A 54,513-nucleotide genomic window follows, 5' to 3' on the forward strand; every position below is an offset into this window, starting at 1 on the left:
TTTAAGTTTGTCAATGTCTATTTCGAGCGGTTGACTGGTGATTATAAAATGTGTGTTTTGCAGATCATGCAGATATGAAATATTATTCCTGAAATAATTTCCTCTGCATAAGCACAGAACTACTAGGCCTCCTCCTAATTTCCCACATGAGTAAAAATATGTATGACCATGCCTGTTTTCATCAAGCTGAAGGGACATTTCTATTCCATCAATATTCATTTCATTATCTGCCTTCTTAAATCCGCACGCTTCCAGCACAGCAGCAGACAATGGAATAGGATCACATTCTGATCTTCCAAAACGTGCTCCCACATTTGAAAATTCATCATTTCTTATTTTAATTATGAGGCCCTCTATCTCTATTACCTCAGATACCTGAAATTCAACAAAAATATAGTTGCCTAACATAAGTTCATTCGGTTCAGTCATCCTATTTGTTTTGTGGCTCGCGCCGGTTATTTATTTGATGTAAAATGTCTATCCATGAATCATTACCTAGATCAATCATTCTTTGCGAAAATTCTTTTGCTAATTGATGAGGAGTTAATTGTCGTACAACTTGTATTATACTGCCTGAATGGAAAAATCTCATTAAATCATCAATTGTTGAATCAATATCCATAACTTATTGTTCTACGACCTCGCAGTCTGATTTTAACACATATCTACAATCAGGGAGCAAAAGCCAGTATCCAGCATATTCCCCTCGTGTCTTGAATATTTTTTCTATTGAATTTTTCCACCACATAACAGGTGATGAACATTTAACTATCCTTACTTTCATGGCTGCGTGTTTGGAGGTGAAGGAAATTCGCAATAGTGAGACACATTGTTAAGCGGCTGCTCTATGGTTCGATGGTACCATTTACCTTCAAAATAGAATCCGGAATAAACCTTTCCAGCATTTACAACTATCACTATTCTAGGACATTCAGGGAGAGCTACTTTTATTGGTATCCACTTTTGCGCGTTCGCCTCTGCCCCGGCGATATAGGAAGTCTCTGCAACGCCATAGCCAAATTCCGATTTTGAATAGTGCTTATCTGCATATTCTAGTGCCGCCTGTTTGATCTCTGCTTCTGTCATGATCTTTGGTACCCACTACAGGGCCGTTTCAATTTTAACAATACTATCCGGTGTGTGGTAGAATACCCCGAGCCGGGCAAAGGTTCCATCTGGTAATGTAACCCAGCAGATTGGGAGGGTGCCGCCTGATGACCCTGCGCCGTCTTCCAGCAACTCCATTAGTTTCTCCTTCAGGATTTCTCCGGTCACTTCTTCGATTTCAGAAAATTCATTGTGTTTCATATTGTTTATTACCCTTCCGGGTCGGTTTAGTACATGATTGTTTGTCCAATTAACACCTGTACTGATTTAAGGCGTAATCTTTTGATGTCTTTCCAGGCAACTGATTTCGTCCCTCCACCCATAGTGTAATAGGCAACCAGTTCCCTCCGGGTGTTAAATATTTCCCTAACCAACTTTCCGGATGCCTTGTCTCTTAGGCACCATGCCCAGTATGAATGATCTTTTGCCATTGTTATTCATTTGCGGCTTACACTTGGTTAAATAAACATCCCCAATTCCTTTATGAGCCGGCTATCGGCTATATGCAGATAATCCGGATTGAGTTCAAAGCCGATAAAGTTTCTACCGGTCTTCCGCGCAACGAGTGCAGTGGTGCCTGCCCCCATGTATGGGTCCAGTACGGTTCCTCCTTCGGGACAACCAGCGAGAATACAGGTATACGGTAATTCCTCTGGGAAGGTGGCAAAATGCGCTTCTTTGAAAGGTTTTGTAGCCACTGTCCAAACCGATCGCTTATTGGCACCCTGAAATTCCTGTTCTTCTTTGGTACATTTGTAACCTCTTTCCCGGCCAGATTTGTGAATTGCACCATGGCTTCCGTTGCCTGTATCCCATCCATCCGGCGTTTTCCATTGTTTTGGCTTTCTTACTTTTATATCCCGCGCCCAATTTTCTGATTGTATTAGCCCTGCCCCATCTCCATAGCCTTTGCTTTTTATACCGAAAGTGGTATATGTTTTTTCCTTGTAGGGCGTGGCAATAGCGGCGGCATTGTAATAATACTTTTCCGACTTGGTAAGCAAGAAAATATACTCATGGCTTTTAGTGCAACGATCTTTGCAGGACTCAGGCATCGGGTTCGGTTTACTCCAGATAATATCCTGCCGGAGGTACCAGCCATCAGCGCGGAGGGCGAAAGCCAGCATCCATGGAATACCTACGAGGTCTTTCCGTTTTAGGTCACCTGTTACTTTGTTTTGTTGGATGGTGCAGGAGGGGTTATATAGTACCCCATCCTTAACGGTACTCCTTTTCCGTGCATGTGTAGCGTAACTATCCCCGATGTTAACCCACAGCGTGCCATCATCTCGCAGCACTCTCCGAACCTCCCGGAATACTTCCACCTGCCGGGCAATAAATGCTTCTGGTGTTTCTTCCAGACCATGCTGACCATCTACACCATAGTCACGGAGTCCCCAGTAAGGAGGGGAGGTGACACAACAGTGCACGGAACCATTTGGCAGCTGCAGCATACCGGTTAGGCAGTCCTGATTATATATTTTGTTCAGTTCCATTACGCTATTTTTAGTGCCTGTGCCTTGACCATACCCTCGTACATCGCTTCGATATTTACCTTTGCCTGGTTGACCTCCACTGCATTTCCTATGAAGCGCTTCCTGTCACCCTGAGTTCCTTTTAGCATATAGCTGTCGCCAAAGCCTTGGATGCGGAGCAGTTCGGGGATCTTCAGCATCCGCATTTTAATATCGACGATACCATAAATAGCCATGAAATGCCTGATCTTCACATCTATAACAGATCTGCCAATTACAAACTTATATTCTGGCTGGCCCTGTGATGCGATAACCATGTACATCGGCGCCTTATCTTGCCTTGCAACAATAACAGGTGATGGCTGATCAACACCAGTAGGAAAACCACCCCATGAAGGATTTACCAAGTATGACCATTTTCTATTTGCTGTTACTGTTGGTGATGGTGCGTCCAAACTGGTGGGCCTATTATCATAGTTAGTGCCCATTAGGAAAGCCGCCTCAGTTTTGATAAGGGCATGCTTATCATTCGTAAGGATCGTACCGGCTGGATGGTTTATTGATTGATGATTATCTGTACCAGTGTATTGCTTATCAATCCAGTATTTTGGCTGTATTAGAGATATTCGATCTTTTGTCGGTAGTGTAGATGCTGGCTCCTCGATGCTGTTTAATTGCCCACCGCTGCTATAATATTTAGCTAAGAAGGATGAATTAACTATACCTAACCTACTTTGACACGCGATTGTAGGCGCCGGGTCATCAATGGAAGGAGGGATATGAACCCCCTTTTTGCTCATTGAATTATACTTCAAAAGAAAGGTCGGCTGTACAAGTGTTTGTCCTCCAAAACAGGTAACAGATCCTGCTGGTCCGTCAACAGATATTACTTTCCCAGCCGGCCGACCCGAAAAATATTTAGCGATAAACGCGTCCTTTCCGCCAGCTACATATTTAATAAGTCCAGCATGTATCCGTTCCAGCGTTTTCTCTGATAATGGCTTCTTCCTTGTGAATATACTTTCGCCTTCATCATTAAAATCTAACACATCTTTCACTGCTTTCCATGGCTCTTGTGAGCCAAACATACCAATCCTTGGTTTTTTACTGTGTGTTTGTTCTGGCCAGCTAATCGGATATTCAGGTTTTGCAAACTGAGCAAAGTATCTTTTCCGGGAAGTATATGCGCCGTAATCTGCAGCGTTTTGAATCCGATAATCAAAATTATAGCCATAAGCCTGTACATTGTTTACCCATTTTATATAGTCTTGGCCAGCCTTTTTACTGATCGGCTTCCCAGCTTTGTCCAGTGGCCCCCAGCTCATAAACTCTTCTACATTTTCAATCCAGAGGTAGTCAGGATTGATTGCTTCAAGATATCTGAAAATATGTTCTGCGAGTGTTCTGCTGTCAGCATCGCGCGGTAAACCACCTTTAGCTTTGGAGAAATTCGTACACTCAAGTGATGCCCACAACGCTATAATACAATCCGGTTCGATTAACCGCTTCATGGTCACTAAAGTGTGTAAATGGGATAAATCCAGCGTTCTTATATCTTCGGTATAATGCAAAACCTCAGGATGGTTGCTTTCATGACTGGCGATTGCTAACGGATCATGGTTTACACAAGCCAATACTTCGGCCATTTGATTTCCTTTATACCTGGCCCTATGAATCCCACTTGTTACACCGCCAGCACCACAGAATAAATCAATAAAATATATCTTTCTCATTTGCACTTTGTTTTATACGTTTCAATAATTCCGATTAATACAAACCGATCCCACTTTACAGATAACCGACAGGTGCCTTCTATTTCTTCCAATAACTCAGGCCCAATTTTCTGGAGAAGGTTTTTCCGGTAGTCGATCAGGTTGCCATGTAGATGCTGGTTGCAGGCAATGCACTGGCCATGTACATTATCCTCGTTAAACCTGACAGCGGTGTAATGCCCTGCCGCCATATAGTGGCCGGCATTCATCTGGTCCATCTTCTTAGTTTTCTGGCAAGAGATGCAGACAAACCATGTATCTGTACTATCCCGTTTTCTTATGAAGGCGTTGAAATGCTTCTCGGCCAGTTTCAGTAATTGCGCCGGAGTCTTCCCCTCGTATTTCTTGATCACTTTCGCACTTATCTCCATCGTCTATTTCAGGTATTATTGTGATGTAATGTTCTTTCGTAGTTAACTGGTGGTTAATTGTCCAGCGCCTGACAATGATCTTCGCATGTTCAGGTGTTTGGTAGTCTTCCTCCTTAGTCTGGCCATGGTTATAGTAGAGGATTAATTTACCTGGCATGATGCCTCGATATCAACTGTGAGCAATTCATCAATTGTCCGGTTGAAGAACTCCGCGAGCGGAACAAGCAGATTGTAACCAGGTGCGCCGTTGCCCATTTCCCATTGTTGGTATCTGTTGTGGCTGATTCCAATCTCACGGGCAACTGATGGCCGGGATAATCCCTGTTGCTCCCGAAGGAAGGTTATGTTTCGTATGAATGTTTCGCGTGGTGTCATTTCCTGCGATCCTCCCCGGTCATAACTATCATATTGAACATTTCCCGTAGTCGGCTACGTACCCTGGTACCGTAAGATTGTTCTATTTCCTCCGGCGTCAGGTTGGTCGTGGCATGAGTGAAATACCAAGGCACGCTTGTATTGTCGTATCGATTAAGCAGAATGTCGGCCATGACATTCGCTTGGTTGCCATAGTTCTTCTTCGATTCCTCGGTACCCAGATCATCAAAACAAAATCCTATTTCAGTCTGGTAGAAAGTATCCCGTGAATTAACCGTGAACCGTTGGCCACTGTATTCCGAAAGCACATCAGCGCCCATTTCGGCATACTTTGAGGCAATATGCCGGCAGCTTACAACCGTATAGCACCTGCGTTTATTCTTATTGAACGCCTTCATGAGCGTAGTCTTACCGGTACCAACCCCACCGCATAACATCAATCCCTTTTGTAGGCTCCATGGATTTTTATCTTTAGGGCCGCATTTTTCGAATAATTCATTGCCTGTGAAGTAGTAGCTCAGGGCGGTAACTATCTTGTCGTTTTGGGCATCCGCTGTGAACGGGATGGCTATATCTCGCGATCTGTTAATGACAAATGTTCTTAAGTCTTCATGATCCCAAGGTCTGCGGATCTCATGCTCAACGTATTCGTTGTAGCTCGCCTGTTGCTCTTTTTCAATGGCGATAACCTTTTTAATCTTCGCCGCTTCAATAGCATCTTTGATTTCCTGTTCGGTAAGCTCAATGTTACTAGAAGTCGCCATACTCTTTATTTCCTGAGATAATTGCTCCTGTAGGCTTACCACCTTTCCGATTCTCTCCATCTTTCTTTTCTTTTTCGTGGTAATTGGTTATGAAATTATTTGCTCTGCTGGCCCATCTAACTATCCTGCTGCCGTTATCTATCCATCCCACGCCGTCCCATTTATTCCAAAACTTCTCCGCCATATCTTCGGTACCACCGGCGCCCCGGAAGTAACGTTTTACTTCCTCAATGGGTGGTCCAGTGGAGGAGGGGGGCGGCGCAACTGGGGGAGGTGGATTTTCCGAGCCCGGTGTATAGTTTTCCTGATTTTCAGATTCTAAACTTTCAGGAGTATCTTGCGCGGGCGCATTCCCCCTCCCCTCCATATCCACCTCCATATCCACCTCCACCTCCTGCGACGTGGCCCCATCGTGTTCACAGTGTGTCCCCGGTGTGGTCTCTTTGTGGTTGTTTAAATCGGCCACCAGTAGTCGTTTTACAAATTCTGTTGATATCGAGTAACGAGCGTAACGCTGATCAATCTTTTGATGGTCACGAAAAGTGCGGATAACGTAATAGCCTTCTTTTTTAAATTCAAAGGGTATCAACATCCGGGCTTTTACCAGCGCATCTAACCAGGTTTTCAGCTCGTTTACTCTCAAATCTTCATCGTAAGGATAAATTCGGCTTTTGATATAAACAGGGTTTGACTTAATCACTCCCTGATCATCCGCAAAATTGAACAGTCCAAGGAAAGTGAGCCGGCAATCACGTTTTAACCTACCAAGCTTTTCGTCTTCCCATAATTCGGGCTTTACTGTTCTAATCTTTGCCATGCTCTATAATTGTTACGGGATGCTGTTCTGAATATCCGGCCGGTGCCCAGGTAGAGAGCTGGTAGTAATGTTCTGATTTGCCATATCCATGGTGACCTATGGACGTTTCCGGCAATATTTCCAGTCTGTTTGCTTTCTTCAGGTTGGACATTGCTCTCCGGATTGATTGTACCTGAGTCCTCTCAGGTATCTTTCTCCTGGCTACCAGGTGATAGTGCACATCCGAGGATAGAAACTTCTCTCCCGGGTGCTGATTGAAAAATGCCTGAACTGCATTCTCCTGCGTGACCGCCTCCCGCTCTTCGTCTTGAAGCGCCTCTCCTGTCAAGTTCGTTGTGTTGTAATAAGTCATACCCTCTGTTTTTTTTCTGGTTAATCAATTGCACTGGGTAGTATTATGGGCCGGGGCATAGTCCGGCCCTGGTGTTATTGATTGATGACTACGAATTGTGTGCAGTGCTTCAGTTGTTCAGTGAATATTTCATCTTGCCTCGCCTCTATGAGTTCGGCCAGCTCAACACTCTCAAACCAGAATTTTGCACCTCCATCAGTAACATCGAGGCATATTTCTACCCGGAATGTTTCCTTTTGTTGTCCTTTGAAAATTGGGATGAAGAGTATGAAGTCTTCGGGCAACCCGGTAGTAACCTTCTTAGTAACAAGGTTTGTTTTGTTGCCCCTCTGATCGCTGTTTTGTGTTAGTTCGAGATGTGCCTGTACATTGAAAGACTGGTAAGAGTCTAACACTGTTTGGTGTTTATCTGGATTTTCAAAGAATCTTCGGTTAAACCGGATGAATTTTACCAGTTGTTCCCGGTTGTAAGTCTGAGGCTCGTTAATGGTGAACTTTTTCAGTTCGTCAGACAATTCCAGTGTACCGGTGATAGTAGCGCCATAGTAGTTTTCCGGGTCCAGTTGCATTTTTATACTGCGCTCTTTCTTATTAACCACTACTACGATCTTTGTCTTGTCTACCTCCTGTGTACCGAACCCTCCATTGTCTTCGTCTCTTTTTACCAGGAAATTAGCCACGGTATTAATATCTCCAGAAATGGAAATCGACTGAGGAGGTTTAATTTCAAGTGCTGAACCCGTACGAATTTCAAGCTCCTGTGTGCCGTTTTCAATTTTAACGTTTAGTTCTTTCATTTTTACTGTGCTTTTGATAGTGGGATTGTTAATTGTCTTTCGTCAGGGCGCATACGGCGGGAAGAAATTAATTCTCCAGTTTCATCGTAAACGTAAACCTGTCGCTCCTCGTGATTTAACATTGTGAAAAGCATTCCGAACATTGTGGCCTGTTTATGCTTTAGTTCAGACAGGATTGATTTGTTTGCCTTAATCATGGGATCTACAGCTGCCTTGTATGTCGATTTTGCCTCAGCCAGATCATCGGCTTTTTTTGAAATCTCAATGCAGTTGTTGGAATGTCTTTCCCGGCGTAATGCTACCTGTTCCTCAGTTAAAGGTTTCTGGTAGGTTGTTTCCTCTACTGAGTCTGCCGAATCTCTCAGTATCCTCTTGCGCTCGTCTGGCGGCTTGTCTTGGAAGAGAAAATGATCCATTTGTTTTATGTTTATTGATGATTAATTTTTTCTTTCCCGGTACCTGGCATTGAACTGCCGGCGACCCTTGAACGGTGTTGTTCCAGTTACCTTAAACCGCTGGTCGAAGTCATCAGCAACATAAGGGACAAGCTTGTTTGGTGTTCTGGAATCCTCCACATCGTAGAATCTCCTCCCGTGCTGCAGGTATTCCTCTACTGGCTTAAGGGTTCTGGTAACTTTGTTTTCTGTGATGGTGAATGTCTGACCGATCATGCCGCAGTTAATTTTGAAGGTGAAATGATTTTGTCAAATTCAGCAAGATATTCACGGGCCTTGGCGATCTTTTTGTACATCCGGTCTATTTCGGCATCGTTCCTTTCCACTGGAAACTGGATTACTCTTTCTTTGAGCGGGATATCATTATAGATACAAAGCTTCCTGAGTTCTTCGCATGCCTCTATAAAATCCGGATTCTCAGTGGTGCCAGCGTTCATCTTGTACATTAACTTCCGTTCTTCATCCAGTATTATTGATTCAGGAGTATTGACAAGACAATAAGCAAGCGTAGCGGATTTAGCTCCAGTAAGTGCCATGTATCCCATTAGCTGCCAGTAGTACAGCTTATTCATTGGCTTCGCGATATTTCGGAAAAAGGTGAAAATATCCCAAGGCGATTTCACATCAACAACATGGTCAGCATTGAAGATTGAACAGCCTTTGTATAGATCTGGCGTCCCTGTTAAGAAATCGTTTTTAATATTTTCTTCGTTTTTCTTGTAGAAATCACTACGTACCCGGCTAAACAATGTAATACTGTCCTCTTCTACCGATAGGCCCTTTTCTATATACTTGCTGGATATGTCAGTATTACGACCATACTTTTTGGAAACATAAATATCAACCAGGTGAGTAATTGCTGATTCTGATAAATCGCCACGATCTTTGGCTGCTTTTTCTCTTGGCTCAACCATCAGGTGCCCAACTGAGTGGCACCTGAATAACAAATTTGAAAAGTCCATCAGCTTAAAGATTTAAGTTTAGCCTCATAGATGTCCATCTGATTTGGCTGGACGTATTGTTTTAGGTTCTCCAAGACATCAATTGTAGTTGCATCCTGAATTAATAGTGCGATACGCTCCGCCTCAATTTCTTGCGGGGTTTTCTTATCTGGTTTAGCGCCCTTGAAAGCCATTTCAATTGTTGTATCACCATCTTTTATAGCAGTACCAATGCCTATAAGAACTACAAGATCATCAGAGGTAATGTGATTTATAGCGGCCTTTCCGATTGCGCTAAGTATCTCTTTTTCTGTAACATTGAAGGTGTCTTTCAGTCCATCAACAACCTGCTTGCGCCTTGATATTAGCTTCGCTTCGTCGGAAACATCTCCAGTGATGGCCTGTTTGGCAGCATTGTAGACTTTATCTACAATTGGCCGGGGAATAACAGAGAGGACCGCGTTACGCAAGGCTATTGAGTTTGCCGCATTGCCCGTTACTGTTATCATGTCATCGGAAAATCTACCCGTCTTACCCATGATAGAGCGCTTCACCTGGGCCTTTATGGCTAAGTTGTTTTCAAGGTCAAAGCATACCGCCTCGGATGTTACCTGCCGATTATCGATAGAAACAACCTTTGCCTCAATACGTAGGTTGCCCCATACCTGAGCAAGTATTTTAGCCATGTGAACTGAAGGGCCGGTGATTGGCTTACCTCCTCGTGGTACTGAGTAGGTGCAGGTTTTGGCTGTTTCCTGATCTATGGTAACAATGGCGATGGCGTTTTCCAATGATCTTTTAATATTTCGTGGATAGGCTTTAGCTGTTGATATTTGCATATCAATGGCTGCCTTGTCCTGCTGATAGACTATCTGCGGAGATATTTCTTCAATTACTTCAGCGGGTTGATTTTCCATGATTACTTAATTAGAATGTTTGATGAAATGATTTGCTGGCAGAACTCCCGGCGCTTGATCTCAATCTCCAAGCATGCCATATATCCCATTTGCCGGTGAGATATCTGCTGAAACGCATTGCGGTATCTTACCCAAACCAAGTCGCCCTCCTCCTTGATGATGATGTTCCGTCGTAAGAAGGTTTTAACCTGGTCTTTTGGAATGCCGGTGATATACTCCTGACCATCTTCATCTATCCAGTGGAAGGAGATGGCGCCGGTATGAGTTATATGTTTTGAGATGATGTGCATGGCCTGAACTTTAGGCCGGTTTTACCCGGCCGATTAATCAATCAATCACCTTTTCCATTAACTTGGAATAGGGGTTATAGCTGTTCTGGATCCAGAACTCATAGTTGCCTGACGGTAATTCATGGGAATTGTGGTCAGCCTTCTGGATCTCTTCTTTTTTTGTCCATGAAGCATCTGTGAAATTCGACTCATGAACATGCTGCAATCTGGCGCCATCAGACCCAACGGCACAGATGATACGACCACCAACTTCGAACATTTCCACATCGCCGGTGAGAACGTGCATGTGTCCCGAATGCTCACCTAATGCAATAGGCTTGTTTTTTACTTTCTTTGCGCCAGGCGGGATGCTCTCGATCATTGAGAATTGTACATCGCCCTGATGGCCGCGGAGTGTGTTTTGTTGTTTCATTTTATTTGATTTATGACCTTAAGTCGAATGAATAATCCTTTGCTTCGAATGGAGAGAGGGAAGCAATAGCTTCCAGTGCATTAGTGTGGTGCGGCTCTACTCCTTGGAGATACTGAGAGCCGGTGGACGGGCAAATCATCTTAACCCAGGCGAAAGGCTGGTTGTCTATTTCCGAAAATTGTTCTGCGGTTTTTAGAAGGGAGACGTTTTCAAGATCACCATTCCGGTGTGAGATGGTACAAGTATCTACTTCAACAGCACCCAGTAAATCCATCATTCGTTTTTGTCCAAGCACTTCGTAAATGCCGCCTTTAATCTCGCTGTTTGTCTCCTGCAGGAACATCTCACGGGTTATCTCTCCTGCAGTTGCTTTTTCCCATATCCATGAAGGTAACGCGCGCCCATTTATGTTATACTGGTGCCACCCATCCTTAAATTCTACTGATGGACCATTTGGATTATGAAGGCGTCCCTCATTGTTCCGAATAATCTTAGTCGGCATGTCGGAAACAATACATAGGCCGTCGAATTGAATCATTTCGAAAACGCCAGAAAGGAGTAGTTCCTTGAAAGCGTTGAAATCTTTTTCACGGTCTGAATGGATCAATTGAAGCTGAAGGAAATAATCCATATAAGCTACCCATCCATAATCTCCGGCATTGCCATACCATGATGTTGTATGGTACTGTAGTTTGTTGTCCCCGATGTTGTCCCCGATGTTGTCCCCGATGTTGTCCCCGATGTTGTCCCCGATGTTGTCCCAGATGTTGTCCCAGATGTTGTCCCTGATGTTGGCCCCGATGTTGTCCCCGATGTTGTCCCCGATGTTGTCCCCGATGTTGTCCCTGATGTTGTCCCAGATGTTGTCCCTGATGTTGGCCCCGATGTTGTCCCTGATGTTGGCCCCGATGTTGGCCCTGATGTTGGCCCCGATGTTGTCCCTGATGTTGTCCCAGATGTTGTCCCAGATGTTGGCCCCGATGTTGGCCCCGATGTTGTCCCAGATGTTGTCCCTGATGTTGTCCCAGATGTTGTCCCCGATGTTGTCCCTGATGTTGGCCCCGATGTTGGCCCCGATGTTGGCCCCGATTTCCTTAAAAAATTTTAAAAAGAAATTTGCAGCCACCTGGCATCCATATGGACTATCCATGAATATGATAATGGGCTTCTCTTTGCCGCAATAGGAGTATAGCCATTCTATACCTTTGCGGGCCTTATCTTTATCAAGCCTATTCTTGCATGATAAAATGTAGTTCAGCCAATAATCCCTCATTTCAGGAATCTTCGCTTCTTGTGCTGGTGTTAATGTTTCAAGTTTTGCCATATATTTATGTTGAATAGTTGTTTAATTTTCCGTTTTACTCTATTCTTGCCCGGGCCGCCATGCTCGGGCTTTATTTTAGAACTTGGTAGGCCATATAAATCGACCATATTGTGACGGCGATGAAAATGAGTTGTATTCCTTGTCCTACTTTGTATTGCTGTTTCATGATTCGGGTTTGAAAAACCGGGCGGACAAAATATAAACATCGATTACTAGCCGCCCGGTCCCTGTGTGTTTTGGATTTGAATGCGAGAAACAAAAACCTATTTCATATCCTTAATTTTTCGTGATCACCGCGCTTCGGCTCACAGTCCCGTATACTGCCGTAGGTGATTAATCGGGTGTCTTAGAACATCGGGGCAGATGGGTTGAATCAGTAGCCTTTCGCTAATTCGCCCATCCCCCTGGAGCCTCAGAGCGGAATCGAACCGCTAACCTTTCGCTTACAAGGCGAATGCTCTGCCAGTTGAGCTACTGAGGCGCATAACCGGAATATTATCTACCGGTTATACCTCTGAATTTAGTTTGTGTTTGCGCCTCCACTTATGCCGCAGGACTGCTTTCTCGTGTATCATTATGAAAAGAACTTCGAAGGAAAAGCAGGGCCGGGATCAGCCCCGCGTGTCTTAAATCTAAACTGTCAACTGCTCGTCTGCATTCAATTTTTTTGTCAGATAGTTCAGTGCGTCTTCTTCCCTATCCCAAACGTATGGAGCAAACTTATTCTCCCCTTTGTAGTAAATTGCCCAGTGCTTTTCTCCATGTATGCGGGCTGTAATACGGAAGGAATAGCCAAGCTTCTGAATTGATTTTAATCGTTCCTTATATTCTGCCTCATCTTCAACCCATATGTCAATCCTATTGCCCTTTCGAGGGAAAACGCGTCCATCTTCCAGCGTCATGTTTTTACGAGTTGCAGCAACTATCTTTCTTCCTCTGCACATCTGCCCGATAAGCTCTGAGCCTGCCCCAAAATTATTTGCTGGTATTGAAGTGCGTCTCATGGCTTGTCGTTTGTCGTTTGTGATTCAGCTTCCTGTAGCTGGTCCTTTCCTGGTACCTGTCCACTCCGTCCAGATCCTTCGCTCTTCCCACGAGTAAACCCCATATCACAGAAACAAGTAGAATCACGGCAAGATTCGCAGGCAAAGTGTTTAGGAGGGTGTTTATGTCGTACATAATCATTATTTACAAGGATGATAAAAATTGCGATTAGCGTAAAGATGATCGCTATGGCTCCGATTATGATGCCCAGCTGGACGGGTGTCATGATGCGGCGTTTAGGGCGGTGATCAATGCGTCAGCGTACACAACAGAATCATATGCTATTTCATCTGCCGCAATTAAGTCATGATAGCCAATGGATGAAATAAGGCCCTGCATGGCACGCGCTGCTAGTTCTGCGCGGATGTTTATCCCTCCACATGGAGTAACTCCACTATGATCGCCTGCTGGATGATATGGCGCTTTGTTTTCGGCATTCATGGTACAAGGATTAAAGCGTGAAGAGATTGGACTGTATCCATGGTAGTATGGTATTCCTGAAGGCGTTCCTTTGCTATGTTCTCCAACATTTCAATCCTGCCTATTTGGATCTGCTGATATTGTTTTGTGACAGGAATATCTCCTGATACCAGATCCTCTTGCGCCTCCTTAAGTTGCCTGAGTGTATCTTCATATATGGAGTATGATGCAGCTGCTTCAAGGAGCATAGAAGAAATCTTTGGGCGTTCCATAGCTCAGTTTTTACCGGTGAATAATAGTGCAGCACCTACTGCACCGTTTAAGAGAATACCCACCATGGCATACGCGATATTTTGCGTCAGAACAGAAGCCAATATCCAGGCTCCGGTGTCGAGCACCATGTGAGGTAGAGTGAATTGAACAGTATAGTTTTTCATTTTATCTACTTTTTAAAGTATTTATTAGAAACAGAGATCAGGTAATTAGCCACATCGAGATCATTGCAGGAAACAGCGCCGTTACTTTCGATTTTTCCGATTAATTCCGGTTGAGCCTTATCGTTAAATAATATCAGCTGAATAATGCCTGAATATTTAACAGCAACGAGATCTTCATATTCCCCCTCATTTATTTTGTCAATGATTTGGCTTTGTATCTGATGCAGAGTATCCATTTCCATGGTGGTAAGTATTTAAGGGTTAGTAATTGCTGGTTGTAGAATACATTTCATCTCTCACACAGTCCATCTGATACTTAATCTCGTCTTTACGCTCCAACAGCTCCTCCATTTCTGTTTCATCCTGGCAGTTGTCGATCAGGGTGTATACTGTGTCCAGCTCTTCCCGAAGGCCTGTTAATGCTGATTGTAAGTATCCGAGTGACATGATTTTGAGATTTAAGTACATAGCTCCGCCAGTACCCATTCCGGGGTTCAGTCAAAGTGTATGTGTGGTGAATTATCTTTTAAAAGGTTTGCCAGTTCTTTGTTCTATCAGAACGATACCAGCCTCAATTACTTTGTTTGAAAGAATTGCCGGCTTTTTCTTCAGCGTCTTATAAACAGTATCCTCACTTAAGCCGGACAATTCAGCTATGCGCACCCTGTCCCCCTGCTCTAATACTTTACGTAGCTTACGCACCAATCTCTCCTTTCTCAATTTTTCTGCATTGCGTGTTTCTACGTATTCCATTTTTGTGTTACTTTTACTGGTTATGATACCGTTTTGGTATCCTACTTTTGCGTTGATATGTCAAAACTAATCAATAGTAATCAAACGACAAACTATTTTGATAAGTATTGATAAATATTTTTTGTATTAATATTATAACGTTTGATAAACAGAATGTTAACCAATAAAGAAGCATCGGATAAATTTGTGATTACAGTTAAAAAGCTGGAGCAGGAAGGTATTATCAAAAATCGCAGGCAACTGGCTACGGACTTGGATTGGAAGGAGACTCTATTAAGTAATGCTATGAATGGACATAGACCTGTACCGCGTGAAAAGATTCAAGAACTAATCAAAAAATATCAACTTGAAGATTTTTATGAAACTAGTCCCGGCAGCAGTGTGGTAATGGAGGATAATACAGGATACAATGTAAAAGGAACATCAATAAAAATAAAGCTTTCCGAAATAATCAAATAATGGCCAAGATCAAAGAAATTGAAATTGAAGTAAGTTCCCCAGAGAAACAATTGCTTATTGGTCAGATTAGAATGGAGGCCAAGATCAATGTACTGACTGACCTGGTAGCCTCCATGTTACTTAATGGTAGAACTGATTTGCCCAAAGAGGAGTTTTTTAAAAAACTTGATGATTCCATAAAAGCCCATGTAGTACTTCTTCTTGAGAAATTACAAGGTAAGGAGACTGGGACTGAAGAACATTCTGTTTTTTAATGGTTTTTGGCTTTGCCTTAATCTTCTTCTTCTTTTTTTTCATAAACGCGCTCTTTAAGGTATGAGGAATTGGGGCCAGGTGCTATGTACTGAATCTATACTTCCACTGCGCAACATAAATGCGCAGAAACATGTATAATTAACAAGATAATTTGGTAGCATGGCGGTTTCTGGTTTAAAATCAAATAGGTCTAATAATATATTGGCACAAACAGATAGTATTTTCGGAGAAAAATATCATTGCATAATAAATACACATCATGTGCAGGAAACGTACTATATATGTTGGTCATTATTTATGTTATAATTTGATGCAATGGTAGGCTGCTTAATCCCTAAAAGTCGGTCCCAAAAAATAATACTTCGTGAATAACAATTGAATAACAATTGATTAACTATTTTTTAGATTCAGATAATTTATAAACCTCAGAACCACTATGAAGAAACTATTATTGTTAGTCCTGATTATTCTCTCGTCCTGTGGCAAAAGAAATGACAATAAGCCCAATAGTGATTGCGGGGTCATTGTAATGTTCTCTAGAAGAACTGATGGAGGAATAGAAGAATCTTTTAGGTATAAGGGATGTGGTTTAGATTTTTCAAACTATATAAAAAATAATAATTTTAGTACGCCAATGCCTGATTTTGGCATATTCTATAAGTATGATGAACGACCAAAAACAACCTACTTGATTGTAACGCTTAATAGTGGAGGAAATCTGTATATCAGATACGATAGCGGGAAGGTGCCAGACTCCACAATCAATAAGTACAATGTATCCTACAGAACTTCAGTTCAAACAATTTCCGGTATTGAAAGATTTGGCCTATAGTATTAATAATTATGATGATGAGATACGTTATTTTTTTCATATTGATCGTTGCCTCTATTACTGCTTTTGGACAACAATCATCTGATTCAATTAAAACCACCTTCGGCATTTATGATCGGCGGACAGGTAGTTATACAATAAATTCTGGTTATGTTTTTAAGGAAGGAGAAGATGTAATTATAGGCAATGGGAGTGATATAGGAGGATCATACAAGTATATCAATATGGGTAATCCTATTTCGGGAGAGCTACACTTAAAAGGGGCTTGGGCCGGTTCAAAATTCAAAATACGCGAAATATTTCTAAATGGAGATAAAAAAAGAGGCTATGTTGCGGCCTGCAAGATAGATGGCGGGATTGCCATTAGATATTTTTGCGCCATTGATCCGGCTATCCAGTCCGGAGAGATAATAATACCGGATAAGTTTCTCAAAAAGGGAACTGACCCCGCTCCGAGTAGCGTAGCTGACGAGCTGCTAAAGCTTAAGAAGCTTATGGATGATGGTTTATTGACTCGGGAAGAGTTTGATGCTCAAAAGAAAAAACTTTTGTCTCAGTGATGTGGAATATAAAGCAAACATATAAGCCCGCAGGGTATCTAACAGTTGGTCCAGATATCGAGAATACAGAGGCAGCTGTATATACCAACTCCTATGGCCAGGTAGAAGGAAAGATAACCAAGATATCCGGCATAGTAGGAGATGGACTTATTCCGTTATTCCCTCCAGGTGAGCAGAATGCCACCTTTCCGCCTCCGTTCTTAGGCGTTGGCATGAATGCTTCGGCAACGTATACTTGCCTGCGAATAACAGCCCCAAACGACCGGGCAAAGCTAATGATCAATGATGAGGTAATCTTCCGATTTGAAAGCGGAGACGCTCTTCAGGCAAAATTCCTCGTGAAGGGCCATAAAGAGGGAGACCGGAAATCTAATGTCCTCATTATAACCAGCCACCAACTCCTGCAGATTATCGAGACGCCTCTCCTGGAGGTCGAATTGATCGATAACCGTACCGGCAGGAACTCGTTCTACTACTTTGGAGGTGAGCCTACTGGGTATTACGGGAACGCGAAGGATGGCCAGGAGTTATTTCGAATCATGGCCCGAAGGATTGCCGGAACAAAAGTTATGATAGCTAAACCTGAATGACATATGATAAATAATGAAGCTGCAAACGAGATAATAAAGGTCTGCATTAGTTCAAACGGACCTCATACCGATACTGACTTCGAAGGAAAGTTAAAGTTGCCGGCAAAGGTAATATTTGAAATTTTTCAAGAGATAAAAGATGAAATGCCAACCTGGGTAGATTTTCAAGCTTTCGGTTATGGAACATCCGGCCATATTCGCCTTTTGCCTCAATTCCGAACACGGGCCAGTAGTTTTATTGAGGCTGGCGGATTCGGGGATCCTATTGCAAAAGCCAAACACCTTCAATAAATGTACGGAATTACTGAAGATCTGTTACTGAATCACATAAGCATGATAGATGAGCCATGTGATCTAAAAAGGATGCTATTATTTTGGGATGATACCATGGAGCGTAACCTGGTAGTGCCCTACTTGATAGCAACGGTCAATACACATGTAAACACTGGGCGTCTCATAAAGACTATAATAGGCCAGAAGGAGTATTATAAAATTAGTCAAAAGGGGCTTGATTACTTAGAAGCTAACAGGGAGGGTGTAAGGAGAGATAAAGAGTCAGAAGAACTGACACTTACGAAGCTTAGATACGATGTAAAGAATAGCAAGAGAATATATAGTACGTACTGGTTTACCTTCGCCGCCGCTATAATCGGGCTTATCGTAGCCTGCATCTCATTATATTTAAATTTTAAAAGGCCGAAGTGATTATAGCCTGGATTCTGGCTATTTTTTATTTTCATTTCTATAGATAAAATCTATATCTTTGTTCAAAGCATTCCATAATAACTATATGGCTGCTATGAAATGAAGGGAAAGAAAAGTGAAAATATTAAACCCTCACACGGCTTAACAGCCAAACAGCTCATGTTTTGTGAGCTTTTCCTCATTTATAGAGACGGCAAGAGATCCGCTATAGAGGCCGGTTTCTCCCCTAAGACAGCCGAACAAGCCGCCTCCCGGTTGTTAAGAAATGTTAAGGTCAAGGCCCATTTAGATTCCAAAACAGAAAAAGTATTCGATAAGCTCGAAATCACCCATGAAAGGGTGATGAGAGAGTATGCGCGTCTTGCCTTCTCCGATATCCGGCAATACTTCAATGAGGATGGGGCGCTGAAGCCTCTGCATGAACTTTCCGATGATGCCGCAGCGGCGCTTTCGTCTGTTGAGACTGATGAGCTGTCTGAATATATTGACGGCGTAAAGGTGAAGCTTGGAGAAACGCGTAAAATAAAGGTTTGGGACAAGCGTGGTGCCCTTGATAGTATTTGTAAGATAAAAGGCTGGAATGCTCCCGAAGAGGTAAAACATACTGGTAAGATTCGTATTGGATACGGCAAAGAGGAGGATTAGCATATGGAATTTGAATATGATTTGGAATTTAATCCGAAACTATTCAATCCGCTGCACTGGCACCTTCAGCCGGCGCTCCGGGACCCTAAAATACGGTACATATACATCGAGGGTGGATCCAGCGCGGCAAAGACTGGGGAAATATGTAACACACTTCTTAAGGACCAGCTGGAAAATGATTATAGTTCTTTGATATTTCGCCGCTTCCATGTTGATATCCGGGATTCCGTATACAGTTCATTTGAGCTAGCACGTACAAGGTTGGAGCTTACCGACTACTACACCATGCAACAGGATCTGTTCAAGTCAACAATGAATGATGCCAGGTTAAGATTTCGCGGCCTTGATAACGAGGAGAATGTCAAGGGTATTGAAAAGTTCAATGTCGTTTATAATAATGAGTGGAACCAATTCACTGAAACTCAGTGGGGGCAACAGAGAAAGCGTTTACGCGGTCGCCCGAATCAGAAGTTTATCTGTGACTGGAACCCCGTAAGTGCTAATCTATGGATTTATAAGAACTGGCTTGACCTGGAGGAGTGGATTGACCTGCCATTGACAATTGACGCACCAACCAAGTGGAATGCACTCAATCCGGACTATTCTTTCAAGAAAATAAATAAACGAGGTGACAGTATCTGGATAAAGGTCACCTATCGTGATAATTTCTGGGTTGTTGGGCATCCATCTGGCAAGGGTGGTTACCTGGACGAACACACATTGGCCGATTTTGACCGCGATCGCATAAATAAGCCTAACCTATATCGGGTGTACGCAAACGGCGAAAGAGGTATCATACGGACCGGCGGAGAGTTCTGGAAGCAGTTCAATGAAATCAAGCACGTTAGGGCGCTGAAGATTGAAAAAAGCACATTACATATTTCATTAGATGAAAACGTAAACCCGTATGTAACCGTCGCCTGCTGGCAGATTATTGCAAAAGAGTTGCGCCAGGTATGGGAGATACCATGCAGAACACCAACCAACAACGCGGTAAAAGCGGCCATGGCATTGGCTGCATGGCTTGGACATATTAATTATCAAGACGTTGTTTTTATCTATGGAGACCCTTCGGCATCAGCCAGATCAACGGTGGATGAGAATAACGCATCATTTTACGATAAATTCATTGAAGTTCTACGGAAGGCCGGATACACGGTCATTAGCCGCGTAGCTAAATCGGCCCCTGAGGTGGCGCTAAGTGCCGCTTTCATTAATGACATATACGAGAATGAGCTGAATGGATACAGTATAGTTATAGCAGATACCTGTAAGGTTAGTATCGATGATTATTGCATGGCCAAAGAGGATAAGGACGGGAAGATGTTAAAGGCAAAGACAAAAGACAAAGATACCGGTGTTACATATGAGCCAGTTGGTCATTATTCTGATCAGAAACGATATTTCATTACAACGATCCTTGCCAGTGAGTTTACACTGTACAAGGCCAGAGAGAAAAAGTATTTCGCATATTAAACATACATAGCATGAACTGCAGTATTGATTATATAGCCAATGTGGTAAAGAATAATCCAAGCAAAGACAGGATTATGAAGGGGCGGGCAATGGCTGATAAGCTCATGCTGCATCTTTATGGTGTTGGTATGGAGGCTGCTTTAACCCAGTGTGAATATTTCGAGAACAGGGATATCTATTCAGTGCGCCGGCAATATGCTGTGTCTAATAAGGATCTTTTCGGGAGAGTGCTCCAACAGGAGGATATGGTTTTCTCTGCAAAGGGAGGATCATCATATTTCAATCTACCTGAAGCTGAAGAGCGGCAGATGAATGCTATTTTGGATGAGGTCAGGTATGGCGAATCCCTTCGCAAGTGGATGCGCAATTTTGGGTTACCAGCATGGAGGGCTGACCCCATGAGCGTTATTTTCATTGAAGTTGAAAAGCTCGATATTAATTCTAATACAGCGCCCAGGGCATACCCAACATACAAGAGTATTTATAGCATTTATGATTATCTGACCACTGGCCGTAGATTAGAATACATCTGCTTCAATCTCACAGCAGGCCAGGCTCTTGAATTTGGAATCAATGATCCTGATCTGAAGGAATATGCCGCATCGGCCGAAACAAAGTATTATCGCTTTGTTGACGATGCCAAAGATATGTTTGTTAAGTGGACAGGGGACCAGGTATTAATCATCGGCCAGCCTATTGAAAACCCATGGGGGACTACTCCGGGATTTATTACAAGCAACATGATGATGTTTAATGACCCTCAGCTATTCCTTTCGCCGTTATATCTCACTGTTGAATTAGCTGATTCATTTCTTACCGATAGATCTATACGCGATCTGCAAAAACGCTACCATGGTTTTTCAAAAGCCGTTGAACCATTATTAACCTGTTCGAATTGCGCCGGTACTGGCTTAATCGCCGCCAAAGCATGCCCTGATTGCTTGTCTGAACCAAATGCGATTCAGGGGACAGGATATAAGATGAAAACAAAAGTGAGCGACGTGGCTCGCTTCCCGATGACTCTTTTCGAGAATGGTAATTTCGATTTCCACAAAATATTTGGTTATGTCACTCCTGATATACAGGGGTGGGAAAAGCAAGATGCAAGCCTATATGACTTAGAGAATCTTATCAATATGACTTACTGGGGAACCGGTCACGCCCAAACGCCAACCGGTCCTAATACAAAGCCTGGCCAGGCACAGCCAGACAGCGCAACAAAGACCCTTGACGACCGGCAGCCCCGGTACTCTCGTTTGAACACGACCGCCGAATGGCTGGAAAAGAGCGAAATGCTTATTGCTGATTTCATTGGAAAATACTGGTTTGTCAACTTCAAGAAATCGGCTATCGCCGCTGGCAGGTACTACATATTCGAAACGCCCAATGAATTGATGTCTGAATATCAGGACATGAGGACAAAAGGAGCGCCAGAGGCGAGCCTTTATGAGGCGCTTGAGAAGTACTACCATTCTGTATATCAAAACAGCCCTATTGAGCTGGCAGTACGTATAAAACTGCTTTATGTTGAGCCGTTCCCTCACCTAAAGATTGGAGAGGCAAAGAATATAGTTACAGATCAATTGGATTTCAATTGTAAGCTGTATTTCGGAGAGTGGTATAGCACCATGAAGGATATTGAAATAGTAATCAATTCAACTGACGTACTGCGCACCAGGTTGCGGGCGTATGTTCAGGCAAAAAACATCCCAGCGCCACAACCACCTGCGCCAGTTGGAGCAAATTAATAAGTCACTAACCAAACCTAATATATGTTACCATTTTTGAAAATAGTAATCACATTGGCCGGTGAGCCGGCGGGTGGTGAAAGGGCTTACCCAGAAGATGATAAGGAGGTGGAATGCATGATCCAGCCAACACATATAGCCGCCTATCATCCTGGTTATTATTGGGGATCATTCATCTATCTAAACAACGGACAAGTATTATGTGCCAAGATAGAATGCGACGTGCTGGAGCTGAAGATAAAAGAATACTGGAGTCAGGTAACCGCATTCACGAAGGCTAAAAGCTCAATCATTTCCTAATCCTAAATCAAATAAAATGCATCACAAAACAAAAGAGAAGCTTGTTAAATTGAAAGAATCCGGCCTAACCGCCGATGAATTACGCGAACAGATGAGGATAGACAATGTGCCATCTGAAGAAGCGGAATCGCTTATAGCAGAATTATATTCTGGTGCTGGTGTGCCTCCAGGCACTGAGCAGCCGGGAAGCCAAGGCTCTGACGGAGAAGAAAGCGAAGAGATTGTAAAGTTTGACTACGAAAACCTGATCGACGATAATTTCAAGGCATACAGGGCGCACGTGGCCACTCTTCCGCTACATCAAATGACGGATTATCATGTCTACAAAGTGGAACAGGTGATCAAAGAGTTGTATCCAGGCTTACCTGATACCCCTAAGTACTTAGCTGGCATCCGCATTACGAACAATAAGCCACTACATGCGACACGGGTCGCTCCTCATGTAGCTAACGAATTGAATGCACAGCTGCCTAATACTGGCCGGTATTATCTCCTGAAACAATAATCATTCACACTAACCTTAAGAAATTATGCCATTAACAGCAGAAGACAGAGAAAAACTGAAGGGCTTCGGCCTTGATGTTGAGAAGTTGGAAGCAGCCGTTAAAGCTGACACCGAAACTAGCATTGAAATATCTGACGATGTAGTAGTAATGAAAAAAACAGAGCTTACTACACGTGATGAAAATAACAAGACCCTGGGCAAGAAGGAAGGCGAAACAGAAGGAGAGAAGAAAGGTAAGGAGCTTGCCGCTAAGGATCTGAAACGCAAATTCGGTATCGAGGATGAATCCAAGGATTTGGCCAAAGTTGTTGAGCTTGTGAATGCAAAAGTCGCCACCGGTGATGTCGGACTGAAGCAACAAAACGATTTATTAATCCAGGATAAAGAAAAGTTGCAGGCTGAACTGGATAAAGAAAAGGGCGTGTCAGCTGCTGCTGCATTTGACAGTAAATTAATAACCTATTTCCCTGCAAACCGTGATACTGGACTGAAAGATGGCGAACGCCTGATCTTGATGAAGCAAGAGCTCACATTTGAGCAGGTAGACGGAAAGACAATCACGAAGCGCAATGGCGAGGTGGTACGCGATCCGAAAACACAGGATCCACTCCCTCCGGATAGGGTTGTTCCTGATTACTTCACAGAACGTAAATGGGCATCAGTAGTTGGTCCAGGCGGTCGAGGTGGCGGAGATAACAACCCAGGTGGCGGCACTGGTTTGAAGAAGCTTTCACAGGTACAGGAGCAATGGCAAAAGGATAATCCAACCGGAAATCTGGTTTCTCCTGAGTTTCAATCTCATCTTGAAACAGTGATGAAAGAAGTTCCGGATTTCGATGTGTACAACTAATACTTTCCTGTTTATTCACCGAGCGGAGTGTTTGCATTTCGCGTTTAAATAGTATCATATGCAACCTATTCAATTTCCGGAATCAAACTTTGTATTTACGAAGCCGGCAAACATGACTGATGATGAGTGCAGTGATTTGCATGTATGGAAAGGTGAAGTGCCTATAGGAGAAGGTGGCAGACCCTTTCGAACTATCATATCCAAGTGGAAAATGTCTCCTGAAGAATTACAGGAGGCTATAAAGTCAGGGGGAGAGGTTTATCTTTCCATTACTGGAGAGGGTATGCCGCCGGTATCTGTATTTGTTGGCAATCCATTTACTGAGCAATAGTAGTCACCAGCCCCGTTAATTCGGGGCTTAATCCTGTTTTATGAACAACGTGCAATTTGCTGAATTATGGGATAAAGAAGTTGAATACAGGTATAAGTGGGTTGAACAGCAAGAAGAGAAAATTATACTACGTATTTTAAGCACGCACTTGGATCGCCCCGCCGTGAAGGAAGATGCGCGGCTTATTACGGCGGTCTTTTTGGCCGGTAATGATGATGTGTATGATATCTTTATAGACAGTCATAACATGGGGCGCATGGAGCGATATGGCATCCTTACGCCATCTTACGGCATTAAGTTTACACCAACAGCAGCATATGAAGCATTGTTGCCTTTTCGATCAACGCCTCGCGGTAATTATTCCAGTAACATTTAATCCTGTTTTATGAGCGATATTCGAATAGATCATTTAATTGATCTTCCAGCATTAAGAAAAGAATACGAAAGCCTAACCGATGAATTACGAAATGTCGGGGAGGTATTAAAGCTTAAGGCGTACGTGTACGAAGGCAAAGGTCATTATTTAGGTGCGCAATTGGTTTTGCTTGCACAGAACAAAGCTCAGGCTGAAGCCATGGCAAAGCAGGAGTTTGAAAAGAATGGCTTGCAGGTGCGGGATACAGATAGGATAAAAGAACTGCCTATCCGGGAGCCTGGCGTACTGTTCTTTAACAACGGAGATTACTGATTTATGAGCTAACTATTCATGGTAATGGACTGGGCCCCTTCATTGGGGCTTTTTTATTTCCTCTATAATTAATTTTGTTACTATAGATTTTATCTATACATTTGTTATTAGAAATAGCTCCCCGCTATTTTAATCAGGTGGTACCTGATTCTTGCCTGGGATGGTATCCCAAAACTCCGGAGTGGTACTCCAAGCCTCACACAACATTCTTTCACAACTAATTATAGCACCATGGCTAATTACGCTACGAGCGTACTTGCTAAGGGTCAGGCTATTGTTACCCAGCGTAACCAAGCCCCTGAGCAGCGCCGTAAGATACCTACCGTAATGGAGTTGGCACTGAAGAACCAGGAGTACAGCATACCTAATGCGCCTGAACTCCGCAAATCAGACCTTCGCCCAGTAGAAATCTACTACCAAACAAAAGTTGCCCAACAGAGCACAACTACAAAAGCATATAACCACACTGGTGGTTTTGGCGATTCAGGTAAGACTGAATTAGTGTATATCACTCACGTTGAAACACTCAGTCTGCCGCGTAAAATCGCACAGAACAACATCCTGACTTATCAGACGATGTTCAATAACCTGTATGAAGAAAAGTGGCGCAATATCCGTAACCGGCATGATACGTCTGCGCTGGCCTTCTTGTTGGCAAACCGTATGCAGTTAGCTGCCGCAGTGGTTAATCCGCAAATCGCTTCAGCTAATCCGGGAACCTGGAATGACACTCTTTTCGCGCTGGAAATCGACCAGACCAAGAAGTCTCGATTCATTCAGATGGTGAAATCGTTCATGGCGGCCCGTTATTTCACCGGCGACTACGACATCGTTTCTGATCTGCAGTCAGCTGCTGAATTTGAGTTCCAGATGAACCAGGGCGCAGGTAACCAGGCAAACACTTCTTTCCAGTTTGGAAATGCCGCAATCGCAACCACACAGGATGCTATATCCACTGACTATGCACTCGGTGCTGTATTGGCTATGCCACGCAGATCATTTGCCGGCATGTACTGGAATGACGCTCTGAATAAAAGCGGCAGCGTTAATAGCGGCGAAAACGAAGTCGGTGTTATGGGTACCCAAAAGGATCCATTCGGCAGCGGTGCGGTAGCTGATATTTCCTTCTATACCAAAAGGGCTGACACCTCCGGAAACGGTACAGGTGGATCTCCTCAAGACGTAGTTGATCAGTACGAAATCGCCCTGACCATCGCCTATGCGCTTCCTCCGCTGTCATTGACTGGCGACTCTGTTGTTCACCTGATTGGTCAAGCATCTTAATCTAATCACCTAAAAAGCAAAAGCAATGAAAAAGATTCTTTTTCTCTTAATGCTGGTGATTGGATTCATTTCCATGGCATCAGCTCAAAAAGCAACCCTCATGCCTCTTGTGGCAGGGGATACAGTCGTAAACGCGGGCACGGTAACAAAGACATTTTCTGCGTCTGCCGGATATTCAGCAATGGGCGTGCAACCTGTTGTTACAAAGATATCAGGCACGGTTGCGGGCACTCTATTTCTTTACCAGAGTCTCAATGGTACTGACTTCGTAAAGACTACCGACTCTCTGAGTCTTACCAATGTAGCAACAAACACAGTTGTCTGGTCGAAAATAACAACACCTGGCGTCTATTATCGAGTTATCGCCACTGGAGTGGGCACCATGTCCGCCGTGGTAAGATTGAATTACGTTTTACGCAAACACGACTAAGATGTACCGGCGCGATGAAGTCATAGCGGCATTATTTGGCAGGGTAGGGTTTAGGCAACCCACCCAGCCAGAGTATGCAATAGTGGATACGGATAATCTGAAAGCAACATCAAAGCGATATTATGACGGCTTCCATGCTGAAGTAACGATTCAGAACTTGAAAGATGGAGCTAATCCGGATGTCTCAATTTCGGATGCTGACTTCAATGACTCGTTAAAGAATCTTCAAGAAGACTGTATCGCATCTGTTCTTGATGGCGTGTTTGCGGAACCAGAAGTAATTGAGCAGCAAACAGAGTTCTTAACTACAGACTGGAAACAGGTGCTTATTCCTAATGCCGGCCGATTTGTCGGAAGGCAAATAAAGATTGGCCCCGATCCCAGGAAGTCTGTCCGCATCAATGCTGTAACGCTTTACTTCAATGGCATAGCAACCTTCCCTCTATACTTATTCAGCAGCGTAAAGAAGGTGCCGATTAAGCAAATAGAGGTAACGACTGAAGCCGATAGCCAGGTGATAGTTGCTCCTGATGACTGGGCCCTCAATTATCTGGATGGAAACATAAAGGGCGGTATTTACTACCTCGGATACTTTCAAGATGATTTGGGTGCCGTACAGGCTTATGATGAACAACCCACACAATGGTTTTGCGGCAAGGTTTACGGATCAAACATTATCGAAGCAATAAAGGTTGCAGGACAAACTGATTTTATCCGGTATAATCCCTACATCACTTCGCGCACTCATGGGTTGAATATAGAATTTTCATCTGTTGTTGATTTTACGGAAGTTATTGTAAAGAACCCACAGGCTTTTGATAAAGCAATTGGCCTTCAGATGGCTGCAATGGTAGTTGAAAAACTCATTCACAGCACAAGGTCAAACTATATACAGCGCATCGGAGAAGCCGGTGCCGCTAGGCTATACAATGACCTGAATCTTGATATGCAAACGCCTGACCTGCCATATTCATCTGGATTAAAAAACCAGTTGCGCCGGGAGCTGAAACGGTTAAAGGAGAATTTCTTTCCGAAACAAAAGGCAACATCAAACACACTTCAACCTTCATCATGCTATATACCAAGACTGCACCGATAGGGATAGATATCCCTATTCAGAAGCTGCAGGTATATCTGCATGAAAAGCTAAATGCTCTTTGGAATCTGCCAGCGGCTCAATATCAGGCCTATGGTAGGTGTTACCGAAATCAAAAGGATAACGGGTATGTAGCAGAAGGTTATCGAGGGAAGAATGAATACATCGATCTATATCTCGATGACCGATATCAAGCGCTTTCTTTTTTCGGAGTAGGAGAGAAGATAGAATACAAGATCGGCAACTCGGCAGATGTGCATCTTGTCTATTTCGTAAACGTCCAGGCAATAAAAAGCCTACTACATAGAGGGGATGAAGAGGTCCGTAAAGATGTACAGAACCTGGTGGAAAGCGGAATATATGGCTTTACGTTCTCTGGTATTAGGCTAGGAATAGATAATGTACTGGAAGAATACCCGGGATCGGTAAGGGACAAGGGGCTGAAGTTCCGGGATATGCACCCGTTTCACTGCTTCCGTCTTGACTTCTCAATTAATTACAACATTAATCGCTGTTAAAAAAATATTAAACAATGGCAACATTAAATGAAATGATCTGCGCCGTGAACCTGAAAAATACAGGTTTTGGGGAATGTGTGATTGATCCAGCGGAGATTTTTGGTTCAATACGCGTGCCGAAGGGCAAGGTTTTCACTTTGGCTGAATTAGCCGATCTGCGGAATACACTGGATGCGGCCTCTATGGCCCCGTCAAAGGCAGATAGAATCTTCCCGATTCACAACTATCTCAATACCACTGATAATAGTGAAGATGTCGTTTTCGAAACCATTGGCGCAACACAGTTCCCAATCAGAGACGGTCATTACCGGTTAACATTTCAGTATAGAGATGGCGCACTATGCCTGAGCAATTCTTTGCAAACGCATAATTTCCAATCTTCATACTGGATACACTATGATAAAAACTTCATGCTACTCGGCTGGAGAAAGTTAGATGCAACCGGTCTTACTTATGGCCTTGCGGGTATCCCTTCAGTATTCCATGCCCATAAATGGAAAGTAGCAACACCGACTACTGCGGCCAATTATTCCGTGTACTTCGATTTCGATCCAGTGTACTTCAATAAGTATCTCGGATTTTATCAGGCCGATTTCCCGCTCTCTGAAATTGTGGGCCTCCGTAACGTAAATCTGGTACAATCTGGTGCATCTGCTGCAGGTGTTGTTAAGTTATTGGCAAAAACAGGTTGTGATGGAGCAAACATGTATGACCAGTATAGTACCCAGCTTGGCGCGGGTGCTGTATGGGCGGCTATTAATGCCACTACCGGTGCAACAATAACAATCACCTCGGCCGCTATCGATGCAAATATCAAGGGGTTTACAATCACACTGTCATCCGCTGACCCTGATTATCCTGCAACTACTGGCGGTTTGGTTACCATTAATTTGGTCGATCCGGTCGCGCTGGATACGGCTGGCGTAAGTGGTTTTGAAGGTATTCCTATCACTGTCCTAAGAGGATAATATGCAGATCCCAGTTACGAAAATAGACTTTCACAAATCAGTACATCAGGGCTGGACCCTGGAGCAATTTCTGAGAAGGTATTCTCCCGTTTATCCTGATGCTGATTTGGAAGCATATGCAAAAGAATTAGGGTTAGTGACTGAGCCGGCTGCAGAAGATAATCCAGCGCCGGCCACTACCCTTGTCATTGTACCATCCATATCAGCAAAGACCAATACAGAGGGCGACGAGTAGTCGCCCTTACTTAAAGCCATGGCTACCATCACTCAGCTCATGAACCGCATTGACAATCTTAATCTGAACAAGATTGCGGCAGAGAGCATGCGTGAGACAAAGAAGGATTTTGTAGAGTGGCAACAGGAGCAACTGGATCAAGGCAAAAAGAAAACCGGAGGCAGTATAACGCCATTCTATAAGCCTGCGACGATCAGGATTAAGAAAGAGAAGGGGCAACCAATAGATCGGGTCACGCTAAAGGATACCGGCTTCTTTTATAACTCTATTTTTTTAGTTGTAAAAGAATCGCAGAAAGCATTTGCTGCTGTCAGTTCAGATGTAAAATCTAAGTGGCTCCTCAGTAGGTATGGTGAAAATATTCTCGGTTTAGGTGGCGTCTATAAAGCCGGATATGTTTCTGATGTGCGCCCAGTGTATATGAGAAAGATTTCAGACGTAATAAAATTATCGGTCAGTTCATGAAATATACCTGTACAAATCTTCCGCTTTCAATCTTCATAGCATGTGTATGCGATGAAGATTATTCCGCGCTTAATGAAGATAAGGCGCAGGCGGCGATAGAATGGCAAGTGTTATATCAAGAATATTTGCAATTGTCCGGTGGGCAGCGTGAAAACGAAGCTTTCCAGTTGCAGATTGAGATTAACAGGGTATTCTACCGGCAATATGTACTGACTGAAATAGTTGGAATACTTCGGAAGTATGTTATCCAGGAGGCCATTGAAATACTTTCAAAAGAAGGCTATAAGGTGACTTATGATGAAGACGATATTCCCGGCTATCACAAACAGCTCGACAAAATTATAGCTCGTTGTAAGACTATGGAAATAGATATCAGCGAAAAAAGATTTCGATTGGAGCAATTAGAGAAGTTGGGAGAGAAGGGGCAGAAAGTTGATCGGTTTTACTTCGACAAGAACCTTGCTGTGTTATCGAAATATAGTGCTTATCCAATTGATGAAAGTAAAACTACTGTATCCCGCTATATAGCAATATGTAACCTACTAAAAGAGGAGTCCGAAAAAGTGCAGCATGGCAGACGACAAAATAAATAGTGTCATTGATGAGGCGAAGATTCAAAAACAGTTCGATAAACTGTTTAATCTCCTTGTGCAGGCCATTGGCGCTATAAAGGAGGTTAATAATGCCGCAAAGGGCATGAACTTTGGCAGTGGCTTCAAAGAAGCTGCCGAAGCTCTTAAGAATGCCAGAAGCTTCACTGATCAATACAAACAGGCAAAAGCAGAGGCGACTCGCCAAGAATCACTCCTTACTCAAGAATTAATAAAATCAAAAACGGCGCTTGCTGCATTTACCCTCGCGCAAAAACAAGCTGCTGCCGAAGCAAAAGCAGCTAAAGCTGCTATCGTTGGTGAAGCGGGCAGCATCCTCGATCTACGGAACAAGCTAAAAGATATGACTGCTCAGTGGGACAAGCTGGGGCCAGCTGCGCGAAAATCAAATCAGCAATTATTATCCTCGATAAAATCGGTACGTGATGAATTAGGCAAATTAGAGGCCGATACAGGCAGAAGTCAACGAAACGTAGGCAACTATCCAAAGCAGATTGTTGGGGGCGCTACGAGTCTCGCATCTACATTAGGCATCACATTGGGAGCTGCTGCTGTAGCAAGTAGCAACTACGATGTCTCCGACCAACTTGGGGATCTTCAGAGGATCATGGGCTTAACCGCAGATGAATCGGACCGGTTATATGATAGTCTGAAGAAATTAGACACCCGCACCTCTGTATCGGGACTCCTTAATATAGCCAATATTGCCGCCAAAGCAGGCGTCGCTAAAGAAGATATAGTAGGCGTTACCCAGGCCATTGATAAATTAGTGGTTGTTCTTGGTAAAGAGCTAGGCGACGCGGACAAGGTGACCGAAAGCCTCGTAAAGATATCCAATATCTTCTCCAAAGACGGCAAGGTTACTGGCGAGTCATTAACTGCCATTGGTAATGGTATTCTGCAGCTTGCAAACGCTGGTGTCGCTACCGGACCCTTCATCGTTGACTACACACAACGCCTTGCGGGGTTGGCTAAAACTGCAAATCTAACATTGGCCTCTGCGCTTGGTCTTGGAGCCGGTTTTGAAGAGCTGGGGCAAAGCTCTGAAGTAGCAGGAACTGCAACAGTGCAGATCCTGCTGAAGATGTCACAAGATGTTCCAAAGTTTGCCAAAATAGCCGGTAAGAGTATAGAAGATTTTACAAAAACCCTCCGCGAAAAACCAGCTGAAGCATTAATCCAGGTCGCTGAGGCATTGGCGAAGAATAAAACAGGCCTCGACCAATTGGGGCCAGCATTCGCCGAAGCAGAGACAAAAGGCGTTCGTGTAATGTCAACATTCATGACACTTGGTGGCAGCGCTGACTTTTTCAGAGGAAAAATTGCATTGGCCGGTAAGGCTCTTGGAGAATCATCAAGTATCAATGAGCAATTCGAAATTAAAAACAATACCCTTGCAGGTAGTATTGACAAGCTAAAGAATGCTATAGTAAGCCTTACAACAGATCCAAATTCAAATCTTGGTAAATTCTTCAAATCCTTAATTGATGCCGGTACGGGTGCTATAAAAATTGTTGATAAGCTATTAGAGAGGATGAATGGATTCAGTAATCAGGAGCTGACCCCTGAAGGTTTAGCAGGATTATCAAAAGCTAAAACATATGGTGGTCTTTCCCAGGGGCGGGTGTTGGATACTGAAAGATTTAATCAGGGCCTTTCGGAGGCTATTGCCCGTGCAAAACAAGCAAACGACCAGTATATTAAAGACTTTGGCCAAAGCACAGGTAAAGAACAGCAAATTTTCCTAGAAGCCATTGAAGGAGATTATGCTCAGGCGAAAACCGTGATTGATAAATTCCGTGCGGAACGGAAAACGGATACGGCTGAAGGGATAGCGGCCAATCTTAATTACATCCAGTTGGCTGATAAGCTCGTAAGGGCGCGGCAAACCTTATTGAATGCAAATAAACCAACTAATAGTGGGGGTGACAGTGGTGATATTCTTACCAAGAAGGAACAAAAACAACAAGATAAAGATGCGCTGCTACAACTAAAAGCAGAAACAGATCGCGCAAAGATCCGTTCTCAGGCTGAAATTGATTCCCAAAAAGATATTGCAGACAATGACAAAAATACATTGGCGGAGCGTCTTGCTGCCGCGGAGAAGTATTACAGTCTCAGGAATAGACAAGTTGAGAATGTTGCAAATGCGGAAAAGAAAGCGCTGGATGAGCAGATCAGCCAGGGTAAAGCAGTAAACGAGCAGAAACTGCTTGTTGATGATCAATATACTGCGGAGAAGGTAAAAAATATGAAGGATCTAGGGAAAATGACTTCCGGCATCCTAAAAGATAATGCTACAGATGAATTAAAAGCCATTACTGATGCACTGAGCTTCCAGCAGATTGCTATTGAGAAGAGACAACTTGAAGAAACGTCCCAGCTAAATAAACTTCATTCCGCGGGCCTTATCACAACCGAACAATACGAGGCTGAGAAGTTACGAATTGAAAATAGTTATGCAATTGAAAGCTTAAAGGCTCAGATTGAGGCCACCCAGAAGATTCTTGATATAAAAAAACTACAAGGAGCTGATATTACATCAGAACAACTAAAACTCAATGAGCTATCTAATAAATTATATGATGCTGATTTAAAATACTATCAATCTGTTGAAGAGCAAAAGACCGCAAAAACAAAAGAGGAGGCAGAAAAAAGAGCAACAATAGAGAAGCAGAAACAAGAGCTGCTTAAGGAGATCTTTAAGGCGTCGTATGATCTGTTGGTCACGTTGGCAGAAGCCGACTACACAAGGCAGAAAAATCAAGTTCAAGAAGAGATTGATCAGATAGATATTAAAAAGCAGGCCGAAATTGATGCCGTAAATAATACAACACAAGCCGCTGAAGGAAAGGCCGCTCAAATAAAGATCATTGAAGCAAAGGCGCAGGCCCAGAGAGAGGCTCTGGATAGGCGCCAGCGTCAAATAGACCAACAGAAGGCGCAATTTGATAAGATAAAGGCAATTTTTGAGATAGGCGTTCAAACTGCGGTGAATATTGTAAAGGTTGCACCAAATCCTATTCTTATGGCACTAGCCGCGGCATTAGGTGCTATACAGATTGGAATTGTAGCCGCAAAGCCAATTCCCAAATATGCGAAGGGGACCAAAGATCACCAAGGCGGCCCCCTTGTCGCGGGCGATGGTGGCCGGAGCGAGGTTATCGTTACGCCTGATGGCCAAATCATAAAAACTCCTGCAACAGATACGATGTATGACATGCCAGAACATACGCGCGTATTTCCTTCCATGGAAGATTTCTTCAAGTACGCCTCATTAGCCGCATTCCAACCATTGCCGCCTGTTGATTCATTTGGTGGTGCAGTAATGGCAAAGGAGATAATAAATGGATTAGGAGAGTACATATCCAATCTGAATGATACTGTAAAAAGCAAGCCAGTAGCCAATATTACAAACTATACAAAAGACGGAATTACCAGGATTAATGAAGAAAATAATTCGTTCACCAAGTATGTAAATAAATACATGACGTGAGACTAAAAGAGTGGTTATACTTTCTGACCGATGATATCGGTAATAGTTATGCAATTAGCAATAACAACGTTATCGCTGTGCCTACTCCTTCGCCATTGGGTAATACGCCTGATGGATGGCGCGATCAAATGATTAATGTCAAGAAAAGTACTACTTATTTTGGGACCACCCGCGAGTTTACCATTCCTCTTCGTTTTGTGAGAACCGGTGCGCGGATACTGCGTACAATTGTTTATACGCAGGGATTTGAGAAAAATGTATACCTGATAATTCTAAAGCTGGACCCGCATGATCAGGTTCATAAGAATTGGTATAAAGGAGAGATCGATTTTAGCCAAATGACAGATGAGCTCGACTTCTTTGACATCACGGTTGCAGAGGGTGGGCTGCCTAAGTACTTAAAGGCCAACGAGGCCATTACCTATGAGATCCCTTTGAATAGTGATTCAGAGACATTGGAATTAGATGGCATTGCCTTAAAGCAGTCCACCACATCGCTTATAACTGGATGGACAGAGCAGACTGGATTCGATATTATGGGAGCGCATTTACCCGAATCAAGTATTCTTGGTAATGAAGGAGAAGATATACCAACTTCCGTCAATGCTACGTCTTATGTTAATTTGAAAGACAAAGACAATACAGATAACCCCAGTATTTACGCAACTGGAAATTCATTTTTTAAAGGTACAACTAGTAGTGATATAACGTTCTCATGTGATTTTAGATTCAAGTCAGCATATTATCAAACGCCTGTAGGTGGTGGTACGCAGCCTCTTCCTCCGTGGGAGCCGATGGAAATAAGGGTTGATCTCAGGGTATTTAGGGGAGGAGTTATAAATCAAACCATAAATATATATCACAGTAATGATATAGGCCTTTATTATAACGCTCCACTGCTAACGAAAAATCTTGTATTACATGAGGTAAAAGGAGACTTCACCATGCATGTTGAGCCAGATGATCAGGTCTTTTTATATTTGTATGCTACACCTTGGAGGACTTCGCCGGGAAGCATTTTTGGTGGTGGCGAGTTCGTTACATTTTGGTATAACGATGCTGATGATCTAAACTTTCAGCCTGGCACTGTATCAGTGCGATTTTATTTCCGGTATAAACCAACCAAGGCCCGCGCATTACGTTCAGATAAATTATTTAAACAACTTGTAGAGAAGCTTTCTGAAGGTCACAATACTGGTGCCGCAGACTACTTATCGCCAACAGGTGCGGGCACATCAGGCAATCCATTCCGTACCATTCTGATTACCTCTGGTGATGCCATTCGTCAATTAGACAACTCTGTAATAAAAACCAGCTTCAAAGATTATTTCAAATCGATGAATACCCCTAAAAATATCGGAATTGGCTATCAAGGGGATAAAATGATTTTGGATAAGAAACGGGCTTTTTTCACGGGCGATATAGTGTACAATTTAGGTTTTCCAAAATCACGCCCCAAGGTGACCCTCGCTGAGGATTATGTTTTCAGCTCCATGAAGATAGGATATCCAGACAGCGACTATGATGATATCAATGGCAGAAGTGAGTTCAATAATACTTTTGAGTGGAACCTGCCAGTTAAAAGGGTCGTAAAAGAGCTGGATTTACAGAGTATATATCGCGCGGATGGTTACGGCATTGAATTTACGCGTATAAATCTGGTAGGCAAAACAACAACCGACAATAAGAGCGATAATGACGTCTTCATGATTGACGCGGCAGGTGTTATAAATGAAAATGGACAAATTGTATGGACCCCATTCCGGCCTATTTTCTATTCAACAACTGGGCTACTAAGTGCAGGTTCAGTCATTAATCTAGGCATTACGCCTAAGCGCTGTTTAAATAATCATGATGATTTCCTGCATTCATTTTTGTTCAAGCTGGATGATCAGAAAATTACATATCAGACCACAGAAAAGAACTCCGCAGTGTCTACAACAGATATCCTGGGTAGGACCGTTTCGGAAAAAGCAGATGTATTTGTAAGTAGCCTTAATCAGGGATATTTCCAACCATTCTACCTGGAGGTAACAATACAGGTTCCGATAAACATGATCGAATTGATAGCCATGTCCCGCGCCGGCCGATTTCAATTTGAATGGGATGGGGTTCCGTATCGTGGAGTGTTGATTGATGGCGGTATAAAGCCCGTGACCAAGGAAGAGGTTACGCTAAAACTATTGGCCTCTTCTGATTGTGACCTTACAAAACTAATAGCATGAGTGATAATGTAGTTTACATACCGAAGAGTGGGCCGCTAAGATTTGTAAGGCTTAATCCTCCTGCAGTGGCGGGAAAGAACTTTATGCACTTTGATGAAGACTGGTTCATCAATACCATTTCCCCGTACGATGAGAAAGTCACATACTATCAGAAGTGGCAGCAGACAGACACAATAGCAGTGCAACTGAAAGCAACTTTTGCTCCGGTTCAAATACAATTGATCACCTGTGACCAAACAGTAGTCAAAACGGTCATAGGAGAGAAGAAGACAACAGATATAGTAGGTCAGCTTTGGAGCATTTATGAGACCAGTGTCCAATTGGCGGACGTTCCTGAAGGCATATACTATGCCCTACTTTCTGTTGGATATGATGATTTTGTACAGCAATTCATAAGTGAACCAATTGAGGTGAGATTGAAGCATGAAAACACCATGCTGTTTCAGTACACACATGCTACTAATCAATATGGAATCATATTCGACACCGGGTATAAGCCAAGCTTTCGTTGTGAAGCAACTGTCAATGAATTTCTGCCTGGCGCAGACGAAACAGTCTATGTGGATCAGATTTATGATACTACATTGCTTTCATCGACACCATTTCGGAATTTCAAACTGACAATAGGGGATGTTTACGGAGTGCCGGATTGGGTCGTTGATATGTTGAATCGGATTTATGCCTGTGATACAGTTATTGCTGATAAAAAGCAATATGCGCGGCCAGAAGGAACTAAGATGGAGAAGGCGACACGGGCGGGATATCCCTTACTGCTTTGGCAAATGGATCTCCGGGAATCGCAGAATGATTATGAGAATAATTACGACGCTGATTTCGACGCAAAGAGCATGGTGGCATACAATATTCAGACTGATGCATTTGGAACATTTAACAATCAAGTGCCAAACAATACTGTTCAAATAATTCAAGTGGGATAAGATGGAAATACCTGTAACTATACAGTTCGACGAGACGCCGGTGAATTATATCATTGTTCGGGCCTTTCCTACCAGGGATAGGGCTACAATGGATGCCCAAATGGTATTTGGTCCGCCGCACCTGAATCCAAGAGCATTCGATTTAACAGTACCAACTCCTGAGCCTCATATTGTAATAGTTTATGATTCTCTTGATGGGGTGGCACTTGGGATTATTCGGAGTAGCTTTTTTGCAACACCCAAGTTTTTCAATGGCATCTTTATTGACGACTTGGTAATTACTGTCAACGGTGGCACAGTAGACGGAGATGGGGGAGCCATTGATCCGGTGGCCGATACACGCGTAGCCGCTATACCCTCCATAGCTAATTATACAATTGCACGAATTTATCGGAATGCGGATGGGAGATATATCAGAAAGACCCGGGATCCAGAATGGATTCCTCGAGGAGATGGCGGGTTCAATCTGCAACTCAACGCCCCTGTTTTTTATGACCAAGAATCGCTAACAATAGAGTTTGCTCCATACTATGATACAAATGTGGGCGCTGAGATCTTCGATCTAACACAGATGCTTCTTGACCACATAAACGATACAGATAACCCTCATTCGGTCACAAAAGATCAGGTGGGATTGAGTAATATCCCAAATGCTATATCCAATAGAATAGACCTAAATGACCCAAATGTCTTAGCGACTTCTAAGGCGGTGAATGATCTGCGTCTTACAATTGAGAATGTTATCATTTTTAGGGGGAAGATATTCGTTGGCGATGTTTCAGATGATAAGATAATGGCCGTTCCGCACAATCAGAATATTACAACAGAATATGTGATAGCTGGGTCTTTAGTTAGTACTGGTTCGAACTGGAATCAAGATAATGATGTGCTGTGGATGACGCGCAGGCTTGATGCGAATAGCTTTGATCTGCTACTAAAAGAAGTATCTGGTAATTTTCAGAGTCTATGGTTCTATTACGTGATAGTAAAACTATAGATAAAATCTATATTGTTAAAAATAGTATAGTACATTTGTTATATGAAGATTTTGAGAAAGGCCTTCCGGAATAACTATCTGGCGGCTTTAATTATTACGCTAGTAGCATTTAATGCAAATGCGCAGCAATTAAGGAAAATCGATGGGCCAGGGCAGATTCATCAACGATTAAAGGCCACAGATTTTTTTGGCCTGCCATTAAAAAGATCAATCCCTACCGCGACTAATACCGATAGCCTAGGGGCTTTGATGTATGATACTGTTGTCAAAAAGATACAAGTGCTCACCGATACGGGATGGGCGGCGATTAGTGCAGGCACACTAAGGGCTCTTGACTCTGCCAGGTGGTCACATGATACTATTTTCTTCCGCCTTACAACCGGCGGTGAGCTACCAATTAAAATTACAGGCCTCCCCCAGGCCAATATCAATAACCTGCCTGATTCTCTTGTAACAAAACTATCTTGGAGCTCCCGCCTATCCCCATTGATGACACAGCCTAACCTGCCTATTCAGCCAACGGATTCAATACCCCAGGCATTCGGGAAGCTACAAGCGCAGATTAACGCTTACAGTTCAGGGCAATTCATTGAAGTCAACCCTGCGGTATCACAGCCGGGAGTAAACGCGAAAGTGACTGGCACTTTAAACATGACCACCACTTCCGGCAATGGGTATGGACTGAACATTGAAAGACCGGATTATATCAGCTATGATGCAGCACTTGGTTATCGCAGGGGAGGTTCAGTTGTAGGATGGGCCGGTACCGGAAATAGGAACAATGACGATTATTCGATACAGTTCACCACCTCCCGCGTCAGGGTGATCACTGCTGATAGCGTGGGTACTCAATTCATTGGCGCTTCACGGTATGGCGGATTCCGGATGTACATGGCTACAAAGAATAACCGGATATTACTGGGTGATAGTTTGCTGGCATCCTTCAACGCACAAGCAAAAATTGACATTCAGGCATCAGAGGATACCAGCCTTTATGCATTGCACAAGATGGTAACAGATATCAATCTATCAGTAGGTGATAGTAGTCATTTGGTGGCAAATACGAAATATGTTAAGGACCAGGTAGCGGGATATAACGCAAAATATGTGCAGTTAAACCCATCATCTACTCAGACGGGGGCTGCATTAAACCTTACTGGTAATGTAACGCTGAACCGGGCAAATACATCTACCACCGCCGCCTACTCCATTGTAACCGGCGCAACTCAAACCGGATATTTTGGTGCGGCAAGTATTGGGAGTAATGCCCTGGTGGTAACCGCCAGTAATGGCCCATTGGCCTTATATGCTCCAGATTCTACAAGCTTAAATATTACCTCCTATGGGGCTGTGACTCCAGGGAATACTTTTATAAAAGCCAGAAGCGGTAAAACCGTATTCGGCGATAGTGTCGCAAGTAATGTTTTCGGGAGATATCCCATTGATGTAATTGGCATTCAGGATACATCGATTCGCACACTGAATAGAATTGTGCAGGATTATAATCTTTCCCTGGCAGACAATAGCAAAACGGTAGTTACCTCTAACTGGGTTGTATCTCAGGCGTATCTTAAATCAGCTAATGCTACATGGCAGGCGTCCACTACAGCGGGCAATACTACAACAAATATTATTAAGGTCACCGGATCTACTGGCTCTCTATCAGGTACTAATGGCGGCTTGGAAATGTTCTGGGATGGAACATCTTCTGTGTTGCAATCTTATGATCGCGTAGGCGCGGCATTAAAACCCATGAAGCTATCAGCATCGGCGGTTAATGTTGCCGCTGGAGTGCAATTTCCGATCAGGACAGTGGTCGCTACTACAACGGCCACGATTAGCGATTACACAATACTCGTCAACAACTCCGGCGCGGCAACCATTAACCTTCCAGCATCGGCAACAGCTACTGGTACGGTGCTAAATATTAAGAAGCTGAGCGCAGTAAGTAATGATGTTACTATAACTCCTGCCTCTGGTACCATAGACGGCGCCGCAACGAAGGTGTTAACATTAACCAATTCCAGTGTGACAATTCAGTGTAACGGAACAAACTGGTATATCACCGCCTCAAACGCAAATGCTACAACACTATGAGAATACGAATCCTAATTGCAATAATGGTGCTTTCCTGCGGGATGGCGGAGGCGCAGATCTACAAGTCTTATATTCAGTACTTCACCACTGGCTCTTACCGCAACACGGAAGGTGATCTTCTCGTGAAAACTAACGGGCAGCTGTACACAGTTTGGACAAAATTTCATAACAACTTGGACGATGCGGCTATCGCCGATCTCGCGGCCAAAGTATCTGCCGATTCCGGAAAAAACTGGATCGACCTGGGCGTGATCCAACAGAATATAGGAACGCAGACCACCACATCTGTCTCCCTCATTCGCATGTCCAGTAGTGTGGTTCACCTGTATTTTTGCGTAAAAAACAGCAATACGGACCTACGCATTTATCGGAAAATAAGCTCAGATGATTGCGTTACCTGGGGAGCTGCTTCGCAGGTACTGAATGGTACCGGATATATGCCGGCTCTCAATGGCACTATGCGGAAACTGGCATCTGGCAGGCTTATTATCTCTGTGTATTTTTCGGCGAACGTGGGTGTGATTCCGCCCAACTATTGCTACGCGTTCTGCTGGTATTCCGATGATTCCGGGACCACCTGGACGCGTTCAACACCGAATCTTACCAGAGCTACCAATATCGGCTACACAGAGCCTAATTTGATCGAAACATCTGCTGGCAATCTCCTGATGACTATTAGGAATAATTCCGGTTTTCAGCATTTCAGTACCAGCACCGACAACGGGACCACCTGGGCAACGCCGGTAGCCAGCGCACTTACCACCACGGACAGTCCGGCGAAACTGATTAAGCTATCAACGGGAAAGTGGATAGCTATCCATAACCCAACTGGTACAGGGATGACAGATCCACGTAACGTCCTGAGGATATCCGGAAGCACTGACAGCGGCGTTACCTGGCAGAAGATCATGGACTTGGAGGGCTATACGATCGGGTACAACTTCAGCTATTCCAGCATGGTCGAATACAATGGTAATCTACTACTTACCTACTGGGAGGCCAACAGTGCTGCCGGGAAGCTTTCGCAAAAATTCGCATCAATTCCAATTTCACAACTATAAGGCATGAAAGAGAAAACACTTGCTTTTATTTCGGGGAGCGCTTGGGCAGCATTAGCGGCAACAGGAAAGGAAATATTCATCACGCTCATATTGGGCTGTATCGGCGGCTTCGCTGGGATGGCAGGAAAAGAATTATATAACTACTTCAAACGTTCAACATGGCTGAAACGAAAATAGGATTATCTCAGGTTGATAGGCCAGCGCCTTTATGGTATCGCCGGCTGTCAAATGCAATTATTTTCATCGTCCCAGCAATTGGGCAATTAATTACCACATGGGGGTTGCCTGAATCGGCAACCGCTCGATGGTTATCTGTTCTCACATTCGTTCCCGCTGTAGTCAAGTTCATTGGTGTACTGTTGGGCAACGGACAAAATTATAGTGATGCGAAGCCTGATATTAATAAGTAGCACAGTTTTATTTTTCAGCTGCTCGACAGTACGAAAGACAACCGACTCACACCAGGTGGAAAGCCGGCAAACAGATAATAGCACCATCAATTCCGGATATACGCGGGAAACTGTGATCACTGAAGCCAGCTCCAGTCAGGTATCAGTACCTGCGGATAGTCTTTCCGCCATAGGCTACGTACCGGTTGGAGATACTGGTACCATAGTTAGCGAATCGGACGGTATGGAGGTTGCCACTACATCTATTCCGGTGAAAGATTCAGCAGGTAAGACGATTGGCAATACGATACACACGAAAGCCAAAACAAATCCGAAGACTGTAGTGGCACCCGTGGATAAGACAACGCATATAAAAGAAGCCGGTAACAGCAACGAACATAAAGACATTACCACAACGGTCAAACAGAAGAGTAAGACCACGCTTAAAACGTCCTGGCGGCCCTCTGCTGGAGTACAGATCGTTATCAGCCTGGCTGTTATTGTTGGGCTCCTGTTTGTTGTTTACAAATTCATAAAGCGATGAGTAGAATAATTGACGTATCCCGCAATAACGGTGTTATTGATTGGAAGAAAGTAGCCGGCAGTGGTGTAACAGACGTTATCATCCGGTTGTCCATGGGTTACAATACCATGGACAAGATGGCCACCTTAAACGCAAAAGGCGCCGCAGCTGCCGGCATTGCTGTCAGCTATTACCATTTCGCATATCCAGACAGGAAAACCGGTGGTACCTTAGTTGATGATGCTGTAAATGAGGCAAAGTATTTTACAGGATTATTCATGAGCGGTACCATACCAGCTCCTAAATGGATAGCGGTAGACCTGGAGAACTGGGAGGGACAACGAGATAGCCCATTAGTGCCCAATGAATATTATCAATGGCTACAGGTATTTCTTCGTGAGGTGATGACCCGCAGCATGAAGGCGCCAGTCATCTACAGTTATGGACCATACCTGAATAGCAGGTTACCTGCAGGACACACTCTTGGTGTGTTCCCGCTTTGGATAGCGCATTATACCAAGGCGCCAGCACCCACTCTTCCTAATGGATGGGATAGATATTTCCTTTGGCAGAAGGATAGTAAGGGGGTTATGTCGGGTATACCTACTGCAACAGATCTTAATATACTTTATCAGGGGTAACGCAAATACACTGCGCATTGCTCCCGGTAATTCGTTGAAAATAATCAGCCTATGAGTGTATAATCCCACAAATGTTCGGTACAAAGTAAAATCCGCCTGAGGTTTGGCGGATTTTTTATTTAGGCATGGTACCCTGGTATGGCTGATTGTGTATATTGAAAAAACAATTCATGAAGAACGTTACACTTCCTTTTTTCACAGAAGAAGTAATGCTTGAGGCCGGGGATATGGTGCTGGTAGAGTTATCAAATGGCGCCTTAGTACGTATAGCGATAAACGGTGACAAAATTAAAGTGCAATCAATTTCAGGTCCCGGTGATGAAGGAAAAAACAGAACTGCTGTAATGAGGTTGTGTTGTCTTTTTCCTGATATTTTTCTCATTTTTATTGATAGATGTGCGCCGCTCCTTTCCAGGAGTGGCTTTTTCAAAAAAAACTTGGTGGTGTCAAGTTTGACACCTAACTTTATATAACAAGCTGGCGGCAACAGGGTAAATACGGCGATAAAACATATGTCTAAGTATATTACAATCGTTAAGTATCGCAACTACTATTCTGAAGATCGCACAGTGGCAATTCGTGGCCGCCATGGCAAAAAGAAGATAGCAGGGTTGTGTGACCTTCGTAATTTTCGCTTGGAAAGTGTTAACCCTATACGTCAGGATTGGCCAGTAGCTTCCCATTACACATGGGAGTTTGCAAACGCTAAAAACATTCAAGATATATTATGAGTGAAAGAATAGATTCCCGTGTCTTGTTAGAGGCACGGGAACGTATCGCAACCTTCTTTACAGAACGCCGTCTGGAATTAGGCCTAACACAGGCCGATTTGGCTGAAAGGACAGGTTTGGGGCTGTCTACTATCAAACGTTTTGAGGCAGCCAATTTCTGGCCAGTACTTAAGCAGTATATTATAATCTGCGAAGCGCTACACCTTTTCCCCCTGGTAGCCACCTACGAAGGCGATAATGAGTTTTCGAGAATGATGCGCGACAACTGGAAGCCTGATACCGGTAAGGATATGACAATTGAAGAGGCGCTTGAAATGAAGAAAAACCGATTTAATCCAGATCATCATAACTAGACCAATCCCTGTTTCTTAAACTCCCTGAGTTGGGCTTCAAGCTGGTTCATTCTAACCGATCGCTCATCTCGATGGATTACAAGAAACTCAGATACAATTATCTGACTCTGTGGCGCCAAGCGCTCTACAGAACGACGCATATCATCATCAGGAATTATACAGATATCTGGTTTGATTTTATCAAAAACGTCCTTGCGAGTGAGGCTTACAGGGAATATTGCAAAACCGCGAATCTTCAGGACTCTGACAATTGTTTTCCGTATTTGTGCCCAGCTCCTGACCTGATCGGCCTCACTCACAATCAATAGCACCCTGATCCCCCTTATCTCTACGCCCATATATTTTTCCTTCATTTCTTCACCTTTTTCAGGTCATAAATCGGCTCATCACTATTGCCATAGCTGAATAGGGCGCCGCTTTCAGACTGAACATATACGATGAAAACTTTCCCTGTTGTGCTGGTACACCGGTATTGCCGGGGATTGTTGACCGGCTCTCTTTCCACCAGAATAATACTTTCACGGTTCACCTGCTCAGCCAGGCGCTTAGCGCGGACAGAATCGCTCATGGTACCAGTTTTTCGATGAGACAATAGGCGTTTGGATGGGAGTATAGCCAGAGGCACATGGCTACAATAATGATCAGTAGGATTCGATAAGCTGCTCTCATGGTGCGGATTTTGAGGTAAAAAATGAGAGTTGCGGGCATAAAAAATGCGCGGAACTCTTGCGATGCCGGCCGGGAGCCCGTAGGAGAGCGGAGACACGACAAAGAAGAGCCCGCGCAATAACGCGAGCCTACCTTCTTCGATTCGGTGTCTCTTGAAATTTCCTACGTTTCCCGACACGAATAGAATAAAGCAGCTTCTAAGAAGTTAATTTTAGGGCTGCAAAGATAGCTAAGATAGGGAAAATTTTATTTCCATGGGCTATTACCCATGGAAATTTATAATGGAATAAGGCACATTGAGAGGAATAGATTATAGATGATTTTTGATTCAAAAGAGATTTTAGAAAAATTCGGTGAAAACCTACGCGCAGAAAGAAAGAAGGCAGGGTTAAGCCAAGAAAAACTGGCAGCTCGTTGTGGGGTTGATCAGAAAGAAATTAGTGAAATTGAACGTGGCTTATACAATCCGGGAGTGTTGGTCATTGTTGACCTGGCAAGAGGTTTAGAGATTTCACCAGCGGTCTTTTTCAATGATATTAAATAGTTACTATGGATGCTTTCATTATCCAGTTAGAAAAGTTCAAATATGCTGTTCGCCCCAGTCAACATGGCCAGAGAATGATCTATGTTGTCAATATCAATGGTTCTGACATTGATTTTTCAGTGACTGAAAATGGCGATATCCTCCCAATATCCATTCCTGCAGAAAAAATCCATATTCTTATTGGCCGCGCAATAGAAAGCCATTTTTGTTAATCGCCCATTAACATCATTTTGCTAAATATATTAGTAGGTTTGCCTTGCTGCCAACCCGGTGCTTCATCACCTTAAATAAATGAAGCATGTATTACGAGATCACAATTACAGCGGAGATTAATGAGCAACTCCATTATCTAAAATTCACAGCTGCCAAGCTCAATAGAAATTGTATGTTCTACGGATTGAAAGACTCGCCAATTGCGGCAGCTGCTTTGGGATTGCCAGAGACAGTTAGTTTTAATATTTGCGACGCAGACGAAGAGCGTAAGATTGTCGTTGACGATCGCGTTACTGACCAGAAAGCCAAAGATATTTGCCGCTACCTTGCCAGTTTAATTTTGTTAAAGGAGGATGCAATCTCTATGGTACCGCAACCAGATAATTATAACCTGCAGATAAAAAGTTCAATACCCACAGCAGATAGCATCCTGAACAAAAAGCCATGAAGTGCGTAAGTATAGAACCGGTGATTAATGGTATAAGGTATTACCTTCTCTTCGAAATAACAGAGCAGAAGGGCGAAAGGTGGAGCATAACATACTATACACTTGACCAGGATCGGCAGGCAAATCTGCTGTCAGATTTTCTGCCGGATAAGGTACAAATAGCAAACAGGGAAAAATGGAATAAGGTTTATCATACTATTGCCAATGAAACGTTTATCGATCCCAGAGTACACACAATAGAGGGGCGGGTACTATGTCAGATATTCTACATGCATATCCTGGAAGCAATTAGTAGACAGCCGGAGCCGGCGCGTAAACCGGGATGGGGTGACAGATTTAAAGATAAAACGGCCGGGATTCCACCAATTATTCCGGAATCGAACCGGCACTAAATCATGGGAGTGTAATTTTTATTGGCGAAATAATGGCGAACATGTTGTGTATTAAGTTGAAAATCAATTTAATACGATTCCTGTTCTGGGCACATTGGTAATCAATAAGTTTAAAGGCTGCATTTTATGCGGCCTTTTTTATTTTTCAAAATTTGCCAGTAAAAAAAAGTGCATAAAGCAAAGAACTAATTAAGTCTGTTAAATTATAACTTACTACGGACATACTTCTCTTCATTTTTTATACCTTACTTTATCAAGGTTCACTTCTGTTTTTGAAGAAACAGGTAATCGCAACCACCTCATAGATGTCTGTAATATTTTTTTTGCAGAACATAAAGCTTAGAAATCCGGCTCCATGCTTTAAATGAAGTTCTACGCAGTTCTATATTGAAGAGTAAAGCTTAAAAGACAAATTAATAAGGCCGACCTGGAAAGGCCAGCCGGATGGATTGTTCAATATTTAAGCGGGAAATTATAAGAATGACGTAAATGTTATTCGTTACTAGCCTGTTCATTGATGTTTCCTTCAGCAATTTCTGTTAAAGCTATATCGGTCGCCTTTTCATTATCAAGAGTACCTTGTAGTAACTTAACGACCGAAGTATGTCCCATATTCCGGGCGAAGGTTCTCAGCGTACCATAAGTAGCGATTTCATAATGCTCTACTTTCTGGGCCGCTAGAATCAAACCTGCATCCCGGATCATGGAATCGCTTTCTGTATCGGCAATGATTTCGTCTGCTTCTGCTAACAGGCCCTCCATGGCATCACATTTTTTCGCCATAGGTTTTTCTCCCAATTCGGAAAAAACCTTTTCTAATGTTTCCACGTGTTGCTGAGTTTCTTTGGCGTGTTTTTCAAAAGCTGCTTTCAGTTCAGTACTGGTTGAAGATTTTGCCATCTTTGGCAATGCTTTGACCAGGTGTTTTTCTGCCCAATAAATATCTTTAATCTCATCGATGAAGAATTTATGGAACTCGGGGTTTTGAATTTTTCCGGATTTCTCGGTCTTTGTTACAGGCTTTGTAGGACCTTTAGTTGCAGTTGCCATAAGATAAATTTTTAATTGTTTTTAGTCATGTTTATGAAATCTACCAAAGGGCATGCCCTATTGAAATACAAGTAAAACCCCGGTAGTTATCAACCTCTACAACTCTTCCATGTATATTATTTTCTACAAACTGAGCTTTAACAACATTATTTTATAAGGTTGTGTTCTTCAACTGTAAGTGGAAATAAGAATATGTTACGATAAGGAAGATGCAGTAGTTCTATTAATAAAAGAACCATGTACACGTATAGTGTCTCTATGACGTTCAAAAGGATCACCGCTATCATTGTAACGCTGGATGCTTTGCGCTCACGAAATGCTCCTCTTAGGCGGTCAGAGCATTTAAACATCTTGTTTTTACCGCAATCCTTTGTAACTTGTGAGTATTCACGATATGTGGCGTTAAAAGGTTATATTAACATCCTCAATGCAGGAATAAATTCTATCAAACACAACAGTTTGTAATTGCAGTGCGTTTTTCATCCTTGATAGTCAGTTATTTGGTTAATACAGTAAAGGATTGATGTAGGTAAGTATGAGAAGCTAAAGGATGCGTGGGAAATAAGATTCAAGTAATCATTTATTTCTATGAAATAAAAGTTGCATATGATTTACCCGGAATTACAAGCTCAAAATATATTGTTAGCTGACGATGATCTTGATGACTGCCTCCTTTTTAAAGAAGTTTTAGAAGAATTATCACTATCCACTGTACTGGGAGACCATGAAAACCGTACCGTAGGATTCCCTGTTTTTCAAATCTTCGGGGAATGGGTAATAATCTGGCGACACGGGGCATTGTCTGGTGAAATGCGGTATCAAAACAAGCAATGTGAATTTTGTCCGGATGACGTTGCAATAGAATCTCCATCAGGTTGATTTCGTTTGGAAGATGATCCGGATCAAAAGGAATGATCTGTTTTAATGTGTTTATCAGCGCCGGTGTAATAACAGTAGGAGCAGTATGCTGCATACCGTGAACTATTCTATGAGCAATGGCGATTATTTTCTCCATATCTATTTGCCTGTCTATCCACTGCAGGAGATAATTAACTGCAGAAGGATAGTCATGAATAGTCGTAAGGGGAATTATATCAGGATGTTTGCTGTTCGCTTGCAGGAACTTGAAGCTGCTATCAGGTCTTCCAATATTGTCAATTCGACCGGATGAAATTTTTTCCGACTGACCGGCTTGTGAGAAGAGGGCGAATTTGATGCTGGACGAGCCACCATTAATGATTAACAGCATAATAAGGTATTGAATGGTAAATTCCGTTCCAAAGCTCCGGATTTAGCAGTTGTATTACTATGACGGTCGTCAGGTAATTTTTTGACTGCAGTCAGTACTTAAATGCTGTGGAGAGCGCGTAATTATCTGAAATCTGAATCTAAAGCAGCTTATCAAAGGCTAATGACTGTTTCTTGCATACTTCTTTAAAAAGTAATTGTGCATCCTTTTTTTTGCCTAGGGCGATGCCCGGATTCAATGTGGTAGCGGTACCACAGGCAACTCCAAATTGAACAGCCTCCATTATTTCCCTGCCAGGGGATAAGCTAGCCAACATACTGTCGCCTGCGCCAATGGCGCTCACGCGACATACTCCAGGTGTGGGAATCTTTGCAGTTATATCAGAGGTTATTAACATTGCCCCTGTTTCTTCCATATATACAACTACCACTTCACAACGTTTGGTGCTGATGATTCGTCTTGCCACATCGACTATTTCCCCGGCATTAAGGGTGGTTACACCTGCAATATCGGCTAATTCCTGAATATTCAGCTTTATCAGATATACTCCTTCCCGATAGCTTGAGCATCACCACCTAGTTTCACAATGGCTCTGGCTACTTTAATACCACCTCCACCAGGCTCAAAAACAGGTTGGCTGCGTTGTAATTTCCGCTTAGGGACCAATCCTGTTATTGTAGTGCCTTTTTCAATCGCTGGGTTCAATGTAATAGTGAGAATTCTGAACATGATTACTGTATTTAATAATGTGATATAAACCAACCTTTCACCAAATTCTTGATGGTGCTTTACTTTGGTCAATTGTAACAGATCAAAAATACAAGTAGTCCCAGGTGATTAAAATGATCGCTGTTAGTTATTATACCGATCGGCATCAGGTATTTCAAATCATGACCTGTGGGCCGGCTGCTTTATTATGGCATTGACAGATTTTTTCAGAATTATCCTGCCTTATGGCATTGCCAAAAATGAAAATGATCATTGGATGGTATTCAACCGTGAAAATTTGAGGTAGAAGCCTTGTTTATGATGTGATTATTATACCTTTAAATGTCATTTAATGAGTTATCAGCGCTAAAAGCTCAATCGGTGGTTAAAGGTATTCCTGTAAAAAATAAAATCAGTCCTGAGAAATATATAAAAGCAGCCCCTTTTAGAAAGGAGGTAAGAAAAACAGCCCCTCATAAGCATAATCAATATTTTGAAATCATCTTTATCACCAAAGGTAAAGGGGCACATTGGATTGATGGTGTACGTTATGAGGTAAAGCCTCCTATACTATTCTTCGTCACACAAGACCAGGTGCATAATTGGGATTTGAAAAGTGAGCCTGATGGGTTTGTGATTATTCTAAAGAAAGATTTTGTCGAAAGAAGCCTGGATCTTCAGTTAAGAATGTTACTGACGCGGATTAGTACACTGCCCTGCATATCAATTGTGGAAAACCCTACGATCAGTCAACTGTTTGAATTATTAACAATAGAAAACCAGGTGGATACGGAAAGCAGCTTTTATATTACTGAAGGTTTGCTTAAAGCATTACTGGCTAAAATACATGACATGGCGAGTCTTGAAATAAGCAGACTCCCGGGGACACCAAATTTATACCAGTCCTTCCTTGATCTGTTGGGTAAGGGTAAAACGATTAAAAACAAAGTGTCCTATTATGCAGAGAGATTGAATACTACTCCTCAAAATATCAATGCTGCGTGCCGTAAAGCCGTGAATAAGCCTGCAGCCGAAGTCCTTTCGGACTTTATTATGAACGAAGCTAAACGGCTATTACTGTATACTGATAAAACCGTATCTGAAATTTCTTTCACATTGAATTTCTCCGATCCATCTTATTTCGTAAAATACTTTAAACGGCTTTACGGAGATACCCCACAATCTTTTCGATCTATTAAATAGAAAATACCAAACTATTTTCAAAAATACCATATATCGCCGTTCTTGTTGTTTACCTTTAGACGAAAGAAATAAGTATGAAAACCGCTATACTATAGGAGTCATTCGAGGGTTTGAGGCTTTGGGTTAATAGAATCTGTTGTATAGAAAATATGCCAACCACTGTCTGAAAACTGGTATTGTTGGAAGGTTTTTTCCGGTATGTGATCGTGTTGTTTCAGCCAGACCGTTGATGGTGTTGTATCGAGCGTATTATATTTCTCAATATTGAAATCTGCGTCAGGTGCAGCTTTAGTTTTTTTCCTATTCTATAATAAAATTGCCTTGCGGCATATCATGAAAGATTTGTATCGTTTACATTTTCGGGTAACAGTGTGCCTGGCTGTCTGCTGTTCCTTATTGATAGTATCTCAAAGCAGTAGTGGTCAACAGCGCGTCCTTTCCATTAAAGACGCACTAAGCCTTGTGCAAACACAACAGCCACAACTGAAAGGTTATAAGGAACAAGCCACCGCAGCTGGTTATAATATTAAAATCGCTAAAAACACACTTTTGCCCGAAGTAACAGCCGGCTATCAGGCCGGTTATGCTACTTACAACAATATTACCGGCATGAGTTATCCCGGTTTAATCTTGCCCATCAGTGGACCACCCTCTGCCGGAAATACTTATGATCCTGTTCCTGGTACAGCATTAACAGCCATGGTGAAATGGAATCCGCTTACATTCGGTCAGCGGCAGGCATCCACAGATAAAGCGGCAGCACAATACAAACTGGCTAACAGTTATTATAATGATGCCCTTTTCCGTCAGCAGTATACAGTAATTGCCACCTACCTGGATGCTGTGTACTTACAGCAGCTCACACATAGTTACGAGGCTAATATTGAACGGATAAAAGGAGGACTGCAGCAATCCCTGGTATATGCCCAGCAGGGGTTGAGACCTGGTATTGACACTACGCAGTTTCAATCCGCACTGGCGCAGGCAGCAACTGATCTGCTCACCATTCAAAAACAATATCATGCCCAAATTTCCGAATTAACAAGGTTAACCGGTTTGCCAGACCAATCTGATAATGTACAATTGTCAGACACCGGGTTGATTAATCAGCAGCCTCCTGTTGCAGAGATCTCCGGCATACTGACAAACCATCCGATTTATCAATATTACCAGACGAGGAAAGAAGTAAGTGAGGCCGCATTGAAAGAAGTACAAAGGGCGTGGCGTCCAAGACTGGACCTATGGGCCAATGCGTATGCCCGTGGCTCAGGTATTGCGGCAGATGGTACTGTAAATAAGGCGGACGGCTGGTCACTATCTCATAAAAATTATGGTGCAGGTTTACAGGTAAGTTTTCCCATTCTACAGTTCTCACAAGTGAATCTGCAAAAAAGGCAATATCATTCTCTTGTGAAAGCTGATGAAGAACAACTGAGCCAGATATCTCTAAACCTTCAAAAGCAGCAGGAAACTGCACAATATAATTATCGTCAGAATATCCTGATTCTGCGGCAGTCGTTGGTGCAATCACAGGCAGCGCGATATGCTTTTGACGGACTAAAACTCAGCTATCAAAGTGGGCTGATTGATTTTACCAGATTAATACAGGGACAATACGACCTGCTTAGGGCAGAAGTAGGTGAAGCAGGTGCATATTTGCAGGCATGGCATGCCTTGCTTGACATTGCAGTGTCAAATGGCAGATTGGAGGAATTCACAGACAAAATGAAATAACGATATATCTTTTTATGAAGCTAATTATTTCGGCATTGCGGCATCCTGTCACTATTTTGGTATCCGTAATTGCTATACTCTTTTTTTCGTACCTGTCTATCAGAAATACTAAAATAGACATCTTTCCCCGTCTTGGTTTGCCAGTAGTTTATGTAGCACAACCATACGGAGGTTTATCTCCCGAACAGATGGAGGGCTTTGTAACGTCCTATTATGAGTATCACTTCCTTTATATCACCGGTGTTAAATATGTGGAATCTAAAAGCATACAGGGAGCTGCTATCATCAAAATAGAATTTAACGAAGGTACAGATATGAGTCAGGCAATGGCGGAAGTAGTGGGATATGTAAACCGATCCCGCGCCTTTATGCCTCCCGGAACAGTACCCCCATTTGTCACCCGCTTTGATGCCGGCAGTGTTCCCGTGGGGCAATTGGTGTTTAGTTCTGAAAGCCGTTCATTAAGTGAGATATCTGATCTGGCGTTGTTCAAAGTGCGCCCGATGTTTTCAACGTTGCCAGGCGTGTCAGCACCCCCACCATTTGGAGGTAATCAAAAAACGGTGTTGATCACCGTAGATCCGGATAAGATGAGAGGGTATAATCTCTCACCGGATCAGGTAGTACAAACATTAGTGAAGTTCAATACTATTTCACCTGCCGGTAACATACGCATTGGCGACACTACCTATATCACGCCGCAGAACAGCGTCATTGAAACATTGCAGGATTTACAGAATGCACCCTTACAGCTAGGTGCAGGACCGGCTGTGTATATAAAAGATATTGCCAACGTAAGTATGGGCGCTGACGTTACTACCAGCTACGCATTGGTAAACGGTAAGCGGTCTGTTTATATTCCTGTTACCAAACGTGCAGATGCCTCTACCTGGGATGTGGTACAAAGAGTGAAAGCAGGGTTGCCGGATATGCAGGCTGCCATCCCCTCAGATATTAAGGTAACTTACGAATTTGACCAGTCGGGATACGTGATTAACTCCCTGAAAAGCCTGTTGTTTGAAGGTGGGCTGGGCGCCATTCTCACCGGTTTGATGGTATTATTATTTTTGGGAGATCGCCGCAGTTCACTCATTGTTATACTGACTATTCCTCTCGCATTACTTACTTCTGCCACTTTACTTTATCTGACCGGGCAGACTATCAATATTATGACCTTGGGTGGATTGGCATTATCAGTAGGGATATTAGTAGATGAGGCTACCGTAACGATTGAAAATATTCATCGGCATATGGAAGCGGGCAAGGGGAAGGCGAGGGCTATTGCAGATGCTACGAAAGAAATAGCAGGCCCTAAATTGCTTATTCTGTTAAGTATTCTCGCAGTATTTGTTCCTGCGATGTTCATGAATGGTGTACCCAAAGCCTTGTTTATGCCATTATCACTGGCCGTTGGATTTGCCATGATAGCCTCCTTCCTGTTATCACAAACCTTTGTCCCGGTAGTATCAAACTGGTGGCTTAAAGAACATTTAAACGAAAAGGAACTAAAGCAACAGGAAGGTTTTTTCCACTGGATAAAACAACGATATACCGCTGCCGGACAACGTATACAATCCAGTTTTGGCCTGGTGGCTACACTATTTTTGATAGTGTCCCTGGCGATGGTCACTTTATTATTCATTTTTACCGGTACTGAACTTTTCCCGCAAACAGACAGCGGACAAACGCAGATACGTTTACGCTTACCCGTTGGGAGCCGCTTTGAGCGGACAGAGGACGCTACCCGAAAACTGTTATTACTGTCAGATAGTATTGTGGGAAAAGGAAATACAGAAATTAGTTCTGCATTTATTGGTACGCAGCCATCCAGCTATCCGGTAAACTATATTCATTTATGGACGGGGGGACCGCAGGAATCCGTTACCCGGATAAAACTAAAAAAGGGAGTGATCCCTATCGAAACGTTCCGGGAGAAATTACGAGTTGCTGTTAAGCAGGAGATGCCTGGGGTTAAAATATCTTTTGAACCGGGAGATATCGTTGAACAGGTACTGAATTTAGGAAGTACAAATCCGGTAGAAATAGCTGTGGTAAACCGTAATCTGGCTGATGGAAGGAAAACGGCCCAGCAGTTAATGCAAAAATTGGCCGCGATTCCCGCTTTACGTGATCTTCAGATTGGAACACCGCTGGACTATCCTGCTATCCGGCTGGACATAGACCGGATAAAGGCCGGTCAGTTGGGTATCAGCAGTGAGCAGATAGCCCGGTCTGTTGTTGCTGCTACCTCTTCGAGCCGCTTTACGTCTCCCAGCTATTGGTTGGATAAGGCTACAGGTACCGCTTATCAGGTACAGGTGCAATATCCTGAATACAAAATGAACAGCACCGCACAGTTAGAAGCTATTCCCATATCTGGTGCGGTTGGAAATACTCACTACCTTAATGAGGTAGCTTCCTGGAAGCGTACAACCGTATCCGGTGAATATGACAGACTGAATCAGCAACGTTATGTTA

At 43.2% G+C, this 54,513-nt stretch carries 75 protein-coding genes and 1 tRNA gene (2 of these 76 cut by a window edge); 43 read left to right on the forward strand and 33 right to left on the reverse strand.

The window, feature by feature from the left end; genetic code table 11:
- From AC1DFM_RS11265 to AC1DFM_RS11395, 27 genes are all read right to left on the reverse strand, one after another.
- Positions 1-429: the 5' portion of a hypothetical protein gene (locus AC1DFM_RS11265; protein ID WP_477076824.1), read on the reverse strand. The gene continues 15 nt to the left of window position 1, outside the view; only the first 429 of its 444 coding nucleotides appear in the window; it begins with the start codon at positions 427-429; the stop codon falls past the left edge of the window.
- A 1-nt stretch (position 430) separates the two neighbouring features.
- Positions 431-622 (reverse strand): hypothetical protein, encoded by a 192-nt coding sequence (locus tag AC1DFM_RS11270; protein ID WP_477076825.1) that lies wholly within the window; start codon positions 620-622, stop codon positions 431-433.
- Positions 623-780: 158 nt separating this feature from the next.
- Positions 781-1,086, reverse strand: coding sequence for a hypothetical protein (locus tag AC1DFM_RS11275; protein WP_477076826.1), 306 nt, complete (start codon positions 1,084-1,086; stop codon positions 781-783).
- A gap of 15 nt (positions 1,087-1,101) precedes the next feature.
- A complete protein-coding gene (locus tag AC1DFM_RS11280) occupies positions 1,102-1,308 on the reverse strand; it encodes a hypothetical protein (protein WP_477076827.1) in 207 nt (68 codons plus the stop codon).
- Positions 1,309-1,565: 257 nt separating this feature from the next.
- Positions 1,566-2,603, reverse strand: a complete 1,038-nt coding sequence (locus AC1DFM_RS11285) for a DNA-methyltransferase (protein ID WP_477076828.1) — start codon at positions 2,601-2,603, stop codon at positions 1,566-1,568.
- On the reverse strand, positions 2,603-4,315 hold the full coding sequence (locus tag AC1DFM_RS11290) for a DNA cytosine methyltransferase (protein ID WP_477076829.1): 1,713 nt from the start codon (positions 4,313-4,315) through the stop codon (positions 2,603-2,605). Before AC1DFM_RS11290 ends, AC1DFM_RS11285 begins: the two co-directional genes overlap by 1 nt.
- Positions 4,312-4,725, reverse strand: coding sequence for a recombination protein NinG (locus AC1DFM_RS11295; RefSeq protein ID WP_477076830.1), 414 nt, complete (start codon positions 4,723-4,725; stop codon positions 4,312-4,314). The genes AC1DFM_RS11290 and AC1DFM_RS11295 overlap by 4 nt, the downstream gene beginning before the upstream one ends.
- Positions 4,726-4,866: 141 nt before the next feature.
- The gene (locus AC1DFM_RS11300; RefSeq protein WP_477076831.1) at positions 4,867-5,100 is read right to left on the reverse strand and encodes a helix-turn-helix domain-containing protein; all 234 of its coding nucleotides are present in this window, start codon (positions 5,098-5,100) and stop codon (positions 4,867-4,869) included.
- Entirely contained in the window at positions 5,097-5,864 is a 768-nt protein-coding gene (locus AC1DFM_RS11305; RefSeq protein WP_477076832.1) for an AAA family ATPase, read from the reverse strand. The genes AC1DFM_RS11300 and AC1DFM_RS11305 overlap by 4 nt, the downstream gene beginning before the upstream one ends.
- Positions 5,851-6,681 (reverse strand): hypothetical protein, encoded by an 831-nt coding sequence (locus tag AC1DFM_RS11310; protein ID WP_477076833.1) that lies wholly within the window; start codon positions 6,679-6,681, stop codon positions 5,851-5,853. The genes AC1DFM_RS11305 and AC1DFM_RS11310 overlap by 14 nt, the downstream gene beginning before the upstream one ends.
- Positions 6,668-7,009, reverse strand: coding sequence for a hypothetical protein (locus tag AC1DFM_RS11315; protein ID WP_477076834.1), 342 nt, complete (start codon positions 7,007-7,009; stop codon positions 6,668-6,670). Before AC1DFM_RS11315 ends, AC1DFM_RS11310 begins: the two co-directional genes overlap by 14 nt.
- 98 nt (positions 7,010-7,107) lie before the next feature.
- On the reverse strand, positions 7,108-7,830 hold the full coding sequence (locus AC1DFM_RS11320) for a DUF2303 family protein (RefSeq protein ID WP_477076835.1): 723 nt from the start codon (positions 7,828-7,830) through the stop codon (positions 7,108-7,110).
- A gap of 2 nt (positions 7,831-7,832) precedes the next feature.
- Entirely contained in the window at positions 7,833-8,246 is a 414-nt protein-coding gene (locus AC1DFM_RS11325) for a hypothetical protein (RefSeq protein ID WP_477076836.1), read from the reverse strand.
- Positions 8,247-8,267: 21 nt separating this feature from the next.
- Positions 8,268-8,501 carry a hypothetical protein gene (locus AC1DFM_RS11330; protein WP_477076837.1) on the reverse strand — a complete coding sequence of 78 codons (234 nt, stop codon included), beginning with the start codon at positions 8,499-8,501 and terminating at the stop codon, positions 8,268-8,270.
- Positions 8,498-9,247, reverse strand: coding sequence for a hypothetical protein (locus AC1DFM_RS11335; RefSeq protein WP_477076838.1), 750 nt, complete (start codon positions 9,245-9,247; stop codon positions 8,498-8,500). The genes AC1DFM_RS11330 and AC1DFM_RS11335 overlap by 4 nt, the downstream gene beginning before the upstream one ends.
- The gene (locus AC1DFM_RS11340) at positions 9,247-10,143 is read right to left on the reverse strand and encodes a hypothetical protein (protein ID WP_477076839.1); all 897 of its coding nucleotides are present in this window, start codon (positions 10,141-10,143) and stop codon (positions 9,247-9,249) included. Before AC1DFM_RS11340 ends, AC1DFM_RS11335 begins: the two co-directional genes overlap by 1 nt.
- Positions 10,144-10,145: 2 nt before the next feature.
- Complete coding sequence (locus AC1DFM_RS11345) at positions 10,146-10,433, reverse strand: hypothetical protein (RefSeq protein WP_477076840.1); 288 nt, start codon at positions 10,431-10,433, stop codon at positions 10,146-10,148.
- Positions 10,434-10,470: 37 nt separating this feature from the next.
- Entirely contained in the window at positions 10,471-10,845 is a 375-nt protein-coding gene (locus AC1DFM_RS11350) for a hypothetical protein (RefSeq protein ID WP_477076841.1), read from the reverse strand.
- A gap of 10 nt (positions 10,846-10,855) precedes the next feature.
- On the reverse strand, positions 10,856-12,169 hold the full coding sequence (locus tag AC1DFM_RS11355) for a DUF6745 domain-containing protein (protein WP_477076842.1): 1,314 nt from the start codon (positions 12,167-12,169) through the stop codon (positions 10,856-10,858).
- Between the two features lie 405 nt (positions 12,170-12,574).
- Positions 12,575-12,650 (reverse strand) — tRNA-Thr (locus tag AC1DFM_RS11360).
- A 151-nt stretch (positions 12,651-12,801) separates the two neighbouring features.
- Positions 12,802-13,173 (reverse strand): hypothetical protein, encoded by a 372-nt coding sequence (locus AC1DFM_RS11365; protein WP_477076843.1) that lies wholly within the window; start codon positions 13,171-13,173, stop codon positions 12,802-12,804.
- A gap of 262 nt (positions 13,174-13,435) precedes the next feature.
- Positions 13,436-13,654: a hypothetical protein gene (locus AC1DFM_RS11370; protein WP_477076844.1), complete on the reverse strand. Its 219-nt coding sequence runs from the start codon at positions 13,652-13,654 to the stop codon at positions 13,436-13,438.
- Positions 13,651-13,905, reverse strand: a complete 255-nt coding sequence (locus AC1DFM_RS11375; RefSeq protein WP_477076845.1) for a hypothetical protein — start codon at positions 13,903-13,905, stop codon at positions 13,651-13,653. The genes AC1DFM_RS11370 and AC1DFM_RS11375 overlap by 4 nt, the downstream gene beginning before the upstream one ends.
- Positions 13,906-13,908: 3 nt before the next feature.
- Positions 13,909-14,034 carry a hypothetical protein gene (locus AC1DFM_RS11380; RefSeq protein ID WP_477076846.1) on the reverse strand — a complete coding sequence of 42 codons (126 nt, stop codon included), beginning with the start codon at positions 14,032-14,034 and terminating at the stop codon, positions 13,909-13,911.
- 41 nt (positions 14,035-14,075) lie between these two features.
- Positions 14,076-14,312, reverse strand: coding sequence for a hypothetical protein (locus AC1DFM_RS11385; protein WP_477076847.1), 237 nt, complete (start codon positions 14,310-14,312; stop codon positions 14,076-14,078).
- A 19-nt stretch (positions 14,313-14,331) separates the two neighbouring features.
- Positions 14,332-14,517: a hypothetical protein gene (locus tag AC1DFM_RS11390; RefSeq protein ID WP_477076848.1), complete on the reverse strand. Its 186-nt coding sequence runs from the start codon at positions 14,515-14,517 to the stop codon at positions 14,332-14,334.
- A 72-nt stretch (positions 14,518-14,589) separates the two neighbouring features.
- Entirely contained in the window at positions 14,590-14,823 is a 234-nt protein-coding gene (locus AC1DFM_RS11395; protein ID WP_477076849.1) for a hypothetical protein, read from the reverse strand.
- A gap of 153 nt (positions 14,824-14,976) precedes the next feature.
- Between AC1DFM_RS11395 and AC1DFM_RS11400 the strand changes: the two genes are divergently transcribed.
- The 36 genes from AC1DFM_RS11400 to AC1DFM_RS11575 all read left to right on the forward strand — a co-directional run bounded on the left by AC1DFM_RS11400 (position 14,977) and on the right by AC1DFM_RS11575 (position 43,825).
- Positions 14,977-15,282, forward strand: coding sequence for a hypothetical protein (locus AC1DFM_RS11400; protein WP_477076850.1), 306 nt, complete (start codon positions 14,977-14,979; stop codon positions 15,280-15,282).
- Positions 15,282-15,536, forward strand: a complete 255-nt coding sequence (locus AC1DFM_RS11405; RefSeq protein WP_477076851.1) for a hypothetical protein — start codon at positions 15,282-15,284, stop codon at positions 15,534-15,536. Before AC1DFM_RS11400 ends, AC1DFM_RS11405 begins: the two co-directional genes overlap by 1 nt.
- A 437-nt stretch (positions 15,537-15,973) precedes the next feature.
- Positions 15,974-16,369 carry a hypothetical protein gene (locus AC1DFM_RS11410; protein WP_477076852.1) on the forward strand — a complete coding sequence of 132 codons (396 nt, stop codon included), beginning with the start codon at positions 15,974-15,976 and terminating at the stop codon, positions 16,367-16,369.
- Positions 16,370-16,386: 17 nt separating this feature from the next.
- Positions 16,387-16,929, forward strand: coding sequence for an SHOCT domain-containing protein (locus AC1DFM_RS11415; RefSeq protein WP_477076853.1), 543 nt, complete (start codon positions 16,387-16,389; stop codon positions 16,927-16,929).
- Complete coding sequence (locus tag AC1DFM_RS11420; protein WP_477076854.1) at positions 16,926-17,519, forward strand: hypothetical protein; 594 nt, start codon at positions 16,926-16,928, stop codon at positions 17,517-17,519. The genes AC1DFM_RS11415 and AC1DFM_RS11420 overlap by 4 nt, the downstream gene beginning before the upstream one ends.
- Positions 17,520-17,522: 3 nt before the next feature.
- Positions 17,523-17,810, forward strand: coding sequence for a hypothetical protein (locus AC1DFM_RS11425; RefSeq protein ID WP_477076855.1), 288 nt, complete (start codon positions 17,523-17,525; stop codon positions 17,808-17,810).
- 42 nt (positions 17,811-17,852) lie between these two features.
- Positions 17,853-18,224: a hypothetical protein gene (locus tag AC1DFM_RS11430; protein ID WP_477076856.1), complete on the forward strand. Its 372-nt coding sequence runs from the start codon at positions 17,853-17,855 to the stop codon at positions 18,222-18,224.
- Positions 18,225-18,323: 99 nt separating this feature from the next.
- The gene (locus AC1DFM_RS11435) at positions 18,324-18,869 is read left to right on the forward strand and encodes a terminase small subunit (RefSeq protein WP_477076857.1); all 546 of its coding nucleotides are present in this window, start codon (positions 18,324-18,326) and stop codon (positions 18,867-18,869) included.
- A 3-nt stretch (positions 18,870-18,872) separates the two neighbouring features.
- A complete protein-coding gene (locus AC1DFM_RS11440; RefSeq protein ID WP_477076858.1) occupies positions 18,873-20,345 on the forward strand; it encodes a phage terminase large subunit in 1,473 nt (490 codons plus the stop codon).
- An 11-nt stretch (positions 20,346-20,356) separates the two neighbouring features.
- Complete coding sequence (locus tag AC1DFM_RS11445; protein ID WP_477076859.1) at positions 20,357-22,093, forward strand: hypothetical protein; 1,737 nt, start codon at positions 20,357-20,359, stop codon at positions 22,091-22,093.
- A 24-nt stretch (positions 22,094-22,117) separates the two neighbouring features.
- On the forward strand, positions 22,118-22,393 hold the full coding sequence (locus AC1DFM_RS11450) for a hypothetical protein (RefSeq protein WP_477076860.1): 276 nt from the start codon (positions 22,118-22,120) through the stop codon (positions 22,391-22,393).
- 16 nt (positions 22,394-22,409) lie between these two features.
- Positions 22,410-22,898: a hypothetical protein gene (locus AC1DFM_RS11455; protein ID WP_477076861.1), complete on the forward strand. Its 489-nt coding sequence runs from the start codon at positions 22,410-22,412 to the stop codon at positions 22,896-22,898.
- 25 nt (positions 22,899-22,923) lie between these two features.
- Entirely contained in the window at positions 22,924-23,748 is an 825-nt protein-coding gene (locus tag AC1DFM_RS11460; RefSeq protein WP_477076862.1) for a hypothetical protein, read from the forward strand.
- A 58-nt stretch (positions 23,749-23,806) separates the two neighbouring features.
- Complete coding sequence (locus AC1DFM_RS11465; RefSeq protein ID WP_477076863.1) at positions 23,807-24,079, forward strand: hypothetical protein; 273 nt, start codon at positions 23,807-23,809, stop codon at positions 24,077-24,079.
- Positions 24,080-24,119: 40 nt separating this feature from the next.
- Positions 24,120-24,455, forward strand: coding sequence for a hypothetical protein (locus AC1DFM_RS11470; protein ID WP_477076864.1), 336 nt, complete (start codon positions 24,120-24,122; stop codon positions 24,453-24,455).
- A gap of 9 nt (positions 24,456-24,464) precedes the next feature.
- On the forward strand, positions 24,465-24,767 hold the full coding sequence (locus AC1DFM_RS11475) for a hypothetical protein (protein WP_477076865.1): 303 nt from the start codon (positions 24,465-24,467) through the stop codon (positions 24,765-24,767).
- 231 nt (positions 24,768-24,998) lie between these two features.
- Positions 24,999-26,051, forward strand: coding sequence for a hypothetical protein (locus AC1DFM_RS11480; protein ID WP_477076866.1), 1,053 nt, complete (start codon positions 24,999-25,001; stop codon positions 26,049-26,051).
- Positions 26,052-26,076: 25 nt separating this feature from the next.
- Positions 26,077-26,481, forward strand: coding sequence for a hypothetical protein (locus tag AC1DFM_RS11485; RefSeq protein ID WP_477076867.1), 405 nt, complete (start codon positions 26,077-26,079; stop codon positions 26,479-26,481).
- 1 nt (position 26,482) lies between these two features.
- A complete protein-coding gene (locus AC1DFM_RS11490; protein WP_477076868.1) occupies positions 26,483-27,580 on the forward strand; it encodes a hypothetical protein in 1,098 nt (365 codons plus the stop codon).
- On the forward strand, positions 27,553-28,095 hold the full coding sequence (locus tag AC1DFM_RS11495) for a hypothetical protein (protein ID WP_477076869.1): 543 nt from the start codon (positions 27,553-27,555) through the stop codon (positions 28,093-28,095). The genes AC1DFM_RS11490 and AC1DFM_RS11495 overlap by 28 nt, the downstream gene beginning before the upstream one ends.
- 14 nt (positions 28,096-28,109) lie before the next feature.
- Positions 28,110-29,063, forward strand: coding sequence for a hypothetical protein (locus AC1DFM_RS11500; RefSeq protein WP_477076870.1), 954 nt, complete (start codon positions 28,110-28,112; stop codon positions 29,061-29,063).
- 1 nt (position 29,064) lies between these two features.
- Positions 29,065-29,298 carry a hypothetical protein gene (locus tag AC1DFM_RS11505; protein ID WP_477076871.1) on the forward strand — a complete coding sequence of 78 codons (234 nt, stop codon included), beginning with the start codon at positions 29,065-29,067 and terminating at the stop codon, positions 29,296-29,298.
- Between the two features lie 18 nt (positions 29,299-29,316).
- Positions 29,317-29,763: a hypothetical protein gene (locus tag AC1DFM_RS11510; protein ID WP_477076872.1), complete on the forward strand. Its 447-nt coding sequence runs from the start codon at positions 29,317-29,319 to the stop codon at positions 29,761-29,763.
- Entirely contained in the window at positions 29,760-30,356 is a 597-nt protein-coding gene (locus AC1DFM_RS11515) for a hypothetical protein (RefSeq protein WP_477076873.1), read from the forward strand. Before AC1DFM_RS11510 ends, AC1DFM_RS11515 begins: the two co-directional genes overlap by 4 nt.
- The gene (locus AC1DFM_RS11520) at positions 30,334-33,870 is read left to right on the forward strand and encodes a phage tail tape measure protein (protein ID WP_477076874.1); all 3,537 of its coding nucleotides are present in this window, start codon (positions 30,334-30,336) and stop codon (positions 33,868-33,870) included. Before AC1DFM_RS11515 ends, AC1DFM_RS11520 begins: the two co-directional genes overlap by 23 nt.
- A complete protein-coding gene (locus AC1DFM_RS11525) occupies positions 33,867-36,095 on the forward strand; it encodes a hypothetical protein (protein WP_477076875.1) in 2,229 nt (742 codons plus the stop codon). The genes AC1DFM_RS11520 and AC1DFM_RS11525 overlap by 4 nt, the downstream gene beginning before the upstream one ends.
- Positions 36,092-37,033 (forward strand): hypothetical protein, encoded by a 942-nt coding sequence (locus AC1DFM_RS11530; RefSeq protein WP_477076876.1) that lies wholly within the window; start codon positions 36,092-36,094, stop codon positions 37,031-37,033. The genes AC1DFM_RS11525 and AC1DFM_RS11530 overlap by 4 nt, the downstream gene beginning before the upstream one ends.
- Position 37,034: 1 nt before the next feature.
- Entirely contained in the window at positions 37,035-38,030 is a 996-nt protein-coding gene (locus AC1DFM_RS11535; RefSeq protein ID WP_477076877.1) for a hypothetical protein, read from the forward strand.
- A 42-nt stretch (positions 38,031-38,072) separates the two neighbouring features.
- A complete protein-coding gene (locus tag AC1DFM_RS11540) occupies positions 38,073-40,127 on the forward strand; it encodes a hypothetical protein (RefSeq protein WP_477076878.1) in 2,055 nt (684 codons plus the stop codon).
- On the forward strand, positions 40,124-41,188 hold the full coding sequence (locus AC1DFM_RS11545; RefSeq protein WP_477076879.1) for a sialidase family protein: 1,065 nt from the start codon (positions 40,124-40,126) through the stop codon (positions 41,186-41,188). Before AC1DFM_RS11540 ends, AC1DFM_RS11545 begins: the two co-directional genes overlap by 4 nt.
- 3 nt (positions 41,189-41,191) lie before the next feature.
- Complete coding sequence (locus AC1DFM_RS11550; protein WP_477076880.1) at positions 41,192-41,365, forward strand: hypothetical protein; 174 nt, start codon at positions 41,192-41,194, stop codon at positions 41,363-41,365.
- Positions 41,347-41,598 (forward strand): hypothetical protein, encoded by a 252-nt coding sequence (locus AC1DFM_RS11555; protein ID WP_477076881.1) that lies wholly within the window; start codon positions 41,347-41,349, stop codon positions 41,596-41,598. Before AC1DFM_RS11550 ends, AC1DFM_RS11555 begins: the two co-directional genes overlap by 19 nt.
- Positions 41,599-41,653: 55 nt before the next feature.
- Positions 41,654-42,121 carry a hypothetical protein gene (locus AC1DFM_RS11560; RefSeq protein WP_477076882.1) on the forward strand — a complete coding sequence of 156 codons (468 nt, stop codon included), beginning with the start codon at positions 41,654-41,656 and terminating at the stop codon, positions 42,119-42,121.
- Positions 42,118-42,741: a glycoside hydrolase family 25 protein gene (locus tag AC1DFM_RS11565; protein WP_477076883.1), complete on the forward strand. Its 624-nt coding sequence runs from the start codon at positions 42,118-42,120 to the stop codon at positions 42,739-42,741. The genes AC1DFM_RS11560 and AC1DFM_RS11565 overlap by 4 nt, the downstream gene beginning before the upstream one ends.
- A gap of 170 nt (positions 42,742-42,911) precedes the next feature.
- On the forward strand, positions 42,912-43,214 hold the full coding sequence (locus tag AC1DFM_RS11570; protein ID WP_477076884.1) for a hypothetical protein: 303 nt from the start codon (positions 42,912-42,914) through the stop codon (positions 43,212-43,214).
- Between the two features lie 254 nt (positions 43,215-43,468).
- Positions 43,469-43,825, forward strand: coding sequence for a helix-turn-helix domain-containing protein (locus AC1DFM_RS11575; RefSeq protein WP_477076885.1), 357 nt, complete (start codon positions 43,469-43,471; stop codon positions 43,823-43,825).
- Here AC1DFM_RS11575 and AC1DFM_RS11580 read toward each other — a convergent pair.
- Together AC1DFM_RS11580 and AC1DFM_RS11585 are read right to left on the reverse strand one after the other, a co-directional pair.
- Positions 43,822-44,178 (reverse strand): hypothetical protein, encoded by a 357-nt coding sequence (locus AC1DFM_RS11580; RefSeq protein WP_477076886.1) that lies wholly within the window; start codon positions 44,176-44,178, stop codon positions 43,822-43,824. The genes AC1DFM_RS11575 and AC1DFM_RS11580 overlap by 4 nt on opposite strands.
- The gene (locus AC1DFM_RS11585; RefSeq protein WP_477076887.1) at positions 44,175-44,393 is read right to left on the reverse strand and encodes a hypothetical protein; all 219 of its coding nucleotides are present in this window, start codon (positions 44,391-44,393) and stop codon (positions 44,175-44,177) included. The genes AC1DFM_RS11580 and AC1DFM_RS11585 overlap by 4 nt, the downstream gene beginning before the upstream one ends.
- Before the next feature lie 417 nt (positions 44,394-44,810).
- Between AC1DFM_RS11585 and AC1DFM_RS11590 the strand changes: the two genes are divergently transcribed.
- From AC1DFM_RS11590 to AC1DFM_RS11605, 4 genes are all read left to right on the forward strand, one after another.
- Positions 44,811-45,038, forward strand: coding sequence for a helix-turn-helix domain-containing protein (locus AC1DFM_RS11590; RefSeq protein WP_477076888.1), 228 nt, complete (start codon positions 44,811-44,813; stop codon positions 45,036-45,038).
- Between the two features lie 5 nt (positions 45,039-45,043).
- Positions 45,044-45,250, forward strand: coding sequence for a hypothetical protein (locus tag AC1DFM_RS11595; RefSeq protein WP_477076889.1), 207 nt, complete (start codon positions 45,044-45,046; stop codon positions 45,248-45,250).
- Positions 45,251-45,336: 86 nt separating this feature from the next.
- Complete coding sequence (locus AC1DFM_RS11600) at positions 45,337-45,699, forward strand: hypothetical protein (protein WP_477076890.1); 363 nt, start codon at positions 45,337-45,339, stop codon at positions 45,697-45,699.
- The gene (locus AC1DFM_RS11605) at positions 45,696-46,091 is read left to right on the forward strand and encodes a hypothetical protein (protein WP_477076891.1); all 396 of its coding nucleotides are present in this window, start codon (positions 45,696-45,698) and stop codon (positions 46,089-46,091) included. The genes AC1DFM_RS11600 and AC1DFM_RS11605 overlap by 4 nt, the downstream gene beginning before the upstream one ends.
- Positions 46,092-46,583: 492 nt before the next feature.
- Here the strand turns inward: AC1DFM_RS11605 and AC1DFM_RS11610 are convergent, their stop codons facing one another.
- The 4 genes from AC1DFM_RS11610 to AC1DFM_RS11625 all read right to left on the reverse strand — a co-directional run bounded on the left by AC1DFM_RS11610 (position 46,584) and on the right by AC1DFM_RS11625 (position 49,119).
- Entirely contained in the window at positions 46,584-47,141 is a 558-nt protein-coding gene (locus AC1DFM_RS11610; protein WP_477076892.1) for a YciE/YciF ferroxidase family protein, read from the reverse strand.
- 676 nt (positions 47,142-47,817) lie between these two features.
- Positions 47,818-48,390, reverse strand: coding sequence for a hypothetical protein (locus AC1DFM_RS11615; protein ID WP_477076893.1), 573 nt, complete (start codon positions 48,388-48,390; stop codon positions 47,818-47,820).
- Positions 48,391-48,529: 139 nt separating this feature from the next.
- Positions 48,530-48,931 carry a PfkB family carbohydrate kinase gene (locus tag AC1DFM_RS11620; protein WP_477077080.1) on the reverse strand — a complete coding sequence of 134 codons (402 nt, stop codon included), beginning with the start codon at positions 48,929-48,931 and terminating at the stop codon, positions 48,530-48,532.
- The gene (locus tag AC1DFM_RS11625; RefSeq protein WP_477076894.1) at positions 48,928-49,119 is read right to left on the reverse strand and encodes a hypothetical protein; all 192 of its coding nucleotides are present in this window, start codon (positions 49,117-49,119) and stop codon (positions 48,928-48,930) included. The genes AC1DFM_RS11620 and AC1DFM_RS11625 overlap by 4 nt, the downstream gene beginning before the upstream one ends.
- A gap of 321 nt (positions 49,120-49,440) precedes the next feature.
- Between AC1DFM_RS11625 and AC1DFM_RS11630 the strand changes: the two genes are divergently transcribed.
- From AC1DFM_RS11630 to AC1DFM_RS11640, 3 genes are all read left to right on the forward strand, one after another.
- Positions 49,441-50,301 (forward strand): helix-turn-helix domain-containing protein, encoded by an 861-nt coding sequence (locus AC1DFM_RS11630; protein ID WP_477076895.1) that lies wholly within the window; start codon positions 49,441-49,443, stop codon positions 50,299-50,301.
- 462 nt (positions 50,302-50,763) lie between these two features.
- Positions 50,764-52,035 carry a TolC family protein gene (locus AC1DFM_RS11635; RefSeq protein ID WP_477076896.1) on the forward strand — a complete coding sequence of 424 codons (1,272 nt, stop codon included), beginning with the start codon at positions 50,764-50,766 and terminating at the stop codon, positions 52,033-52,035.
- A 14-nt stretch (positions 52,036-52,049) separates the two neighbouring features.
- Positions 52,050-54,513 carry the 5' portion of an efflux RND transporter permease subunit gene (locus tag AC1DFM_RS11640; protein ID WP_477076897.1) on the forward strand. It continues 680 nt past the right edge of the window, so 2,464 of the gene's 3,144 nt are visible here — the first part of the coding sequence; its start codon is at positions 52,050-52,052; its stop codon lies off the right edge, out of view.

This window comes from Chitinophaga sp. 05T412, from assembly GCF_056396465.1.

Excerpts from the sequence above, each read along its gene's own strand:
- AC1DFM_RS11270 (WP_477076825.1), bottom strand. The coding sequence starts at position 622 with ATGGATATTGATTCAACAATTGATGATTTAATGAGATTTTTCCATTCA.
- AC1DFM_RS11275 (WP_477076826.1), bottom strand. The coding sequence starts at position 1,086 with ATGACAGAAGCAGAGATCAAACAGGCGGCACTAGAATATGCAGATAAG.
- AC1DFM_RS11280 (WP_477076827.1), bottom strand. The coding sequence starts at position 1,308 with ATGAAACACAATGAATTTTCTGAAATCGAAGAAGTGACCGGAGAAATC.
- AC1DFM_RS11285 (WP_477076828.1), bottom strand. The coding sequence starts at position 2,603 with ATGGAACTGAACAAAATATATAATCAGGACTGCCTAACCGGTATGCTG.
- AC1DFM_RS11290 (WP_477076829.1), bottom strand. The coding sequence starts at position 4,315 with ATGAGAAAGATATATTTTATTGATTTATTCTGTGGTGCTGGCGGTGTA.
- AC1DFM_RS11295 (WP_477076830.1), bottom strand. The coding sequence starts at position 4,725 with ATGGAGATAAGTGCGAAAGTGATCAAGAAATACGAGGGGAAGACTCCG.
- AC1DFM_RS11300 (WP_477076831.1), bottom strand. The coding sequence starts at position 5,100 with ATGACACCACGCGAAACATTCATACGAAACATAACCTTCCTTCGGGAG.
- AC1DFM_RS11305 (WP_477076832.1), bottom strand. The coding sequence starts at position 5,864 with ATGGCGACTTCTAGTAACATTGAGCTTACCGAACAGGAAATCAAAGAT.
- AC1DFM_RS11310 (WP_477076833.1), bottom strand. The coding sequence starts at position 6,681 with ATGGCAAAGATTAGAACAGTAAAGCCCGAATTATGGGAAGACGAAAAG.
- AC1DFM_RS11320 (WP_477076835.1), bottom strand. The coding sequence starts at position 7,830 with ATGAAAGAACTAAACGTTAAAATTGAAAACGGCACACAGGAGCTTGAA.
- AC1DFM_RS11325 (WP_477076836.1), bottom strand. The coding sequence starts at position 8,246 with ATGGATCATTTTCTCTTCCAAGACAAGCCGCCAGACGAGCGCAAGAGG.
- AC1DFM_RS11330 (WP_477076837.1), bottom strand. The coding sequence starts at position 8,501 with ATGATCGGTCAGACATTCACCATCACAGAAAACAAAGTTACCAGAACC.
- AC1DFM_RS11335 (WP_477076838.1), bottom strand. The coding sequence starts at position 9,247 with ATGGACTTTTCAAATTTGTTATTCAGGTGCCACTCAGTTGGGCACCTG.
- AC1DFM_RS11340 (WP_477076839.1), bottom strand. The coding sequence starts at position 10,143 with ATGGAAAATCAACCCGCTGAAGTAATTGAAGAAATATCTCCGCAGATA.
- AC1DFM_RS11345 (WP_477076840.1), bottom strand. The coding sequence starts at position 10,433 with ATGCACATCATCTCAAAACATATAACTCATACCGGCGCCATCTCCTTC.
- AC1DFM_RS11350 (WP_477076841.1), bottom strand. The coding sequence starts at position 10,845 with ATGAAACAACAAAACACACTCCGCGGCCATCAGGGCGATGTACAATTC.
- AC1DFM_RS11355 (WP_477076842.1), bottom strand. The coding sequence starts at position 12,169 with ATGGCAAAACTTGAAACATTAACACCAGCACAAGAAGCGAAGATTCCT.
- AC1DFM_RS11365 (WP_477076843.1), bottom strand. The coding sequence starts at position 13,173 with ATGAGACGCACTTCAATACCAGCAAATAATTTTGGGGCAGGCTCAGAG.
- AC1DFM_RS11370 (WP_477076844.1), bottom strand. The coding sequence starts at position 13,654 with ATGAATGCCGAAAACAAAGCGCCATATCATCCAGCAGGCGATCATAGT.
- AC1DFM_RS11375 (WP_477076845.1), bottom strand. The coding sequence starts at position 13,905 with ATGGAACGCCCAAAGATTTCTTCTATGCTCCTTGAAGCAGCTGCATCA.
- AC1DFM_RS11380 (WP_477076846.1), bottom strand. The coding sequence starts at position 14,034 with ATGGTGCTCGACACCGGAGCCTGGATATTGGCTTCTGTTCTGACGCAA.
- AC1DFM_RS11385 (WP_477076847.1), bottom strand. The coding sequence starts at position 14,312 with ATGGAAATGGATACTCTGCATCAGATACAAAGCCAAATCATTGACAAA.
- AC1DFM_RS11390 (WP_477076848.1), bottom strand. The coding sequence starts at position 14,517 with ATGTCACTCGGATACTTACAATCAGCATTAACAGGCCTTCGGGAAGAG.
- AC1DFM_RS11395 (WP_477076849.1), bottom strand. The coding sequence starts at position 14,823 with ATGGAATACGTAGAAACACGCAATGCAGAAAAATTGAGAAAGGAGAGA.
- AC1DFM_RS11400 (WP_477076850.1), top strand. The coding sequence starts at position 14,977 with ATGTTAACCAATAAAGAAGCATCGGATAAATTTGTGATTACAGTTAAA.
- AC1DFM_RS11405 (WP_477076851.1), top strand. The coding sequence starts at position 15,282 with ATGGCCAAGATCAAAGAAATTGAAATTGAAGTAAGTTCCCCAGAGAAA.
- AC1DFM_RS11410 (WP_477076852.1), top strand. The coding sequence starts at position 15,974 with ATGAAGAAACTATTATTGTTAGTCCTGATTATTCTCTCGTCCTGTGGC.
- AC1DFM_RS11415 (WP_477076853.1), top strand. The coding sequence starts at position 16,387 with ATGAGATACGTTATTTTTTTCATATTGATCGTTGCCTCTATTACTGCT.
- AC1DFM_RS11425 (WP_477076855.1), top strand. The coding sequence starts at position 17,523 with ATGATAAATAATGAAGCTGCAAACGAGATAATAAAGGTCTGCATTAGT.
- AC1DFM_RS11430 (WP_477076856.1), top strand. The coding sequence starts at position 17,853 with ATGATAGATGAGCCATGTGATCTAAAAAGGATGCTATTATTTTGGGAT.
- AC1DFM_RS11435 (WP_477076857.1), top strand. The coding sequence starts at position 18,324 with ATGAAGGGAAAGAAAAGTGAAAATATTAAACCCTCACACGGCTTAACA.
- AC1DFM_RS11440 (WP_477076858.1), top strand. The coding sequence starts at position 18,873 with ATGGAATTTGAATATGATTTGGAATTTAATCCGAAACTATTCAATCCG.
- AC1DFM_RS11445 (WP_477076859.1), top strand. The coding sequence starts at position 20,357 with ATGAACTGCAGTATTGATTATATAGCCAATGTGGTAAAGAATAATCCA.
- AC1DFM_RS11450 (WP_477076860.1), top strand. The coding sequence starts at position 22,118 with ATGTTACCATTTTTGAAAATAGTAATCACATTGGCCGGTGAGCCGGCG.
- AC1DFM_RS11455 (WP_477076861.1), top strand. The coding sequence starts at position 22,410 with ATGCATCACAAAACAAAAGAGAAGCTTGTTAAATTGAAAGAATCCGGC.
- AC1DFM_RS11460 (WP_477076862.1), top strand. The coding sequence starts at position 22,924 with ATGCCATTAACAGCAGAAGACAGAGAAAAACTGAAGGGCTTCGGCCTT.
- AC1DFM_RS11465 (WP_477076863.1), top strand. The coding sequence starts at position 23,807 with ATGCAACCTATTCAATTTCCGGAATCAAACTTTGTATTTACGAAGCCG.
- AC1DFM_RS11470 (WP_477076864.1), top strand. The coding sequence starts at position 24,120 with ATGAACAACGTGCAATTTGCTGAATTATGGGATAAAGAAGTTGAATAC.
- AC1DFM_RS11475 (WP_477076865.1), top strand. The coding sequence starts at position 24,465 with ATGAGCGATATTCGAATAGATCATTTAATTGATCTTCCAGCATTAAGA.
- AC1DFM_RS11480 (WP_477076866.1), top strand. The coding sequence starts at position 24,999 with ATGGCTAATTACGCTACGAGCGTACTTGCTAAGGGTCAGGCTATTGTT.
- AC1DFM_RS11485 (WP_477076867.1), top strand. The coding sequence starts at position 26,077 with ATGAAAAAGATTCTTTTTCTCTTAATGCTGGTGATTGGATTCATTTCC.
- AC1DFM_RS11490 (WP_477076868.1), top strand. The coding sequence starts at position 26,483 with ATGTACCGGCGCGATGAAGTCATAGCGGCATTATTTGGCAGGGTAGGG.
- AC1DFM_RS11495 (WP_477076869.1), top strand. The coding sequence starts at position 27,553 with ATGCTATATACCAAGACTGCACCGATAGGGATAGATATCCCTATTCAG.
- AC1DFM_RS11500 (WP_477076870.1), top strand. The coding sequence starts at position 28,110 with ATGGCAACATTAAATGAAATGATCTGCGCCGTGAACCTGAAAAATACA.
- AC1DFM_RS11505 (WP_477076871.1), top strand. The coding sequence starts at position 29,065 with ATGCAGATCCCAGTTACGAAAATAGACTTTCACAAATCAGTACATCAG.
- AC1DFM_RS11510 (WP_477076872.1), top strand. The coding sequence starts at position 29,317 with ATGGCTACCATCACTCAGCTCATGAACCGCATTGACAATCTTAATCTG.
- AC1DFM_RS11515 (WP_477076873.1), top strand. The coding sequence starts at position 29,760 with ATGAAATATACCTGTACAAATCTTCCGCTTTCAATCTTCATAGCATGT.
- AC1DFM_RS11520 (WP_477076874.1), top strand. The coding sequence starts at position 30,334 with ATGGCAGACGACAAAATAAATAGTGTCATTGATGAGGCGAAGATTCAA.
- AC1DFM_RS11530 (WP_477076876.1), top strand. The coding sequence starts at position 36,092 with ATGAGTGATAATGTAGTTTACATACCGAAGAGTGGGCCGCTAAGATTT.
- AC1DFM_RS11535 (WP_477076877.1), top strand. The coding sequence starts at position 37,035 with ATGGAAATACCTGTAACTATACAGTTCGACGAGACGCCGGTGAATTAT.
- AC1DFM_RS11540 (WP_477076878.1), top strand. The coding sequence starts at position 38,073 with ATGAAGATTTTGAGAAAGGCCTTCCGGAATAACTATCTGGCGGCTTTA.
- AC1DFM_RS11545 (WP_477076879.1), top strand. The coding sequence starts at position 40,124 with ATGAGAATACGAATCCTAATTGCAATAATGGTGCTTTCCTGCGGGATG.
- AC1DFM_RS11550 (WP_477076880.1), top strand. The coding sequence starts at position 41,192 with ATGAAAGAGAAAACACTTGCTTTTATTTCGGGGAGCGCTTGGGCAGCA.
- AC1DFM_RS11555 (WP_477076881.1), top strand. The coding sequence starts at position 41,347 with ATGGCTGAAACGAAAATAGGATTATCTCAGGTTGATAGGCCAGCGCCT.
- AC1DFM_RS11565 (WP_477076883.1), top strand. The coding sequence starts at position 42,118 with ATGAGTAGAATAATTGACGTATCCCGCAATAACGGTGTTATTGATTGG.
- AC1DFM_RS11570 (WP_477076884.1), top strand. The coding sequence starts at position 42,912 with ATGAAGAACGTTACACTTCCTTTTTTCACAGAAGAAGTAATGCTTGAG.
- AC1DFM_RS11575 (WP_477076885.1), top strand. The coding sequence starts at position 43,469 with ATGAGTGAAAGAATAGATTCCCGTGTCTTGTTAGAGGCACGGGAACGT.
- AC1DFM_RS11580 (WP_477076886.1), bottom strand. The coding sequence starts at position 44,178 with ATGAAGGAAAAATATATGGGCGTAGAGATAAGGGGGATCAGGGTGCTA.
- AC1DFM_RS11585 (WP_477076887.1), bottom strand. The coding sequence starts at position 44,393 with ATGAGCGATTCTGTCCGCGCTAAGCGCCTGGCTGAGCAGGTGAACCGT.
- AC1DFM_RS11590 (WP_477076888.1), top strand. The coding sequence starts at position 44,811 with ATGATTTTTGATTCAAAAGAGATTTTAGAAAAATTCGGTGAAAACCTA.
- AC1DFM_RS11595 (WP_477076889.1), top strand. The coding sequence starts at position 45,044 with ATGGATGCTTTCATTATCCAGTTAGAAAAGTTCAAATATGCTGTTCGC.
- AC1DFM_RS11600 (WP_477076890.1), top strand. The coding sequence starts at position 45,337 with ATGTATTACGAGATCACAATTACAGCGGAGATTAATGAGCAACTCCAT.
- AC1DFM_RS11605 (WP_477076891.1), top strand. The coding sequence starts at position 45,696 with ATGAAGTGCGTAAGTATAGAACCGGTGATTAATGGTATAAGGTATTAC.
- AC1DFM_RS11610 (WP_477076892.1), bottom strand. The coding sequence starts at position 47,141 with ATGGCAACTGCAACTAAAGGTCCTACAAAGCCTGTAACAAAGACCGAG.
- AC1DFM_RS11615 (WP_477076893.1), bottom strand. The coding sequence starts at position 48,390 with ATGCTGTTAATCATTAATGGTGGCTCGTCCAGCATCAAATTCGCCCTC.
- AC1DFM_RS11625 (WP_477076894.1), bottom strand. The coding sequence starts at position 49,119 with ATGTTCAGAATTCTCACTATTACATTGAACCCAGCGATTGAAAAAGGC.
- AC1DFM_RS11630 (WP_477076895.1), top strand. The coding sequence starts at position 49,441 with ATGTCATTTAATGAGTTATCAGCGCTAAAAGCTCAATCGGTGGTTAAA.